The 55,899-nt window shown below is 59.2% G+C and carries 57 protein-coding genes, 2 tRNA genes and 1 pseudogene (2 of these 60 only partly in view); 41 read left to right on the top strand and 19 right to left on the bottom strand.

Annotated elements, in window-relative coordinates; all coding sequences use genetic code 11:
- The 10 genes from mutY to ACIPQ1_RS21945 all read left to right on the top strand — a co-directional run.
- On the top strand, positions 1-155 hold the final stretch of the coding sequence (mutY, locus tag ACIPQ1_RS21990; RefSeq protein ID WP_053117495.1) for an A/G-specific adenine glycosylase. It extends 913 nt beyond the left edge of the window; the window shows 155 of its 1,068 coding nt (coding positions 914-1,068); its start codon lies beyond the left edge, outside the window; its stop codon occupies positions 153-155.
- Positions 152-424 carry an oxidative damage protection protein gene (locus tag ACIPQ1_RS21985; protein WP_207963103.1) on the top strand — a complete coding sequence of 91 codons (273 nt, stop codon included), beginning with the start codon at positions 152-154 and terminating at the stop codon, positions 422-424. Before mutY ends, ACIPQ1_RS21985 begins: the two co-directional genes overlap by 4 nt.
- 102 nt (positions 425-526) lie before the next feature.
- Positions 527-602 (top strand) — tRNA-Phe (locus ACIPQ1_RS21980).
- Positions 603-962: 360 nt separating this feature from the next.
- Entirely contained in the window at positions 963-1,910 is a 948-nt protein-coding gene (locus ACIPQ1_RS21975) for an antitoxin Xre/MbcA/ParS toxin-binding domain-containing protein (protein ID WP_411386231.1), read from the top strand.
- 112 nt (positions 1,911-2,022) lie between these two features.
- Entirely contained in the window at positions 2,023-2,352 is a 330-nt protein-coding gene (locus ACIPQ1_RS21970; protein WP_186707254.1) for a DHCW motif cupin fold protein, read from the top strand.
- A 65-nt stretch (positions 2,353-2,417) separates the two neighbouring features.
- Positions 2,418-2,825, top strand: a complete 408-nt coding sequence (locus ACIPQ1_RS21965; RefSeq protein WP_250961883.1) for a hypothetical protein — start codon at positions 2,418-2,420, stop codon at positions 2,823-2,825.
- 200 nt (positions 2,826-3,025) lie between these two features.
- Complete coding sequence (locus ACIPQ1_RS21960; protein WP_411386230.1) at positions 3,026-4,084, top strand: PDDEXK nuclease domain-containing protein; 1,059 nt, start codon at positions 3,026-3,028, stop codon at positions 4,082-4,084.
- Between the two features lie 95 nt (positions 4,085-4,179).
- Positions 4,180-4,785, top strand: a complete 606-nt coding sequence (locus tag ACIPQ1_RS21955) for a biliverdin-producing heme oxygenase (RefSeq protein WP_250961881.1) — start codon at positions 4,180-4,182, stop codon at positions 4,783-4,785.
- On the top strand, positions 4,782-7,016 hold the full coding sequence (locus ACIPQ1_RS21950; RefSeq protein WP_411386229.1) for an ATP-binding protein: 2,235 nt from the start codon (positions 4,782-4,784) through the stop codon (positions 7,014-7,016). The genes ACIPQ1_RS21955 and ACIPQ1_RS21950 overlap by 4 nt, the downstream gene beginning before the upstream one ends.
- 40 nt (positions 7,017-7,056) lie before the next feature.
- A complete protein-coding gene (locus ACIPQ1_RS21945) occupies positions 7,057-7,506 on the top strand; it encodes a hypothetical protein (RefSeq protein WP_186707258.1) in 450 nt (149 codons plus the stop codon).
- Positions 7,507-7,515: 9 nt separating this feature from the next.
- Here ACIPQ1_RS21945 and ACIPQ1_RS21940 read toward each other — a convergent pair whose 3' ends face one another.
- A complete protein-coding gene (locus ACIPQ1_RS21940; protein ID WP_446534770.1) occupies positions 7,516-7,953 on the bottom strand; it encodes a carboxypeptidase regulatory-like domain-containing protein in 438 nt (145 codons plus the stop codon).
- Positions 7,954-8,331: 378 nt separating this feature from the next.
- On the opposite strand from ACIPQ1_RS21940, the gene ACIPQ1_RS21935 reads away from it, so the two are divergent.
- From ACIPQ1_RS21935 to ACIPQ1_RS21890, 10 genes are all read left to right on the top strand, one after another.
- Positions 8,332-9,105 (top strand): ABC transporter ATP-binding protein, encoded by a 774-nt coding sequence (locus ACIPQ1_RS21935; protein WP_079301527.1) that lies wholly within the window; start codon positions 8,332-8,334, stop codon positions 9,103-9,105.
- Positions 9,106-9,118: 13 nt separating this feature from the next.
- Positions 9,119-9,871 (top strand): ABC transporter substrate-binding protein, encoded by a 753-nt coding sequence (locus ACIPQ1_RS21930; RefSeq protein WP_014336085.1) that lies wholly within the window; start codon positions 9,119-9,121, stop codon positions 9,869-9,871.
- Positions 9,872-9,949: 78 nt separating this feature from the next.
- Positions 9,950-10,645, top strand: coding sequence for an ABC transporter permease (locus ACIPQ1_RS21925; RefSeq protein WP_250961876.1), 696 nt, complete (start codon positions 9,950-9,952; stop codon positions 10,643-10,645).
- Positions 10,642-11,331, top strand: a complete 690-nt coding sequence (locus ACIPQ1_RS21920) for an ABC transporter permease (RefSeq protein WP_250961875.1) — start codon at positions 10,642-10,644, stop codon at positions 11,329-11,331. Before ACIPQ1_RS21925 ends, ACIPQ1_RS21920 begins: the two co-directional genes overlap by 4 nt.
- Positions 11,312-12,544, top strand: a complete 1,233-nt coding sequence (locus tag ACIPQ1_RS21915) for a methyltransferase (protein WP_446534778.1) — start codon at positions 11,312-11,314, stop codon at positions 12,542-12,544. Before ACIPQ1_RS21920 ends, ACIPQ1_RS21915 begins: the two co-directional genes overlap by 20 nt.
- 331 nt (positions 12,545-12,875) lie before the next feature.
- Positions 12,876-13,700: an FkbM family methyltransferase gene (locus tag ACIPQ1_RS21910; protein WP_446534769.1), complete on the top strand. Its 825-nt coding sequence runs from the start codon at positions 12,876-12,878 to the stop codon at positions 13,698-13,700.
- Positions 13,701-13,775: 75 nt separating this feature from the next.
- Positions 13,776-13,851: transfer RNA gene (locus ACIPQ1_RS21905), tRNA-Thr, on the top strand.
- A gap of 164 nt (positions 13,852-14,015) precedes the next feature.
- Complete coding sequence (locus ACIPQ1_RS21900; protein WP_108216166.1) at positions 14,016-15,344, top strand: tyrosine-type recombinase/integrase; 1,329 nt, start codon at positions 14,016-14,018, stop codon at positions 15,342-15,344.
- 904 nt (positions 15,345-16,248) lie between these two features.
- Complete coding sequence (locus ACIPQ1_RS21895; protein ID WP_108216164.1) at positions 16,249-17,229, top strand: integrase domain-containing protein; 981 nt, start codon at positions 16,249-16,251, stop codon at positions 17,227-17,229.
- Positions 17,226-17,501, top strand: coding sequence for a hypothetical protein (locus tag ACIPQ1_RS21890; protein ID WP_108216163.1), 276 nt, complete (start codon positions 17,226-17,228; stop codon positions 17,499-17,501). Before ACIPQ1_RS21895 ends, ACIPQ1_RS21890 begins: the two co-directional genes overlap by 4 nt.
- A 502-nt stretch (positions 17,502-18,003) precedes the next feature.
- On the opposite strand, the gene ACIPQ1_RS21885 is transcribed toward ACIPQ1_RS21890, so the two are convergent.
- Positions 18,004-18,732 carry a TetR/AcrR family transcriptional regulator gene (locus tag ACIPQ1_RS21885; protein ID WP_154861231.1) on the bottom strand — a complete coding sequence of 243 codons (729 nt, stop codon included), beginning with the start codon at positions 18,730-18,732 and terminating at the stop codon, positions 18,004-18,006.
- Between ACIPQ1_RS21885 and ACIPQ1_RS21880 the strand changes: the two genes are divergently transcribed.
- From ACIPQ1_RS21880 to ACIPQ1_RS21860, 5 genes are all read left to right on the top strand, one after another.
- On the top strand, positions 18,731-19,642 hold the full coding sequence (locus tag ACIPQ1_RS21880; RefSeq protein WP_108216161.1) for an alpha/beta hydrolase: 912 nt from the start codon (positions 18,731-18,733) through the stop codon (positions 19,640-19,642). The genes ACIPQ1_RS21885 and ACIPQ1_RS21880 overlap by 2 nt on opposite strands.
- Before the next feature lie 43 nt (positions 19,643-19,685).
- A complete protein-coding gene (locus tag ACIPQ1_RS21875) occupies positions 19,686-20,522 on the top strand; it encodes a short-chain dehydrogenase/reductase (RefSeq protein ID WP_230138893.1) in 837 nt (278 codons plus the stop codon).
- Between the two features lie 100 nt (positions 20,523-20,622).
- Positions 20,623-21,396, top strand: coding sequence for an SDR family oxidoreductase (locus tag ACIPQ1_RS21870; protein ID WP_108216483.1), 774 nt, complete (start codon positions 20,623-20,625; stop codon positions 21,394-21,396).
- Between the two features lie 263 nt (positions 21,397-21,659).
- Positions 21,660-21,869: a hypothetical protein gene (locus ACIPQ1_RS21865; RefSeq protein WP_158273936.1), complete on the top strand. Its 210-nt coding sequence runs from the start codon at positions 21,660-21,662 to the stop codon at positions 21,867-21,869.
- Positions 21,870-22,100: 231 nt separating this feature from the next.
- Entirely contained in the window at positions 22,101-23,420 is a 1,320-nt protein-coding gene (locus ACIPQ1_RS21860; RefSeq protein ID WP_108216159.1) for an outer membrane protein transport protein, read from the top strand.
- A 677-nt stretch (positions 23,421-24,097) separates the two neighbouring features.
- On the opposite strand, the gene ACIPQ1_RS21855 is transcribed toward ACIPQ1_RS21860, so the two are convergent.
- The 3 genes and pseudogenes from ACIPQ1_RS21855 to ACIPQ1_RS21845 form a co-directional block, all read right to left on the bottom strand.
- Positions 24,098-24,523: a type II toxin-antitoxin system HicB family antitoxin gene (locus ACIPQ1_RS21855; protein WP_446534768.1), complete on the bottom strand. Its 426-nt coding sequence runs from the start codon at positions 24,521-24,523 to the stop codon at positions 24,098-24,100.
- Positions 24,524-25,141: 618 nt separating this feature from the next.
- Positions 25,142-25,430: pseudogene (locus ACIPQ1_RS21850) on the bottom strand (type II toxin-antitoxin system RelE family toxin); the annotation flags it as partial.
- Entirely contained in the window at positions 25,423-25,662 is a 240-nt protein-coding gene (locus tag ACIPQ1_RS21845; RefSeq protein WP_446534767.1) for a type II toxin-antitoxin system RelB/DinJ family antitoxin, read from the bottom strand. The pseudogene ACIPQ1_RS21850 and the gene ACIPQ1_RS21845, both read right to left, overlap by 8 nt.
- Positions 25,663-26,160: 498 nt before the next feature.
- Between ACIPQ1_RS21845 and ACIPQ1_RS21840 the strand changes: the two genes are divergently transcribed.
- From ACIPQ1_RS21840 to ACIPQ1_RS21825, 4 genes are all read left to right on the top strand, one after another.
- Positions 26,161-26,439, top strand: coding sequence for a DUF3077 domain-containing protein (locus tag ACIPQ1_RS21840; protein WP_411386221.1), 279 nt, complete (start codon positions 26,161-26,163; stop codon positions 26,437-26,439).
- 281 nt (positions 26,440-26,720) lie between these two features.
- Entirely contained in the window at positions 26,721-26,972 is a 252-nt protein-coding gene (locus ACIPQ1_RS21835) for a helix-turn-helix transcriptional regulator (RefSeq protein ID WP_207963132.1), read from the top strand.
- 7 nt (positions 26,973-26,979) lie between these two features.
- On the top strand, positions 26,980-28,230 hold the full coding sequence (locus ACIPQ1_RS21830) for a type II toxin-antitoxin system HipA family toxin (RefSeq protein ID WP_446534766.1): 1,251 nt from the start codon (positions 26,980-26,982) through the stop codon (positions 28,228-28,230).
- Positions 28,231-28,515: 285 nt separating this feature from the next.
- A complete protein-coding gene (locus ACIPQ1_RS21825) occupies positions 28,516-30,123 on the top strand; it encodes a methyl-accepting chemotaxis protein (protein ID WP_446534765.1) in 1,608 nt (535 codons plus the stop codon).
- 138 nt (positions 30,124-30,261) lie between these two features.
- On the opposite strand, the gene ACIPQ1_RS21820 is transcribed toward ACIPQ1_RS21825, so the two are convergent.
- Both ACIPQ1_RS21820 and ACIPQ1_RS21815 read right to left on the bottom strand, forming a co-directional pair.
- Positions 30,262-30,939 carry an RES family NAD+ phosphorylase gene (locus tag ACIPQ1_RS21820; protein WP_434704616.1) on the bottom strand — a complete coding sequence of 226 codons (678 nt, stop codon included), beginning with the start codon at positions 30,937-30,939 and terminating at the stop codon, positions 30,262-30,264.
- Entirely contained in the window at positions 30,939-31,349 is a 411-nt protein-coding gene (locus ACIPQ1_RS21815; RefSeq protein WP_060739641.1) for an MbcA/ParS/Xre antitoxin family protein, read from the bottom strand. Before ACIPQ1_RS21815 ends, ACIPQ1_RS21820 begins: the two co-directional genes overlap by 1 nt.
- A gap of 358 nt (positions 31,350-31,707) precedes the next feature.
- Here ACIPQ1_RS21815 and ACIPQ1_RS21810 point away from each other — a divergent pair, with 358 nt between their 5' ends.
- Positions 31,708-32,634, top strand: coding sequence for a LysR family transcriptional regulator (locus ACIPQ1_RS21810; protein WP_446534764.1), 927 nt, complete (start codon positions 31,708-31,710; stop codon positions 32,632-32,634).
- On the opposite strand, the gene ACIPQ1_RS21805 is transcribed toward ACIPQ1_RS21810, so the two are convergent.
- From ACIPQ1_RS21805 to ACIPQ1_RS21765, 9 genes are all read right to left on the bottom strand, one after another.
- Positions 32,551-32,868, bottom strand: a complete 318-nt coding sequence (locus tag ACIPQ1_RS21805) for an AzlD domain-containing protein (protein ID WP_186707272.1) — start codon at positions 32,866-32,868, stop codon at positions 32,551-32,553. The genes ACIPQ1_RS21810 and ACIPQ1_RS21805 overlap by 84 nt on opposite strands.
- A complete protein-coding gene (locus ACIPQ1_RS21800; protein ID WP_053117411.1) occupies positions 32,847-33,560 on the bottom strand; it encodes an AzlC family ABC transporter permease in 714 nt (237 codons plus the stop codon). The genes ACIPQ1_RS21805 and ACIPQ1_RS21800 overlap by 22 nt, the downstream gene beginning before the upstream one ends.
- Positions 33,557-33,994 carry a GNAT family N-acetyltransferase gene (locus ACIPQ1_RS21795; protein ID WP_186707274.1) on the bottom strand — a complete coding sequence of 146 codons (438 nt, stop codon included), beginning with the start codon at positions 33,992-33,994 and terminating at the stop codon, positions 33,557-33,559. Before ACIPQ1_RS21795 ends, ACIPQ1_RS21800 begins: the two co-directional genes overlap by 4 nt.
- Before the next feature lie 13 nt (positions 33,995-34,007).
- Entirely contained in the window at positions 34,008-34,754 is a 747-nt protein-coding gene (locus ACIPQ1_RS21790; protein ID WP_250961866.1) for a 2OG-Fe dioxygenase family protein, read from the bottom strand.
- A 290-nt stretch (positions 34,755-35,044) separates the two neighbouring features.
- Positions 35,045-36,331 (bottom strand): OprD family porin, encoded by a 1,287-nt coding sequence (locus ACIPQ1_RS21785; RefSeq protein WP_446534763.1) that lies wholly within the window; start codon positions 36,329-36,331, stop codon positions 35,045-35,047.
- A gap of 248 nt (positions 36,332-36,579) precedes the next feature.
- The gene (locus ACIPQ1_RS21780; protein WP_446534762.1) at positions 36,580-37,251 is read right to left on the bottom strand and encodes a DsbA family protein; all 672 of its coding nucleotides are present in this window, start codon (positions 37,249-37,251) and stop codon (positions 36,580-36,582) included.
- A gap of 306 nt (positions 37,252-37,557) precedes the next feature.
- Positions 37,558-37,758, bottom strand: coding sequence for a hypothetical protein (locus ACIPQ1_RS21775; protein ID WP_057449186.1), 201 nt, complete (start codon positions 37,756-37,758; stop codon positions 37,558-37,560).
- A gap of 244 nt (positions 37,759-38,002) precedes the next feature.
- A complete protein-coding gene (aguA, locus tag ACIPQ1_RS21770) occupies positions 38,003-39,109 on the bottom strand; it encodes an agmatine deiminase (protein WP_411386214.1) in 1,107 nt (368 codons plus the stop codon).
- Between the two features lie 255 nt (positions 39,110-39,364).
- Positions 39,365-42,277, bottom strand: coding sequence for an aminotransferase (locus tag ACIPQ1_RS21765; RefSeq protein ID WP_446534761.1), 2,913 nt, complete (start codon positions 42,275-42,277; stop codon positions 39,365-39,367).
- Positions 42,278-42,484: 207 nt separating this feature from the next.
- Between ACIPQ1_RS21765 and rfbB the strand changes: the two genes are divergently transcribed.
- From rfbB to ACIPQ1_RS21730, 7 genes are all read left to right on the top strand, one after another.
- Positions 42,485-43,567, top strand: coding sequence for a dTDP-glucose 4,6-dehydratase (gene rfbB, locus ACIPQ1_RS21760; protein ID WP_411386212.1), 1,083 nt, complete (start codon positions 42,485-42,487; stop codon positions 43,565-43,567).
- A complete protein-coding gene (gene rfbA / locus ACIPQ1_RS21755; protein WP_446534760.1) occupies positions 43,564-44,439 on the top strand; it encodes a glucose-1-phosphate thymidylyltransferase RfbA in 876 nt (291 codons plus the stop codon). The genes rfbB and rfbA overlap by 4 nt, the downstream gene beginning before the upstream one ends.
- Entirely contained in the window at positions 44,436-44,981 is a 546-nt protein-coding gene (gene rfbC, locus ACIPQ1_RS21750; RefSeq protein ID WP_446534759.1) for a dTDP-4-dehydrorhamnose 3,5-epimerase, read from the top strand. The genes rfbA and rfbC overlap by 4 nt, the downstream gene beginning before the upstream one ends.
- On the top strand, positions 44,978-45,862 hold the full coding sequence (rfbD, locus tag ACIPQ1_RS21745) for a dTDP-4-dehydrorhamnose reductase (protein ID WP_446534758.1): 885 nt from the start codon (positions 44,978-44,980) through the stop codon (positions 45,860-45,862). The genes rfbC and rfbD overlap by 4 nt, the downstream gene beginning before the upstream one ends.
- Positions 45,863-45,930: 68 nt before the next feature.
- Positions 45,931-47,739: a sensor histidine kinase gene (locus tag ACIPQ1_RS21740; RefSeq protein ID WP_446534757.1), complete on the top strand. Its 1,809-nt coding sequence runs from the start codon at positions 45,931-45,933 to the stop codon at positions 47,737-47,739.
- Positions 47,736-49,127, top strand: a complete 1,392-nt coding sequence (locus ACIPQ1_RS21735; protein WP_250961856.1) for a sigma-54-dependent transcriptional regulator — start codon at positions 47,736-47,738, stop codon at positions 49,125-49,127. Before ACIPQ1_RS21740 ends, ACIPQ1_RS21735 begins: the two co-directional genes overlap by 4 nt.
- 37 nt (positions 49,128-49,164) lie before the next feature.
- Entirely contained in the window at positions 49,165-49,620 is a 456-nt protein-coding gene (locus ACIPQ1_RS21730) for a YiiD C-terminal domain-containing protein (protein WP_186707286.1), read from the top strand.
- Between the two features lie 214 nt (positions 49,621-49,834).
- Here ACIPQ1_RS21730 and cysQ read toward each other — a convergent pair whose 3' ends face one another.
- Together cysQ and nudE are read right to left on the bottom strand one after the other, a co-directional pair.
- Complete coding sequence (gene cysQ, locus ACIPQ1_RS21725) at positions 49,835-50,662, bottom strand: 3'(2'),5'-bisphosphate nucleotidase CysQ (RefSeq protein WP_446534756.1); 828 nt, start codon at positions 50,660-50,662, stop codon at positions 49,835-49,837.
- A complete protein-coding gene (gene nudE / locus ACIPQ1_RS21720; RefSeq protein ID WP_186707288.1) occupies positions 50,659-51,225 on the bottom strand; it encodes an ADP compounds hydrolase NudE in 567 nt (188 codons plus the stop codon). Before nudE ends, cysQ begins: the two co-directional genes overlap by 4 nt.
- Positions 51,226-51,313: 88 nt before the next feature.
- Between nudE and yrfG the strand changes: the two genes are divergently transcribed.
- Entirely contained in the window at positions 51,314-51,976 is a 663-nt protein-coding gene (gene yrfG, locus ACIPQ1_RS21715) for a GMP/IMP nucleotidase (RefSeq protein WP_411386205.1), read from the top strand.
- Between the two features lie 111 nt (positions 51,977-52,087).
- Here the strand turns inward: yrfG and lysM are convergent, their stop codons facing one another.
- Positions 52,088-52,528, bottom strand: coding sequence for a peptidoglycan-binding protein LysM (gene lysM / locus ACIPQ1_RS21710; RefSeq protein WP_186707290.1), 441 nt, complete (start codon positions 52,526-52,528; stop codon positions 52,088-52,090).
- 133 nt (positions 52,529-52,661) lie between these two features.
- On the opposite strand from lysM, the gene ACIPQ1_RS21705 reads away from it, so the two are divergent.
- From ACIPQ1_RS21705 to ACIPQ1_RS21695, 3 genes are all read left to right on the top strand, one after another.
- A complete protein-coding gene (locus ACIPQ1_RS21705) occupies positions 52,662-53,549 on the top strand; it encodes a LysR family transcriptional regulator (RefSeq protein WP_411386204.1) in 888 nt (295 codons plus the stop codon).
- A 93-nt stretch (positions 53,550-53,642) separates the two neighbouring features.
- A complete protein-coding gene (gene fdhD, locus ACIPQ1_RS21700) occupies positions 53,643-54,482 on the top strand; it encodes a formate dehydrogenase accessory sulfurtransferase FdhD (RefSeq protein WP_250961852.1) in 840 nt (279 codons plus the stop codon).
- A protein-coding gene (locus ACIPQ1_RS21695; protein WP_446534755.1) for an FdhF/YdeP family oxidoreductase crosses the window boundary here: on the top strand, positions 54,479-55,899 show its 5' portion. 928 nt of this gene lie beyond the right edge of the window; only the first 1,421 of its 2,349 coding nucleotides appear in the window; it begins with the start codon at positions 54,479-54,481; its stop codon lies beyond the right edge, outside the window. Before fdhD ends, ACIPQ1_RS21695 begins: the two co-directional genes overlap by 4 nt.

The raw sequence follows: 55,899 nt of genomic DNA, 5'->3' as shown, positions 1-55,899 counted from the left end.
GGCTGGTCCGGGTCCGGGAAACCGGCCATCACGTGGCCGAGGCCGACTGGCTCTGGTATAACCTCGCCACCCCGCCGCGCCTGGGCCTTGCCGCCCCGGTCAAAACCTTGCTCGAACGCGCGGCCGCCGTAATGAACGCAGGAGAGTTGCAATGACCCGCACCATCATGTGCCGCAAGTACAAAGAACAACTGGAAGGCCTGGAACGTGCTCCATTCCCGGGCGCCAAGGGCCAGGACATCTACGACAACGTCTCGGCCAAGGCCTGGGGCGACTGGCAGAAACACCAGACCCTGCTGATCAACGAAAAGCGCCTGAACATGATGAACGCCGAAGATCGCAAATACCTTCAGGGCGAGATGGACAAGTTCTTTTCCGGCGAAGATTACGCCAAGGCCGAAGGCTACGTACCGCCGTCCGAATAAGCTGTTCAGCGCGGGGGCGGATCGTAAGCGACGGTAATAATTAAATATTTTTTGAAAACTTGCTTGACGCCCCCCTGAAAAACCCGTTTAATGCGCCCCGTTGCCCAGATAGCTCAGTCGGTAGAGCAGGGGATTGAAAATCCCCGTGTCGGCGGTTCGATTCCGTCTCTGGGCACCAAATACCGAAAACCCCGATCAAGCAATTGATCGGGGTTTTTTATTGCCCGCGTTTCCTTGTGCCACCCGCCAGTCTTTTTTGGGCAGCCCTGATGGACCAGCCAGCATAAGTGTTGCTGCTCGTTTCTGTCTTTGATCGCCGCATCGTGAGCGATTAACCTCTTCCCTCACGCCGATCCTGATGGGCTCTACCATTCCGGAATCGAGTTTGCGTCAAACGCAGTGAAAATTTGCGTCACACGCAGAATCTGCGTAATACTGCCCCCAACAACTAACCCTCGTGACCGGTGTGGCCTGACCATCTGGTTGGAGGGGGAAAAAGCCGGCGCAAGCCGGTTTTTTCGTTTCTGGAGCATGAGATATGCAGGGATCGCCCGAGCTCGAACCTCTGCGCACCCGTATCTACATCGATGGCTACAACTTCTACTACGGTTGCCTGAGGGGAACCGCATATAAATGGCTCGATTTATTGCCACTGTTTGAAAAACACGTCCTGCCATCTGTGCTGATCAAGGACAATGACAACCTCGTCAGACAACCATCACTGCTTGCCGCCCCCTCGATAAAATTCTTCACAGCCAAAATCATCGAATCCGTGGCACGAGCACAGGACTCAGTTTCGTCTCAAGCTCGCTATCACACGGCCTTGCGCAAGCTGTACGGCGAACGCATCGACTTGGTGGAAGGCTACTATGCGGTCAATAGGATGAAGGTGAAAGTTGTCGATTCTCGCCATCCGGATCGCGCCCCTCGTGAATGCGAAGAAATCCAGGCCTGGAAAATCGAGGAAAAGCAGAGCGATGTGAACCTGTCTCTGCACGCGTATCACGACGCGATTACCGGGGCGATTGATCATGCTGTGTTTGTCACAAACGACACCGATATCGCCCCGGCCCTCCAGATGATTCGTACACACACGACTGTCAGGGTGGGTGTCGTTATTCCCACGACCAACCACGAACGAATTCCTAATACCGAGCTAGCCGACACGGCTCATTGGGTGCGTACTCATATCACTCACGCGGAGCTCGCTGCCTGTCAGCTACCTCGAGTAATCCCCGGACGAAAGGCGACGGTAAAACCAGAGTCCTGGTATGCACGTCCCGATTTATTACAACAGGTCCTTGAATTGGTTATTCCCATTCGAGGGAATCGAGGTAAGGCGTTCAAATGGATGGAACAACCTAACATCCACCTGAATGGCTATCGTCCTATCGAGTTGGTAGAAACCGAGGCAGGAACCCAGCAGATATTGAGTTATATCCATGGCTGGATGGCTCATCAAGCCAAACTCCAGGACAGCATGTAGGCGCCAGCGGCATCAGAAGGACATTTGCCAAAGTGCCTGTTGCCGACGATTCCTTTCTCCGCCACACAGACTCAGCTACATTCGTCCGCTCCCCTCCAGCAAGCGAGTCGACATGGACATCACCGGCATTCCCTTCGGCACCACCGATTGGTCAACCATCGAACCCACCGAGCACAAGGGCATCACCGGAACCGCTTATTGGCGCACGCGGCAATTCGGGCATATTCGGGTACGGATGGTGGAATATACAGCCGGTTACCTGGCCGACCATTGGTGCACCAAGGGCCATATCCTGTTTTGCCTCAAGGGCGAGCTCAATACTGAACTCGAAGACGGTCGGCAATTTTTGCTCAAGGCCGGCATGAGCTACCAGGTCGCCGACCAGGCCGAACCTCATCGATCCTCCACTTCATCGGGGGCTACGCTCTTCATCGTGGATTGAGATTCGAAGCGTCCGCGTTGAAGCTGTAGGATAGGTGGCCTTATTTTCCAGCAAGGAACCGACCCATGGCATCGGTCAACAAACAGCAGAAACGAAACCAGCGCGCCAAGGTGAAAGCCAAGCAGAACCGGGTTAAGCGCGCCACTGCGCCGAATGACTTCCTCGACCCGAACGATGAGCGCATCGATCTGGAAACCGTGGACCTATCGGACCTGTTCCAACTGATGGGTGCCGCCGAAAAGATCAGCCAACAGGCCATGTGCACGGCCTTCCTGGGCCATCCACTGCTGGAGTTGGTGCTGGAGCAGGAAGGTGAGGAAGAAGCCACTGACTTCATCATTACCGCCCTGATCGAATATCGCCGCCTGACCACGGGTGTCGATGAGCAGACGGCGCTGGACTGGGTGGAGAGCAAGCAATTCCAGGCTGATTATGTCGCCGCATCCCAGGCTCTGGCGCAAGGTAAGGTCTGAGCAGCGAAGGGACTCGCGCTTGACTACAGGCTGTAGGGATAGCTCCTACGCACCAAGGCCAACGGACATAGGACGGCGTCATCCCCGTCCTGCATAAATCAGTTATTTTTCCCTCCAAGCAATCAGCCCCGTCCGGCATCATCGAGACGTCGCCTGGAGCATCCTTGCGGTCCGCCCCCCCTCAATGGCTGGACACTGCGATGACGCCACTGCTGCCCCAGGATGACCCACAGCTTGCCCCCTTGATCAACGAACTCGGCGAGCTGATTCGTCAGGCTCGCCAGAAGGTCCTGCGAGCCATCGATACGCTCCAGGTACAAACCTGCTGGCAGATCGGCCGGCACATCATCGAGTTCGAGCAGGGCGGCGCCGAGCGGGCGGCTTACGGCGCAAGGTTGCTACCGTCGCTGGCGAAGGTGCTGACGTCGCGGTTTGGGAAGGGATTTGATGCTTCAAATTTGCGCTACATGCGCCTCTTTTATCAGGCGTTTCCAATCTGTGACGCACTGCGTCACGAATTGAGCTGGACTCACTATCGAACGCTGCTACGCATAGAAGATGCGAATGCACGTCGGTGGTACATGAACGAAGCCGTCACTCAAAACTGGTCCACCCGCGCGTTGGAACGCCAGATCGGCACGCTCTATTACGAACGTCTCCTGGCAAGTCGCGACCGACCTGCGGTAGAGCAGGAAGCGGCCATCAATCTTGAGAAACTGGATTTCGGTCCCAGGGACATCGTCAGGGATCCGGTGGTCCTTGAGTTCCTTGGGCTACCCAATACCGGCATGCTGCTGGAAACCGATCTCGAACAGGCCTTGATCGACCAGCTACAAGGCTTCCTTCTGGAACTGGGAAAAGGCTTCGCCTTCGTCGCACGCCAACAGCGCATCAGCACCGAAAGCACAGACTTCTACATCGACCTGGTCTTCTACAACTACCTGCTCAAGTGCTTTGTGATCGTCGATCTCAAGCGCGGCGAGCTCAGCCACCAGGACATCGGCCAGATGGATATGTATGTGCGTCTCTACGATGACCTCAAGCGCGGCCCCGACGACAAACCTACCGTGGGCATCATTCTCTGCGCTCAAAAGGATGAGTCGGTGGTGCGTTATTCCGTGTTGCAGGGCAATGAACAGCTATTCGCCAGCCAGTATCAATTGGTGCTCCCCACCGAAGAAGAGCTGCGCAACGCGCTGGATCGCGAACAGGCACGCCTTGAGGAAGGGGCAATCGGGCGCAGCGACTTCAAGGAATAAAAAGCCGATACCCAATGGTCGCGCACTCAAAAAACCCATGTAAGCTTGATGCGCTTTTTTTCCAGCAACGCGCCACTCAATGAGCTCCATCCCGCATGTCACCGGCCTCTTCCCCCCCTTCCCTGATCCAGACATTGCGGACCGAAACCGCGGAACTGCACGTCGCCCTGGAAAAACGCCTGCCGTTTTTCTCGCCAGATTTGGACCTGGACCTATACCGGCGCTTGATGGCGGCCTACTACGGTTTTTATCAGCCCCTGGAGCAGCGGCTTCACAGGCTGGCGCTGATTCCAACCGGGCTGGACCAATCCTTGCGCATCAAACTCCCGGTATTGCGGGCCGATCTCGCGGCTCTGGGCCTGGATGACGCCGCTATCGAGGCACTACCCACCTGCCAGGCACTGCCACGAATAGACTCCCGAGCCGCCGCCCTCGGCGTTTCCTATGTGTTGGAAGGCGCAACCCTCGGCGGCCAGATCCTGCGGCGCAGGGTGGCCGAGCAGCTCGGTCTTGATGCGTCCAGTGGCGCGGCCTTTCTCAATGTGTATGGCGAACTCACCGGCCGACGCTGGAAGGATTTCCTCCAATACCTGGACGACAGGAACCTTGGCGAGGCCCGGACGCTCGAAGTCACACGCGCCGCCAAGGCGACGTTCACTCATTTTGAACACTGGCTGGACAGCCAAAAGGTACTGTTATGACCCCGGAAAACCAGGAAGCCTTCGAAGAACTGCTGGCCAATTGCGCAGACGAACCGATTCGCTTCCCCGGGGCCATTCAGCCTCATGGTGTGTTGTTGATGCTGTCCGAGCCCGATTTCGTGATCCGTCAGGTCAGCGCCAACGTGTTGCAGTTGATGGCGCACGATCCCCACAGGCTGTTGGGCCAGACCCTCGACGCACTGTTGGGGCTGGAACAGGCCGAGGCGATCCTCGTCGCCTGTCGCGCCGCCCCGGATAGCGACAACGTGCCCGTGGCCATTGTCGTGAACCAGCAGCGCTTTGATGCCCTGGTGCATCGCCATCAGGGGGCCCTGATCGTCGAACTGGAACAGCACCTGAGCGACTATCGCCCCGAAGGCGTCAGCGGCGAGGCCAACCTGGGCCGCATGCTGCAACGCCTGCAAAGTGCAAAAACCCTCCAGGCCCTGTACGAAATCAGCGTGCGGGAAATCCAGGCCATGACCGGTTACGACCGGGTGCTGATCTATCGCTTCGAGGAAGAAGGCCACGGCCAGGTGATCGCCGAGGCCAGCGCACCTTCAATGGAACTCTACAAAGGGCTGTTTTTCCCAGCGTCGGATATTCCCGAACAGGCCCGTGAGCTGTATCGCACCAACTGGCTGCGTATCATTCCCAACGCCGACTACGCACCGGTACCGCTGGTCCCGGAGCTGCGGCCCGATACCCTGGCGCCCCTGGACCTGAGCTTTGCCACATTGCGCAGCGTCTCGCCGATCCACCGTCAGTACATGAAAAACATGGGCGTGCTGTCGTCCATGAGCATCTCGTTGATGGAAGGCGAGCGCTTGTGGGGGCTGATCAGTTGCGGCAATCGCCAGCCATTGCTGGTGCCCCATGAAATGCGCATGGCCTGCCAGACTATCGGCCAGGTGCTGTCGCTGCAGATCAGCGCCATGCAGGCCCTGGAACTCACCCGGCAACGGGACGCCAAGTTGGAAGACCTCAAGGTCCTCGCCACTGCCATGGCCGAGTCCAGCGACAATGTCTTCGATGGCTTGTCCCACGAGCCGCAACGCCTCATGGACCTGACAGGGGCCAGCGGTGTGGCGATTTTCGAGAACAACAAGCTGCATCGCCACGGCCAATGCCCAGAACCTGAGCAAATCCGCGAGCTGCACAAATGGATTCTGGAAACCGGCCAACCGGTGTTCGCCCACCACAACCTGGGCAGCGTCTTCGCACCTGCCAAGGCTTATCAGGATGTGGCGAGCGGCGTGTTGGCGATCCACCTGCCCAAACCGGTGGAAAACGGCGTGCTGTGGTTCCGTCCCGAAGTGAAGCAAACCCTCCAATGGAGCGGCGACCCGCAAAAACCCCTGGCCGTGGAAAACAGCGAGACCGGCCTGCGCCTGCGGCCCCGGACATCTTTCGAGATCTGGAAAGTCGAAATGGCCGGCATCAGCACCCAATGGACCCATGGCGATCTGTTCGCCGCCAACGACCTGCGGCGCTCGGCCCTGGAAAACGACCTGGCCCGCCAGGTGCAAAAGGAACGCCAGGCCGTGCAAGCCCGCGATGAGCTGGTGGCCGTGGTGTCCCATGACCTGCGCAGCCCGATGACGGTCATTTCCATGCTCTGCGGCATGATGCAAAAGGCCTTCAGCTCCGACGGCTCCCACAGTTCCAAACGAATCTCTTCCGCCATCGATACCATGCAGCAGGCCACCAGCCGCATGAACGCGCTGCTGGAAGACCTGCTCGACACCTCGCGCATCGATGCCGGGCGCTACACCATCAATCCCCAGCCGATGAATGTCAGCCAGATCTTCGAAGACGCCTGTTCGCTGCTGACACCGCTGGCCACCGCCAAGGCCATCGACATTTCCTTCCATGCCGAACCCAACCTGCGGATCAACGCCGACCCCGAGCGGCTGTTCCAGGTACTGTCCAACTTGATCGGCAATGCCATCAAGTTCACGCCGCAACAGGGCTCGGTGGGGATCAGTGCGATGTCCGTCGGTAACGAGATCGTGTTCAGTGTCCGCGACACCGGTGAAGGCATTGCGCCAGAGCAATTGCCTCATGTTTTCGAGCGCTACTGGACGACCAAGGAAGGCAACCCGAACGGCACCGGGCTGGGGCTGTACATTTCCAAGGGGATTGTCCAGGCCCATGGCGGTAAACTGCACGCCGAAAGCCGGCCAGGCCAGGGCAGCGAATTCCGCTTTACCGTGCCGAAAATCGACTGAGCCGGGCACCGTCCCCTAACGAATTGGAAACCGAAGCCCAATGGCCTCATTGAACAAACAGCAAAAACGCGCCAAGCGCGCCAAAGACAAAGCCAAGCAAATCCGCATGACCGGGCGCAAATCGATCCCGATGTATGGCGACCCGGCCCACGCCACCGCCCAGCCTCCGGTCTACGTGCTGGAATTGTTCGCCAAGTTGCGCGACGCCGAGGCCGTCAGCCGCAGTGAAATGCTTGATACGCTGCTGGCAAATGTTAGCGAAATGATCATCGAACGCCCGGGTCTGCTCGACCTGAAAAACGCCGAAAACGAAAGCATGGCGGCGACCAACCTGGCCGCCGACATGTTGGTGGACTACCGCATGTGGGTCGATGAGATGGACCGCGAGACCGCCCAGCGCTGGCTTAGCACACCGGAGTTCATCAAGGACTTCAGCGAGGCGCTGGACCGCTATCGCCAAGTCCTGGAAAAAGAATCCGCCGCCGAATAAGCCGGCCGGCTATTCGTCACTGTTCCAATGGAACACCAGTTTGCGCGCGGCCCCGCTGCCTACCTCAGCCGTGTCGCGCCGCGCTTCACCATTGCGCGTCGCCACCACGTTGTACTTGCCCGGTGGCAGTTGCACATAAACCAGCGGCCCTGCATCGCTGAGGGTCAGCACTATTTCTCCCGATACCTTTTGCACGGTCACGTCCACGTCCGGGACGTATTTGTTTTCCGGGCCGATCGCAAAGGTCATGTGCAAGTTGTAACCCTGGGCCTGCTCGATGGCCCGGGCTTCGTCCTCGCCGATGCCGCCGGACAGGTAAGTGATGCCGTTCTGCTGCATGGGTTGGACTTGGACGCCTGTGTTGTCTACAGGAGCGAGGTCGGTGGCGTTGAGCATGACGGGAAAAAGCAGCGCGCCTAGCACGACGAGGCAAAATAGCGACTTCATGACAACAACTCCTGATATGGGACGCCTCTTCGTTTGATCGATTTATGAACACCGACGTTCAGACCGATTGGAAGTTGAGGCGAATGCCAATCGGAATAGGCACGCTCATCCGGTTAACCCTTCCAACCCCCGCCCAAAGCTGGCACCATCGCGCCTTTTTTTACGCGACTCCCCGGGGCTTTCACCGGTAAACAAGGTTAAAACGGCCGTTCGGTTGTTGATGGCGCGACAGTCTGCTGTGCCGATGCGACAACCTGCCGCACATCACCGGTTTACCGCCCGTCGCGCTGTTGGCGGCCATTCGGACGCATGCTAGCTTGGCCGCCTCGCCAAGGAAGGCTGCCAACAGCAAGGGAGCACATACCATGAGGACCGCACATGGCCCAGGCCACGCCCGCGCTTGAAATCCGCAATTTGCACAAACGCTACGGACAGCTGGAGGTGCTCAAAGGCGTCTCGCTGACCGCCCGCGACGGCGATGTGATCTCGATCCTCGGATCCTCCGGGTCCGGCAAGTCCACATTCCTGCGCTGCATTAACTTGCTGGAAAACCCCAACCAGGGCCAGATCCTGGTGGCTGGCGAAGAGCTCAAGCTAAAGGCCGCGAAAAACGGTGAACTGGTGGCCGCCGATGGCAAACAGATCAATCGCCTGCGCAGCGAGATCGGTTTTGTCTTCCAGAACTTCAACCTTTGGCCGCACATGAGCGTGCTCGATAACATCATCGAAGCCCCGCGCCGGGTGCTTGGCCAGAGCAAGGCCGAAGCCGTCGAAGTGGCCGAAGCGCTGCTGGCCAAGGTCGGTATCGCCGACAAACGCCACGCCTACCCGGCCGAGCTGTCCGGCGGCCAGCAGCAACGCGCCGCCATCGCCCGCACCCTGGCGATGCAGCCCAAGGTGATTCTGTTCGACGAACCCACCTCCGCCCTTGACCCGGAAATGGTCCAGGAAGTACTTAGTGTGATCCGCGCCCTGGCCGAAGAAGGACGCACCATGCTGCTGGTCACCCATGAAATGGGCTTCGCCCGTCAGGTTTCCAGCGAAATCGTGTTTCTTCATCAAGGCCTGGTCGAGGAGCAAGGATCGCCACAGCAGGTCTTCGAGAACCCGCTTTCGGCGCGCTGCAAACAATTCATGTCCAGCAACCGCTAACGGAGCAGTACACATGCAGACCTACAAGAAATTCCTCCTGGCCGCAGCGGCCAGCCTGGTCTTTTCGGCCAGCGCCATGGCGGCCGAAAAGCTGAAGATGGGCATCGAAGCGGCCTATCCGCCGTTCAACAACAAGGACGCCAGCGGCCAGGTCGTGGGGTTCGATAAAGACATCGGCGACGCCCTCTGCGCCAAGATGAAAGTCGAGTGCGAAGTGGTCACTTCCGACTGGGACGGAATCATCCCGGCCCTGAACGCCAAGAAGTTCGACTTCCTGGTCTCGTCGCTGTCGATCACTGAAGAACGCAAGCAGGCCGTGGACTTCACCGACCCGTATTACTCCAACAAACTGCAATTCATCGCGCCAAAAAATGTCGACTTCAAAACCGATAAAGCCTCACTCAACGGCAAGGTCATCGGGGCACAACGCTCCACCCTCGCCGGCACCTGGCTGGAAGATGAAATGGGCAGCGACATCACCACCAAGCTTTACGACACCCAGGATAACGCCTACCTGGACCTGACCTCCGGCCGCGTCGACGCGATCCTGGCGGACAAATACGTGAACTACGACTGGCTGAAAACCGATGCTGGCCGTGCTTACGAATTCAAGGGCGACCCGGTGGTGGAAAGCGACAAGATCGGTATCGCCGTGCGCAAGGGTGATCCGCTGCGCGACAAGCTGAACGCTGCCCTGAAAGAAATCGTGGCCGACGGCACCTATAAAAAGATCAACGACAAGTACTTCCCGTTCAATATCTATTGATATTGACGTGCCTGGCCGGCGCAGCTCTCTGGCAGCGCCGGCCCTTAGCAAAGCCTGCCGCGATATGAATTCCTACCCATGATGATCGATCTCTACGGATTCGGCCCGGCGCTTGCCGCCGGCGCGCTGATGACCGTCAAGTTGGCGCTCACGGCCCTCTGCCTGGGGCTGGTACTCGGCCTGCTCGGCGCCCTGGCCAAGACCTCGCCGCACAAGCCGCTGCAATGGCTGGGCGGCACCTATTCGACACTGGTTCGCGGCATCCCGGAATTACTCTGGGTACTGCTGATCTATTTCGGCACCGTCAACCTGATGCGTGCCCTGGGTGAGTATTTCGGCAACCCCGACCTCGCCCTCGATGCCTTCGCCGCCGGGGTCATTGCCCTGGGCCTGTGCTTTGGCGCCTACGCCACCGAAGTGTTTCGCGGCGCGATCCTGGCGATCCCCAAGGGCCACCGCGAGGCCGGCGTCGCCCTCGGCCTGTCGAAGTGGCGGATCTTCACCCGGTTGATCATGCCGCAAATGTGGCGCATCGCCCTGCCTGGCCTGGGCAACCTGTTCATGATCCTGATGAAGGACACCGCGCTGGTCTCGGTGATCGGCCTGGAAGAAATCATGCGCCATGCGCAAATCGGCGTGACCGTATCCAAGCAACCGTTCACCTTCTATATGGTCGCCGCCTTCATGTACCTGGGCCTGACGGTGCTCGCCATGATCGGCATGCACCTGCTGGAACGACGCGCCGCCCGTGGATTTACCAGGAGCACCCAATGAACTGGGACATCATCATCAAGTGGCTGCCGAAGCTGGCCCAAGGCGCCACACTGACCCTGGAACTGGTGGCCATCGCCGTGATCGCCGGACTGCTGCTGGCGATTCCACTGGGCATCGCCCGCTCTTCGCGCCTGTGGCAGGTGCGGGCATTGCCCTACGCCTACATCTTCTTTTTCCGTGGCACGCCGCTGTTGGTCCAGCTGTTCCTGGTCTACTACGGCCTGGCGCAATTCGATGCCGTGCGCAGCAGTGCGCTGTGGCCGTACCTGCGGGATCCGTTCTGGTGCGCCACGGCCACCATGACCCTGCACACGGCCGCCTACATCGCGGAGATCCTGCGCGGCGCGATCCAGGCCATCCCCCGTGGCGAGATCGAAGCCGCGCGGGCCCTGGGCATGTCTCGGCCCAAGGCGCTGTTCTACATCATGCTGCCTCGCGCCGCGCGCATCGGCCTGCCGGCCTACAGCAACGAAGTGATCCTGATGCTCAAGGCCAGCGCCCTGGCGAGCACCGTGACCCTGCTGGAACTCACCGGCATGGCCCGCACCATCATTGCCCGGACCTATATGCCGGTGGAGATCTTCTTCGCGGCGGGCATGTTCTACCTGCTGATGTCCTTCGTCCTGGTTCAAGGTTTCAAGCAACTGGAACGCTGGTTGCGTGTCGATGCCTGCCAAGGACGCTGATAGCGGCGTTCTGACGGGCGAGGCACTGCTCGCCCGCTTCACGGCGTTAGACGCTTTTCTTACGGCGCACCAGGCGCTGTGGAAACCACGCCCATTCACCTATCTACATCTGCCTTGGGAAACGTCCTACCCGGAATTGGCCCAATGGCTACGCCAGCGATCGCTGGAAGCTGCGGAAAACGATCATCACCAGCCATGGTTGATGGAAGACGCGCCAGCGCCCTTCCCGGAACTGGCCGCTACCTCTCGCGCGTTGAGTGCTGTCGCAGCATTACCCGACAGCACGCTCGAAGCGCCAAGCCATCGCCTGAACGTCGACGTGCCCGGGCGCAAATGGCAACAGATCGAAGCCTTCGCCTGCCGCCTGCGCTTCACCACCCCGCCGACCCACTGGCTCGATTGGTGCGCCGGCAAAGGCCACCTCGGTCGGCGCCTGCTGCACGATGAGCAGCAACTGACCTGCCTGGAGTACGATCCTACGCTGGTCGCCAGCGGCCAATTGTTGAGCCAACGCCATCGCCTGCCCGCCACGCACCTGCAACAAGATGTGCTCGCGGCGGACGCGGCCCAGGTACTGCATCCGGAACATACCCCCGTGGCCCTGCACGCTTGCGGCGACCTGCATGTGCGCCTGATGCACCTGGCCAGCGCCGCGGGCTGTGCACAACTGGCTATCGCGCCATGCTGTTACAACCGCATCAGCAGCGAGCGCTATCAAGCACTGTCCGACGCAGCCAAAGTCTCTGCCCTACAGCTATCACTCGACGATCTCGGCCTGCCGCAAGCCGAAACCGTCACCGCTGGCGCGCGTGTAAGAAGACAGCGGGACCAATCCATGGCCTGGCGCCTGGGTTTCGACCTCCTGCAGCGGCAGATCAGAGGGTGCGACGACTACCTGCCCACCCCGTCATTGCCCAGCGCCTGGCTGGAAAAATCCTTCGCCCAGTACTGCACCGATCTGGCGGCCCTGAAAGACTTATCCACAGTCGGCACGCCTGATTGGGTCGCTCTGGAAGCAGCAGGTCACCAGCGCCTGGCCGAGGTGCGCAACCTGGAGTTGCTGCGAGGCCTTTTCCGACGGCCACTGGAGCTTTGGCTGGTGCTGGACCGAGCACTTTTCCTCTCGCAAAAGGGCTACGACGTTCGCCTCGGCACCTTCTGCGAAACCCCACTGACGCCGCGCAATCTGCTGTTGCTGGCAGAACGTTACTGAGACGAAACAGCCTGTGGATAACTCTGTTGATGAAATAAACTCGGATCCAAGAAATCCGTGATTTCCTGACCGAATCAGCATTGGTCATTTTTTGTTCACATGGATAAAAAACCATGAAAACAGGTATTTGCGACGAAACGCGAAAGCGGTCACAAAATCGCAAGATGCCCCGCACGCCATCCTGCCTGTTGTGCATAAGCGTCTAAGCAAAACGACATAACCGCCGAATTCAGTGCTGCCCCGCGCCAATAATTGCGTCCACCGCGCCCGTGCTATACAACAGCCCCACGTATCGTGATTGACACCATGCCGACACACTCAAGGACAGGCCGTGACGTTCATTTCCTACGCACAAAACTTCGAAGACATACGCCTGTGGCGCGCCCTTCAATCGGTGGAAAACGGCTTTTACCTCGACGTCGGCGCCAACCATCCGACAGATGATTCGGTCACCCGCGCGTTTTACGACCGCGGCTGGCGCGGCATCAACATCGAACCGGTGCCAGCCTACCACGACGCACTCTGCCAACAACGCCCGTACGACATCAACCTGCAATGCGTGGCCGGCGAAAACGCCGACAGCCTGACTTTCTACACCATCGCCGACACAGGCTTATCCACAGTAGAAACCAGCGTCGCCCAACAACACCGCGACGCCGGCATGGACGTGCGCACCCAGACAGTCCAATCCCGCACCCTGGCCTCCATCTGCGAGCAATACGCCCAGGACCGCGCCATCCACTTCCTGAAAATTGACGTCGAAGGCCATGAAGAAACCGTGCTGCGCGGCATGGACTTCAGCCGCTGGCGCCCTTGGATCATCCTCATCGAAACCCCGTGGGCCCGCGACCAGACCTGGGAAAACCTGATAACCGACGCCGGCTATAAATCCATCCTGTTCGACGGCATCAACACCTACTACCTCGCCGAAGAACACCTGGCCCTCAAACCCGCCTTCGACATCCCCCCGTGCAACCTCGACGGCTTCCAGCTCTGCAAAGGCCACAAATTCAGCCACCCCATCGACGATGCAGACCTACAGCTCAGCGCCGCACTGCAACGGGCGGAACAGGCCGAAGCCCAACTCCACGCCATGCAAAACAGCCGCGCGTGGCGAGCCTTGCAGAAAGTACGCGCCCTGCTGCGCCGCGCTTGAGCATGGGTCGTGCAAAAATAGTCAGAATTCAGGGGTTTACAGAACGCGCCCAATCGCTATAATCGTCGCCCACACGCCGGTATAGCTCAGTTGGTAGAGCAACTGACTTGTAATCAGTAGGTCCCGGGTTCGACTCCTGGTGCCGGCACCACATTAGGCTCCATTGCATTCCACCGAATACTCTGGAAGCCCCGAAAACCCGCCCTTTGGCGGGTTTTTTCGTTCCAGGACCCTCCGTCGGGATCCAACAAAATCCCCCTTCCCCGAGGGTATGTTAGGGGTACTGCGATTTCCCGGTCAGGAGCGCGTACCCCTATGCCACGTCTAGCGATCCCCCTCAGCGACCTGCAATGCCGCACGGCCAAAACCCGCGAACACGCCTACAAACTGTTCGACGGCGGCGGCATGTACCTTTTCGTCAAACCCAATGGCGTGAAGACCTGGCGCTTGAAATACACCAAGCCCAGTGGCAAGGAAGGTACGCTCATCATCGGCAATTACCCCATCGTTACCCTTTCCGTCGCACGACGTAAGCGCGATGAAGCCAAGGCGTTGTTGCTCGACAACCTCGACCCAATGGAAGAAAAGAAGAAGGCCAAGATCGTAGCCCAGCGGGCGGCACTGCTTTTCGAAACCGTTGCTCTGGAGTGGCACGCCGACATGTCCCGTCGCTGGACCGAAGGCCACGCAAAAACCGTAATGAGCCGACTGCGCACCCACGTCTTCCCGCTGATCGGCCAACGCCCCATCGCCGAACTCGATACCCACGACCTGCTAGAGATCACCCAGCGCATCAAGGAACGCGGCACCATGGATGTGGCGTTAAGGGTACAGAACTACTTATCCACCATCATGCGCGGGGCCAAAAGGGCTCGGCAGATCACCATGAATCCTGCACTGGATCTGGCAGGCTCGATTCACGCGCCGCGCACAATCCATCGCCCGGCCCTCTCCCTCAACCGTCTACCCGAGCTTCTACACCGTATCGACAACTACAACGGCCGCGAGCTGACGCGCCTCGCCGTCCTGTTGACGCTGCATGTATTTGTCCGCTCCAGCGAACTGCGCTTCGCGCGATGGAGTGAGTTCGACTTCCAACGCGCCATGTGGGAAATCCCCGATACCCGCGCACCGATTGAAGGGGTACGCAACTCCACACGCGGGACCAAAATGAACGGCGACATTCAAATGGTTCCGCTCTCGCCGCAGGTCATCGAAATACTGGAGCGCCTGCGCAGCCTCAGTCGTTTTTCAGAGTTAGTGCTACCGGGAGACCACAAGTACTGGAAGCCCATGTCCGAGAACACGGTGAACACCATGCTCCGCAACGTCGGCTATGACACCAGCAAGGACGTGTGCGGCCACGGCTTCAGGACCATGGCCTGTAGCGCCCTGCTGGAGTCCGGGTTATGGACCGACGCAGCCATCGAACGGCAAATGAGTCACAAGGAACGCAACCGCGTGCGCGCCGCTTATATCCACAAGGCCGAATTCCTCGAACAGCGTCGGCTGATCATGGCGTGGTGGAGCAACTACATCGACGCCAACCGCCATGGGCATGTGACGCCCCACGAATTCGCTCACCCGGTCGGCGACAACATTACAGCCCTACAAAATAGCCGTGGCGCATCCAAACGTGGGTAAGCCAAAGAGATCACCGCAGTCCGCCCTTCCACGCGGGTCCATCCAAGCGGGGCTGCAAAGCCGCCCTGCTTGGATGGACCTCATTTAAAAAATCTAAAGCCCACGCAAACTGTCTGTGGAAAACCACTGATTTCCACTGGTGGATAATTTCATCCACAGCCGCAGAACTCCCGGAAATTCGAGCCTTGACCCGAATTATCCACAGGCGTAGAAAAGATCTGGCAAAGCGCTGTCGTTGACAGCGACCCAGGTAGCCAGGACCTTTAAGGCTACGCCACACCGTGGTGGTTCTCCCCAAGTGCGTTTAGCGTCCGGCAGCACGCACGGTCACTACCCATGTGATGGATGCCACTTCTACTCATGGCCCTCGTGCGCCAGATGCCCCTTTACTTCGCTGCCCTGCAGCAACCTATCCGCTTGGCCATTTCATTGCGCCAACCTGCGCCCGTCTCTTTCTTCCGGAAAGAGACGGGCGCTACTACCACTGCTGCAGCCCAACTCGTACAAGGCTTTGCGGCATTCCCCCTCGTGACAATCGGCGTGACAAACACCGAAGTTACCAGCAACAGCGATGCCGATGATGGTGCCGCAGCCCACGGAATGGACTGCACCTGACTGACAGTCAGGTATGCCCCGGTCGTCGCCTCACTGCCTTCACCCGACTCAGGATCTCGCGGCGCTGGTCTCGTCAGCCAGTGCAGCCTCCACCCGCCCACTTCTGCGGAAGTGCTCAGGAGGCCAGATTATGAGATGCCTAAGCTCCCGGTCGTAAAGAGCCGCCAGTCCCGCGTTAGTGGACAACCCTCACAGGTCGCAGGGGCCTTGATCCCTGATAACACTCAGCATTCTTGGCGGGATGACGTGGGGAAGGTTTCGAAGGTTTGGCTTCGAGAGGAATATGGTCATGGGATTAGTAGCTAGACGAGATGGGCGCAATTTTGGCTATGGCCGGCAACTGAGCTTTGCAGGACCGCAGGCACTGAAAGACCTGTTTGGCGGCGGGCATTACGGCACGGTCAAGGCGCACAGTGATCGGTGGCAAGCGTTTGTACGCTGGTGTCGGTCGGAGGAAGGGCCGGGGTTTAACGATGCGCGGCAAATTAATTGGCAGACCTTGCTGGACTACGCCGGACATCTGCGTCAGCAAGTTGACCAAGGTGAGCTCGCCATCGCCACCGCGCTAAACCGGTTGTCCAGCGTCAACCGGACCATGGCCGCGCTTCGCGGTGATCAGTATGTGAAAGTGCCGAGTCCGAGCAAGGCGCTGGGAATGCGGCGCACCAGCGTTCGTTGCTCGGTGCCACAAGGCCAAGACCGCGAACACGTGAAGCGGATCGTAGAGGTACTTTGCAAACATCAGCAGCCGCGCACCGCGGCCATCGCTAAGTTAACGCGAGCCACTGGCATGCGTCTGCGCGAAGCGATTCTGGCCGACCTACCGCGACTCAAGCGTGAAGCCGAACACTACGACAAGATCAACATCCAGGACGGCACCAAAGGCGGCCGATCCGGTGCGTCAGCACCTCGCTGGATTACGGTAGATGACCATATTCGAGAAGCTCTGAGGTTTGCCGAACAGGTTTCGCCCGATGGTGGCCGCAACCTGCTGGCACCGAACGAAAGCTACCTCGATTTCTTGCAGGGGATCGTCCGCCCCGCCCGAGATATCCTCCATACGCACAACTTCAAAGGCTTCCACGAACTGCGCGCGGCTTATGCGTGCGAACGCTATGAGCAAATCACCCGCCATCCCGCCCCCATCAACGGAGGCCATTGCTATCAACTCGACCGACGCCTAGATCAGGATGCCCGAGTACAAATCAGCTATGAGCTGGGGCATGGCCGTATCGACGTGGTGTCGGCTTACATTGGTGGTCGAGCATGAGCAAGCCATTCGATATGGAGCTGTTCCTGTCAGGCGTCCTGACCGGGTCGCATACCACCCGCCAACGCCACCTACGTCAGGCGAAGGCTATCCAAACAGCAATCGCTGAGCGCTGGCAACGCGACAATCCATGGACTTGGCAAAGAAAACACCTGGCGTGGTTTTTGAATCACCACCTAAACCAGCACGCTGAATCGACGCGGTATTACTATTTGCTGACCATGCAATTACTCACTCATCGCTTAGGAAAACCCTTTCAGTTCAACCGCTAAACGAATGTCAGAAGACGGCCGAGGCTGTGTAAAAACGTTTTAGCGCAGGATTGAGGTTCAGAACCAGAACGGAAATCGCGTTCCTACGCAAATTTCAGGTCTGCTGATTAACCAAGGACTGCCAGATTTTACGTAGCGACGCAGACTTTAAAACGGTGCCTGCTTATTTACACAGCCTGGGCCAGAAGCGGACGTCCAGGAACGACTGCTTCCGGTCGATTCTGTTGAAAAAGTCGGCCATGGTTTGCGCAGCAGAAAAGTATGCGTCCGAGATTTAAATCTTTGCTTTCGGCAGAGGCTTCCGGACGCAGACTTTACGTAGCAGCGTGCAAAAAAGGCGATTTAACCAGTGAATGACCAGACTGTTTGGGCGAACCGACTTTTCAACAGAATCGGCCAAAAGCGGTCATCGAGTGACTACAAAAGCAGAGGCGATCCAGCATGGCCGGGGATGTCTACCGGAGCGGGGGTAGTCACTTCTTTCATGACGGACTGCAAAGAATCATGTACGGCGTATGGAGATGCCCTTGACGACAATACTCACCCATTGCGCCCACAACTGCTCCATTCCGTTTTGACTTATAGGAGTTGCATCCGCCCGCCAAGACAAGCTCAGGATGCCATTTGCAGCTGCCCATAACGAGGTGGCAGCCAGGCATGGGTCTATCGTGGGGTCAATGGTGCCGTCAGCTATGCCATCGCGTAAGGCTGCTTCCATCTTGCTGTTCTGGTGCCTTATCAAATCGCTCATTCGCGCGACCGCTTCAGGCTCATTGGGGGGATCTGCGAGCAGGCGGAACTCATTTGGCCGCTCACAAGCGAAGCGAAAATAACCCTGTGCAACGATCCAAAGTCGCTCCATGGGCGTCCCGGCAGCCGCATAAGCTGCGTCCATGTAAACCTTGTTTTCCTCAAAGGCCCGTTCAGCAACAGCCATAAGCAAAGCTGATCGCCCGCCAATCCTGTTGTAGATGGTCTGCACCGCAATATCTGCCCGTTCAGCTACGGCCTCGAGAGTAAAAGCGGCCGCTCCGCCCTCCAAAAGCAAGGCTTCGGCATTCTGGATTATCGCTAGCCGCGTGGCTTCAGCCTTGCGCTGGGTGCGAGTGGGAGCGGGAGCGGGAGTAGAGGGCGTGGAATTTGTCATGGCGCGAGTATACACGACGATTGGTTGTTGTATGTTCATCCAAAAGTGGAATAGCATCAAAAAAATAACAAAGGTACCCGCCATGTTCCAACGTCTCGATGTCTCTTTTCCATCCGGCGACGCAAGGTGCGCCGCTTGGCTGTACCTGCCAGAACAACCTAAGCCACATCCCGTCATCGTGATGGCTCACGGCCTGGGTGGCGTACGAGAAATGCGCCTAGAAGCGTTTGCCGAGCGCTTCTGTGAGGCCGGATACGCATGCCTGGTGTTCGACTACCGCAACTTTGGTGCAAGCCAAGGCGAACCTAGGCAACTGCTGGACATCAAGCGTCAGCAGGAGGATTGGCGATCAGCCGTTGCCTATGCTCGAACCCATGACGATTTGGATGCCGCAAAGGTAGTCCTATGGGGCACTTCGTTTAGCGGCGGGCACGTGATCTACACCGCAGCGGCTGATGCAAAGATCGCAGCTGTGATGGCCCAGTGCCCTTTTACTGATGGGTTGGCGTCATTACTAAAGGTCGACCTGTTCACTTCGCTCAAATTGACCGCATGGGGTGTCGCCGACGTGGCTTGCTCTCTAATTGGTGCCGGGCCTGTAACCGCCAAATTAGCTGGGCCAAAGTGGTCTGCGGCGCTTATGACCGCACCGGATGCGGAGTCTGGGTATCTTGGATTGGTACCCGCTAAATACCCTTTCAAGAATTACGTAGCGGCTCGATTTGCGCTGGCTATCGGGCTCTATAGGCCGGGGAAAAAGACCCCGAAGCTTCTTTGCCCAATTTTATTTTGCATCTGCGAAACAGATAGCGTCGCACCTACAGGCCCCACATTGCGCCATGCCAAAAGGGCTCCTGACGCTGAAATTCATATGTGCAAGGAAGGACATTTCGACATCTATGTCGGGGAGGCCTTCGAGCATGTCATCCAGAAGCAAATTTCCTTTCTAAAGCGTCGCGTCTCACGCGGAGCCGCACGCTTCCACGCTGCATGACTTAGCGCCATCGCTGTCTGCCCAACAATAACAATATCGAGATATGAACATGTTTCATTTGCAGGATAAGGTCGTATTAATTACTGGCGCGGGCGGAGGCATTGGTGCCGCAACCGCTCGAGCAATGCATGCCGTCGGCGCGAAGGTTGTACTGCTGGACGTAACAGAAAACGCTATCCAAGAGCTTGCAACGGAGCTTGGCCCACGAACTCTAGCGATATTCGCGAGCGTCACCTCCCGCGAAGATTTGGATCGAGCGGTTGCGAGGGCTGTAGAGACCTTTGGTGGAATCGACGTCGTGTTCGCTAATGCGGGTATCGCCTGTGATCCGCCCACGACCATCAGAAATATGGACGAGGCGACATTCGAACGAGTCGTTGAGGTCGACCTATTGGGTGTTTGGCGGACGGTGCGTGCGTGTCTGCCCCAGATTTGCGCCCGCAATGGTCATGTCCTAGTCACGTCATCCGTATATGCGTTCGTCAATGGGGTGGTGAATGCGCCCTACGCCATGTCCAAAGCTGGTGTAGAGATGTTCGGCCGCTCTCTTCGGGCTGAACTTGCAGGGACAGGTGCTACTGCAGGTGTTCTTTACCCAGGTTGGGTATCGACAGCGATCGCCAAGAGCGCTTTTGGGGGGAATGCAGAAGCCACTGAGCTTGTGAAGCTGGCGTACCCAAGTGTGTTGAGAGCGCCTATTCAGCCAGCGAGAATCGCGGAGGCAGTCGTCAAGGGGGTTCAGACTCGTTCTGCCCGAATTAACTGTCCGCGCCGGTGGATCCCCATTTCTATTCTTCGAGGGATCTTTAATCTGCTCACGGATTTGACTTTGGACCGTGATAAAAGAATTCATGCGCTGATTCGCAAGATGGAAAAATAACTGCCCTGTGCAGATAAACTGATTTATTACTCTCAGTGCCAAGCTCAGAGGGCAGTCAGCAAGTTTGCTCCGCTTAAGCGGCTTACACATGGACATTAAGATGAACAATAAACCTACTATATTCATCACAGGCGCGGGCAAAGGAATTGGTGCCGAAACGGCCTTGTTTTTTGCTAAGCAGGGATACCGAGTCGCAGCGACAGACATCAGTGAGACAGACCTTGTCATGCTGAAAAAGAAACTTGGTGGAAGTCATTTCTATCGTCGTCTAGATGTTACTCAATCTGATGAGTTTGCCGCCGTGTTAAGTGAGTTTGCGTCCGAGAGCGGCGGTGCCATTGATGTGCTGTTCAACAACGCAGGCATAGCCTTCATCGATGATTTTGAGAAAGTGACTCTTGAGAAACACCTCTCGGTCACCGATGTCAATGCTAAGGGGATACAGATTGGTGCCTTCCATGCGCTCCCGTACCTTAAGGAAAGCGCGGAGCCGGCGATGATTAACATGTGTTCCCTCAGTTCTGAATATGGCGTACCAAGCGAGGCATCATATTCAGCCAGCAAGTTTTGGGTAAAAGGATTTACTGAGGCCTTAAACATCGAGTGGGATCGATACGGGATTTATGTATGTGACGTGATGCCAAATTTTGTGGCTACGCCAATGATGGATGCGGCACATGGAAATATCGTCGACTCGGTAGGTATTCATCTAAAAGCCAGCGATGTTACTGCAACAGTATGGAAAGCCGTGCAGAACCGAAGGGGCGTTCATTGGGAAGTTGATACCTGGCGTCCTCGACTGATGCGTGCCGTGACTAAATTTCTGCCACAGCGCACGCGCAGAGCCATTATTAAGAATCTGTCGGGCTATTAGTTAAATACCTTCTAGTCTCCATCAACTTGGTATCCGTTACGGAGAAGGGGTCATCATATATAGCTTCTAGCCACCGAACAATCTAACTCTGGCAATAATAGTAGTAGGAGAACTGGATCAACGAACAGTTCTCCGGTGAGGCGCCCTTGCCTGCAATAAGTAAAGTGTTGCCGATCGGTAATAGAAACCTTGGAGCGGATTCAAGCCCCTTCTTATCTTCTGCCCGACCAATTACGCCCTTCTGGGCTACACGAGGAATGATCATGATCATCACCCTTCATGAACTTGAGGAGCTCAGCACTAAGGCAGAGAAAAAGCCTTTTGATGTCGGATTCGAGTCGGGACTTTCCGGCCGAACACTCTTCGACTGCCCTTATGGCCATGTCACGGATGAAGCCTACCGGCAGCGCCATGAGTGGCTAGAGGGATTTCTCACGGCTTTGGCGCATAACGGAACTTCAGGCGCGTTCTGATCGCCCGTGATCGGAGCTAGTTGCCGGCGTAGCTCCGCGCGCTCACCGCGCTATTTGTCATTACCTCGCAAGGCAGCATCTGCAACAGAGCACGCCGGCGAATCGGGCTACAAGGTGCCTTCTACAGGGACCTTTTCACAACATCGATGAACGCCAACCGGCACTGCCAAGTGCACCGGAAGGTGAAGCTTTGCCTGCGCACCAATCAATAAAAACAATACGAGGTGGGAAATGAAACTGAGCAACCGTGCAATCATGTATCTCTCAGTCGTGGGAGAAGTGTCTGCCTGGACTAAATTCGCAGGTGTCGTGGCAATACTCAGCGCTTCCACAAGCGTCCTAGCCAATGGCATTGCCTTAAATGAACAAAGTGCAAGCAGTGCGGGTACTGCTTATGCGGGGAGATCGTCTTCTGCGCTGGACGCCAGCACTATCTTTGGAAATCCTGCAGGTTTGACCAAATTGAAACGTACCGAGATTTCCGGCGGAGCCGCGGTCGTCTCGGTGAGCGATGACATCAGTGACGCGCAGAGCAGTGCCCCGGGAACGAACAAAGGGGACTCGGTCCCTTTGGGGGTTGTGCCCTTTGCCTACATGTCGACGCCGCTTGACGATCGTTTTTCGATGGGTCTGGGCCTGTATGCTCCGAGTGGTCTGATCAATGATTACGAGAGCAGTTTTCAAGGCCGTTACCATGGTTCCTATAGCACGACCAAGGAGATCACCCTGCAGCCCACCATTGCCTGGCGGATCAATGATTACGTGTCCATTGGTGGCGGACCGACCATAAACCGCTTCAATGCAAAGCTTCAGAACTACCTGGCCACCGGCGCCCTGAACAACGGCGAAGACACGCTGGTCACCATCAAAGGCGATGACACCGCACTTGGCTACAACGTCGGCATCTTGATTGACTTTACCGAGGCCACCAGCTGGGGGATCAACTATCACTCGAAGGTGGACTATGAACTTGAAGGGCATACTGAGGTTTCCGGCTCCCCGAGCTTTATTTCGCTGGATGGAAAGTATGACAACAAGATAGATCTCACGATGCCCGAATCCGTGGATACGTCCATCACCCATCATTTCAACAGTCGCTGGACGGGTTACCTGGGAGCTACCTGGAAACGCTGGAGTCGGATCCAGAAGGTTGAGGCCCTCAACAGCGGTCTTTCCCCCCTGGGCCAGGCAGCTGGCCTGGGAAGTGTGACCGAAGAAATGAACTGGCGTGACACCTGGTCTGGTGCTCTGGGTGCCTCTTATCAATTGAACCAGCAATGGCTACTGCGCGCAGGCTACGCCTATGACCCGTCGCCCATCAGGAACGCCGATCGCAGCGTGCGCGTTCCGGTCGGGAATCGCCAAGCCGTGACCTTGGGCGGTGCTTATTCGCCGAATCCCGATCTGACGATCGACTTTGCTTACGGTTATCTCTGGGATTCCAAAGTCTCGGTAAAGCAATCGAACAACTCAGGTCTTCAACCGGAATACAGTGCCAACTACGACAACAGTGCGAATGGGGTTTCGGTTCAGGCCACTTATCGGTACTAACCGCCCTGATGACGCAACGCCCATTCCTGAACCTGTAAGGTGGTTCGTCACAGGGATCGTTGTTGACAGGCAGCAATTGGCCGTCTGCTGTCTGTCACCACGGCAGTTTTTGGCGGATTCCTGCCTATTCTCTACGGAGGGGATAATCGACAACGTTCGAGTTCAGGAGGCTTACCATTCCGTATGTGGCTCTGAATTACTTGCAGACTGACAACGTGCTGACCTCTAAAAAATCCCGAGTTCGATTCCACCGAACGCCATAACTAGCTGATTTATTTATAGTTACTAGTTGGGGTACGCCGAATTTTCCAGCGAATTCCAGATCCGCAGAAAACCTGGCCTCGCAGCAAGCTACCGTTCGTCTGGTGCCACCATACAAAACGAAGCCCTCGCAGAAATGCGAGGGCTTTGTTGTTTCTGGGTGTTCACTTTTCATCCGCCCCTCTGAAAAACCTGTGGGAGCGAGCTTGCTCGCGATGAGGCCGTCAAACCCATCGACAATCTTTCGGCCAGGACAACCGGCAACCTTTCCAAAACCAGCTCAACCAAACAGCATCTTTTGCCAGTGATCCTCACCCACAATGGCAATCGAAGCACCCGCCTCCCAATGTCCAGGTACAAAAATGCCCCCGACAGCGACGTTGTGGGGGCTTGTCACCAGCGATCAGCCACTGGGCCTAGGCTGCTTCCACTGAAAGCGAGAGTCGGCGACCGAGTTGTTCCAAGGCGCGCTCGACGTTCTCGATCTTGGAGTGGTGCAAGAAGTCGACCAGACGATCTACTTGAGGCCTTTGTACGTCCAGGCGGCGCGCCAGCTCGGCTTTGCTCATTCCAGACTCCAGAAGCGCATTCCACAGCCCAACCTTGGCTGCAGTTAGAGCAGGCAGGCGGAGCAGGAAATGGTCTGTCTTCCCATCTGATTTACCGTCGGGAATTGCCCGACGTTCATCGACGTAGATGGACAGTGCTGTCCCGATCGCATCAAGGGCACCGTCCAAGGCTTCTGCGAGATTGTCGCCAGCGGCGTGCATTTCCGGAATTTCCGCGCACGACAGCCAGACGCAGCCTGGCTCCTCGTGAATTTCCAACGCATATTCAAACATGCCGCTTCTCCTCTGCCTCAACTACCGGTACAGCTAGGCCTCAACCCTTCGCCCATTTCCTTGCTCCATGGTCGGGAAACACAGTTGACCTGCCATTCAAGGAACCTGAGGTGACTGCCCTTCCTGGGTTGAAACTCAACCCCTTGGGCTTTCAACCATCGCCGAAACTCGCTGTATTTCATGTGCATCCTTCGCCGTTTCGGTGGAGCACACCGTGCAACAAAAAAGATGCGCTCGCAACATTTATGTTGCGCTTCGATTTGCCGGGCGATGCCCATCAGTCTCCCTTTTGGTGCCGTGGAATGAGCCTTCATATGCGCCAAGCGGGCTAAGAGGCAACAATGTCCGATGGCCCCAATGACCATCGGACATCGAGATCACCGACGAGGAATGAAATAGGCCACGTTACCGATCGTCATCAACCAAATATGGGTTGAACTGTCGACCGGGGTATCGTTACCAAACAAGCTCATGGTTTTCATGAGTTGAACTCCAGCAGGAGGAGTGGACCTCAGCCGAAAATGGCCGAGGTTGTTCCTGACTAAGAGTATTTATAGGGGGGCGCAAAAAAATGGATTATTTTGATCACCTTTTCGATGATCGCACCGACCGCCGAATTCAACCACCTAATCGCTCAGCCGCTTTCCGATAAACCTGATCTCGTTCACATTTGTCGACGGCCACGACAAACACCACGACCTCCTGATCAATCACCTGATAAACCAATCGATAACCGCTGCTTTGCAGCTTAATCTTGTAGCCATCAGGAAAGGCATGCAGTCGGTTTGCTTCGATGCGCGGATTGGCCAGGATCGTAGTGGGCTTCTTTTTTGAGCTGCTCACGGACGGTATTCCCTAGCTTTTGCCATTCCTTTAGTGCCCGTGCATCGAAGTCGAGGCTATAGGTCGTCTAGCGAAACCTTAACCCCCTGCGGGGCTGCGAGTCGCTCGCGCACCGTTGCGAACAAGGCTTCATCGTCTTCGGTCATCAGGACGGGCTTGAACGGTAACTGGCCGCGCTCCGCTACGTACTGCAAGGCTTGGCGCATCAGCTCAGAAGGGGTCACCCCGAGTTTTTCCAGTTCGCGGTATGCACGCGCCTTTAGGTCGTCGTCGATACGGACGTTGATGGAAGCCATAAGATGGCCCTCACTGTAATGACATTGGTCTTTACAGTGAAAGAAAAGCTTGCTTCCGGCAAGCCCAGAACTCACCCATGTTCCTGCTCCAGCGCCGAGCACGCATCGCTACCTAAACCTCACCCGCCAGCATCGCGCCACGATTGCACCCTACCCAATCGCCCGCTACTCTCCAACCGTCGCTGCCAATTCAGCGACCGGGCCTGAGAACCCGAGTAAGATGCAGGCGCTACAGCGCCCGAACCACGTTTTGCGGCGTTTTTTTATGTCCGCATTCCGTGCAATGGCGGCTGTGCGTGGGAGACCTTCGGGTCTGCCGGGTTCCTGTATCTCCGGTTTCTCAGCCTGCGCACAGCTGCCACCCATTCGCCTGAGAACGAACGTGGCAGCTCTCATTTGATATGGGAGTTTATCGATGCACGCCATGGATCTGCTGCAGCCTCGCTTTATCGCTTTGCTAGTCACCGCCCGCCGCCAATTGGCAAACGGAGGTGCGCAATGACCCATCCCAGAGACCTCAAAACCCCAGGCCTAACCCCCTTCTGCTACCACTCCGACCGCCCGCTCTTCCGCGTCAACAGCGGCATCCCCATCGGCGAAGCCCTGTCCCACGCCTCCGACCTGCTCCACGTTGCCAAGGTCCTGGCCGAGGACGCGGCGATGATTCGCAGTACGGATCGGTATGCCTGGGCGTCGTGTTATTTGCAGGATATGAGCAAGGCCGTCATCGATGATGTGGTGAAGGTGCTTGAGGCGCCAGGGAGCAATCCGGCCTAAGGGCTGCCACTGCAATGCTGCTCTGAGAGGGCAGCATTGAATTTTATTTGCAGAAGCGGATTAAAGAGGGGCTGCTTCAGCCCAGCGGGAGCAAGCTCTCTCGCCACAGGAAGCAAATTCTTACGAGATTTTCAGAAGCAAAGTTTCAGGTGGTGTGATCAGCGGTCAGGATGCTGAATGTCACTTTCCCATTCGGGATGCCCGTCACAAGACGATTGAAATGTCCGCTATTAAGGACATACTCAGGGATCTCTCGCAAAAAGTCCGTTATGGTGGACATCATGCTCATTCTCAATCCTTCAGCTCTCGGCGAAAGAATACGTTCGCTACGCCGTGCCAAAGGCTACAGCCAACAACGTCTCGCTGAAAAAGCCCACTGCAATCGCAAGACAATCATCGACCTTGAAGCCGGTGAAAACGTGGCCATGTACACCCTGTTTCGGGTCGTGTCTGCATTGGGAATGGCACTGGAAATCGTCGACAAACGCATTGATCTCAAATCCCTGGCAGATCTGGTGGAACATGATGAGTAGGGGCAAGTTGCTCAATGTCATGACACCACAAGGCTATAGCGGCGACTTGTCCAAAGGTTCGCAGTTCTCGTTTGCGTATGCCAGTGCCGAGGCGCCTCGGGAGGTTTCGCTGGTCATGCCCTATGACCCTACGCCTTCAGTTAGCAATGTCCTTCATCCGATATTCGACATGAATGTGCCTGAGGGTTTTCTGGCGGACCAGATCAAGCGTCGGATGGCCAGGCATATGCAAGTTGATGATATGCGCCTGTTGTCGGTAATAGGTGGCAATCAAATCGGGCGACTCAGCTATCTAAATCCTGTCGAGGCTTCGGTGCCTGTTCTTGCTCAGGTCGGACTGCAGGACATTCTGTCGGCGGACATTTCACAAAGCGTTTTTGATTTTCTGGTCGATACGTATTTCGAGTCGGGTATTTCGGGTGTGCAGCCCAAGGTGCTCGTGCCTGACTTGGACAAGCTGACGGGTGATCGAAAAACCATGCTCAGCTCCGATCTGATCGTTAAATCCGGTGCTGAGGAGTATGCCCATCTGGCGCAAAACGAATTCCTTTGCCTGGAGGCGGCACGCCTGGCAGGGCTTGAAACGCCGCCATTCTGGCTCTCGGAAAACGGCGAGTTGTTTGTTATGGAGAGGTTCGACCTGACCCCTTCCGGACGGCTGGGGTTCGAAGACATGGCGGTATTGCTCGGCCTGCATAAAGACCCCCACGACAATTACAAATACTCCCAAAGCTACGAAATTCTCGCCGCAGTAGTGGAACAGGTATGCCGTCATGCTGAACCGCTTCGCGAGTTGGAATGCTTTTTTTCTTCGGTGTGCCTCTCGGTGATGGTGCGCAACGGCGACGCCCATCTAAAAAACTTTGGTGTTATCTATACGCATCCAGACGCACTGGAAAGCGTGCGGTTGGCGCCGGTTTTTGATGTCACCACCACCACGGTTTATGAACACTACAACCCCAAGTCTGGCCGCTCGCTGGTAGACCGCACATTGGCGATCAAGATGAACAAGGTAAAAACTTATCCTGATCGCAAGCAATTGATCGAGTTCGGTCGTAAGCATTGCAAAGTCGATAAGCCCGCCTTGATCATCGAACGAATCGCCGATGCGATGAGCCAGGCCCTGGCAAGCAGCGGGTATCGAATGGATGGAGGGTTGTTGGAGGGTATGCGAGGGGAGTGGGACGCGGGCCGGTTTGCCGCACTTTATGACTCGGCACCGTTGCGCTTCAGGGGGAAGCCATTGGCGCAAAAATGAACTCGGCTTATGGTTGCAAGGATCTTGAGCGTGCCGGCCCCCGTCGCAAAGGGAGCCTGCTCCCGCTCGGAGGCGAATCCGCCGTAAAACCGGGGCGTGCGATAGAGCTGGTAAAAGGAACGGGCTACCTATATCGCAGCCCAGCGCAAGCAAGCTCCCTCGCCACGGGCTCATCTAATCATTTCCCCCGCCGATAGCCTCGAATAAGGGCATTGCCTGTTCCAAGGCTCCGCTTGCGCTCAACTACACTTCCCAGAATTCCCCCGCTCCAAGGAGCAGTAAGCGATGAAAATCCGCACCAAGGTCATAGGCTCGGGGTTGGTCAGTCTTTCTTTTGCGCTGCTGCTTGGCGGTATCGGGTTATGGGGTTATCACTCCATGACCGAGGCCCTGGTGCAGAACGAGACCAGTATCTCGGCCATGCGCAAGCACATGGAGGCGGACATGATGCACGACGCCATTCGTGCCGATGTGCTCGCCGCCCTGCTGGTGAAGCCGGGGGATGCCCAGGGGGCGAAGGAAGTGTTGGAGGCGTTCGACGAGCATACGCAGCGGATGCGCAAGGTCATCGCCGAAAACGCCGAGGCGAAGTTGCCGGGGGATGTCGCCAAGGCGATTGTCGAGCTCAAGCCACAGGTCGAGACCTACATCGATAAAGCCAAGCAAATCATTGGCAAGGCCTTGGGCGGTGCCCAGGACGGCCATGCGTTGCGGGCGGAGTTCGACGGGGCGTTTTCGGCGCTGGAGGAGCGCAACGAAGCGGTGAGCGAGCTGATCGAAAACCAGGCGCAGTCATCGCGTGAGCATCAGGACCACAGCATTCAGACTTCGGAGCGCTGGCTGATCGCGACGTTGCTGGCCACTTGCGTGGCGCTGGCGCTGTTGTCGTGGAGCCTGCTCAAGGCGGTGCTGACGCCGCTGAACAAGATCATCCTCAATACCCAGGCGATTTCCCAAGGGGATTTGCAGCGCTCGATGGGCGCTCAAAGCAAGGATGAGTTGGGTCAGTTGCAGGGCGTGATCGAGCAGATGCAGTCCAATCTGCGGCAGATGATCGCCACGATCCGCAGCCAGAGCGATGAATTGCACGGCACCTCCCAGAATTTGGGTAATACGGCGCGGCAGATTGTGTCCAGCGCCGATCAACAAGCCCAGAGCGCAACCAGCATGGCCGCAAGCATGGAGCAGATGATGGCGAACATCAGCCAGATCCATCAGCACGCCGACAGCGCCCGGACGATTTCGGCGCAGTCCGAGCATTTGGCGAGCAGCGGTGGCCAGGTGATCCTCGGGGTGGTGGAAGGCATGAACCGGATCGCCGAGGTGGTCAACCAGTCGTCCAGCAAGATCACGGCGCTGGACGCCTCATCCGAAGACATTCATTCGATTATCCAGGTGATCAAGAGCATCGCCGAACAGACCAACTTACTGGCCCTCAACGCTGCCATCGAAGCCGCCCGCGCCGGTGAGGCGGGGCGTGGTTTTGCGGTGGTGGCCGATGAGGTGCGCAACCTCGCGGCGCGCACGACGCAGTCCACCCAGGAAATCACTGCGATGATCGAGCGCATCCAGTCCAGCGCCCGGGACGCGGTGGCGAACATGCAGGCCTGCGTCAGCCGTGTGGACGAAGGCGTCAACCTGGCCCAGCAGGCCGGGGTGTCCATCAGCGAAATCCGCACCGGCGCCCGACATGCGGCCGAAGTGGTGGAGGAAATTTCCCAGACCATCGCCGAGCAGTCCAAAGCCAGTGATGAAATGGCCCAGCGTGTGGAGTCGATTGCCGAGCAGTCCCGTGAAAACACCCGTTCCATTCACAATCTGACGCAAACGGCGGATCAATTGAACGATGCGGCGGGGTCGATGCAGGCTTCGGTGCAGCAGTTCAAGATTTGATCAATAGACGCTCTTGTGGCGAGGGAGCTTGCTCCCGTGGGCTGCATAGCAGCCTCTGCTTTCAATAATCGCGAATTATTGGAAATTATGGCTGGGCAATAATTATTGCCCAGCCATAAAACACCCTAAAAGCCTGACTCACACCTGACTCACCTCAAACACAAACGAAATCTCCCGCTTCTGGGCACTCCAGACATATCGAATATGCTTGCCCTGCACCGGAATCGAAACCGCCGGCGGGCGAAACGCGGCCACGCACTCGTGGCCGGGCAATCGGACGCTGTTGTACAGCAGCCCCCACGACAGGGTTTCACGCAGTTGTCGGGCGAACACTTGAGATGGACCGTAGGCGGTAGGGTCCGGGTCGTGGAGGTGGGGATAATCGTGGCGGATGTCGTGCAAGGGTTTGACGACCTTGTTGACGTAGGTGCGCATGGTCAACTCGAGGTCGGGCTCGTTGGTCGCGCCGAGGAATCGTGCCTGGTGGTAGCAGGTTTCGGCAATGGCCGCTTCCTGGCTGCTGGCGGCGTAATAGACGCCGAAGGTGCCGTCGCTGAAGCGGCTGCTCTTGCCGATGTGAGTAAACGCCGCCATCACCGGCGAGGAACCGGGCCCGGAAATACGGTCCTCGGGGCGTACCCGGGACAGCACCCCAGCCTGTTCCATCAGCCGATCGTTGGTCAACGCTTCCAGGGCGTAGGCGGTGGGCAGGTCTTCGGGGTCGAGTACGTCTTCAAACAGCGAAATCGGCGGGAAGCTGCTGTTGACGATCCGATAGGCCCGTTTCCATTGCGGGTCCGCCAGTGGTGGCACCATCAGCCGCGCACTCCGTCGAGGTATCGCCGCACGTCAGCGATGTCCACCACCCGACCGGTCAACATGTAGGACAGCGCCGACTGGCCGTTGAACGGTGCAGCAGTGTTGGGGCTGCTGACCCACTGATAGGCACGGTCCCGGCTGTTGCTGAAGATGATGCTCAGCGCCTTGTGAATACCCATGAGGTAGGAAATGCGCTCCAGCGTATCGCGAGGCAGCCTCACGTTTTCCGGCAATTGCTTGTACTTGTAGAAGGTCGTGTTGCCCACCTTGCCCAACAAAGTACGCTGCTGCTCGACGCTGCAACCCCAGAGCGCCATGAGGTTGAAGAAAAACTTCAACGCGACTCGACCCGCGTCCGGGGAATCCAATTGCTGCTGTGCGTTGAGGGTGATGGAGGAAGTCGCCATGGGTTTGGGCTCCTTTGTAGCGGGGTGGTGCTTAGAGGATAGTACAGATATGGATTATTTTTAAGTTTTTATTCGCAAATGGATTCCATTGATTCTCCATTTGAATATCCCGGCATGACTTCAAGATCAATAAGACGTCAAGCAGTCCACATATATACCCCTCGGCAAACCAATCCCGGCCAGCAACGACTGGGCAAAACCTCCAAATCCCGCATAAGCTCCAACCATCGCCTCCCGGCGCTTTTCGGCACAAAATCGCGACAAGCGTGGCAAGGTGCATGATGATAGCCAGCATGACCCCTGGCCTGACCCAGGTGCACAACAATAGCGAGCCCACTTAAGCAGAGGGCATTACCTCATGGATAGCAGAACCCTACGCAACCTCATGCGTATCGTGCAGACCGGCTCGTTGTCGGCAGCGGCCGAGCATTCGTGCCTCACGGTGCAGGCGCTGGCGGCGCAATTGAACAAGGTCGAGGAGCAGTTTGGTTTCCGATTGTTCCGCCGCTCGAACAAAGGCCTGACGTTGACGAGCCAGGGCTCGGAACTGACCCCCTTCATGGATCAGGTGCTGATTGCCACCCGGCAATTGGAAGAAAAAGTCGCAGCGCTCAAGACGCCGCGACAGCGCACGCTCAAAGTGGCGCTCAATACCACCCTGCCGGCGGAGTTCAACCGGCGGATAATCGACCGATTGATCGCAGTGTTTCCCCAGTATCAGCTGGAGTTCAGCTACGCCGAGTCGATGGAGAATCTGAGCAAGCTCAGGAATGAAGATTTTGACCTGGCGATCCTGATCGGGCAGCAACAGGGTGGCTTTACCAGCATCACCATGCCGGATGTGCAGGTGCGGGTGGTCGGTGCCCATTGTGGCGACGAGGACGATTCCCTTGGCCTGCTCGGTGACAAGTTTCAGGTGCGTCCGGCAGAAGAATGTCCGTATTCCCACAGTTTCCTGCGTTTTCTCGACGCTGGCCTGGGCGAATACGGGTCAAGCCAACGCATGGTCTATTCCTGCAGTGAAACGCTGACGTTGTCGCTGATCACGCAGCTCGACGGCCTGGGCCTGGTGTCCCGGGAGGCCGCGCTGGGCAACGGCCTGGCGATTTTCCCGGACTTCGAGGATTTCCTTGAGGTTCGCCTGGCGGTGAACAATCCCGAGTTGTCTGGGCAGGCGCTGCACGATGTGGTGGACCTGAGGCTACAGGAACGAACCGAGCGCGATGTACGCCGCCGTGCCCAGCGCCACACTGAGAAACAGGTTGCGGCTGAAATACGCACATAACAGCGTCGGAATCGCGGCATAGAATTCAGGGCGATCGAGTTGTATCTGCTGGTCCTTGATCAGCAACGGGGTCAGGCTGATGGCAGCGACGATTGCCACGGGCAGGTATTCCAGGGCACGGGCGACGAAGGGCGGCCAGTGGTCGGTATTGATCTGCAACGGCAGGGCGCGCGGCAGGAAGGTCACGGCCATCATCAGGACCACGACCAGGATCAGGAACGTTTGGTCAGGCATACGCCTACCCCGCAGCCAACGAACGTGGCAATGAAGACATTGAACGGCGAGCTGCCCAGCAGGCTCAGCCCGCCCATGCAGACGACAGCCGCCAGGGCCGCGATCAGCTTGTTGCGGGTGTCGCACAACGAAACCAGCACATAGAGCATCATCGCCGTCAGGGCATAGTCGAGCTGGTATTTGATGAGGTGCGCCGCGTATTGCGCACACACGGCGCCCAGCAAACCACCGAGCACCCAGGATGTATGGCAGAACAGGTTGAAGCCGACCAGGTAGCGCACGCTCACCGGCGCCCCGCTGCCGAGCTTGACGCTATGGAACGCGAACGACTCGTCCGTCAGCCCCGCCGCGTAGCACCAGCGTTCGAAGCGACTGAGCCCCAGCGCGCGCAGGGCCTTGGCCATGTAGACCGACATCAGCATGTGGCGGGCATTGATCAGGAACGTGGTGAGCACGATGGTGGTCAGCGAGGCACCGCTGGAAATCAACGCCAGCGCTGCGAATTGCGAAGCGCCCGCGTAGACGAACAGGCACATCGCCACCGGCAACCACAGGGGCAGCCCGGCGTTGACCGCCATCAGACCGAACACAAACGAAACCGTGAAATAACCCGCTACCACCGGACTGGCTTCAGCAAAGGTACGCGAGGCTTGTGGTTCGACCGCCAGCGGCTGGCTGGAAGTCTTGTTCATAAATCCCTCTCGAAGGTGATTTCACCCCGAGGCTCACAGAACCCCTGGGCGGCCCAGAAACGCTTGCCGGCCAGATTAGCATCGTCGACGAAAAGGAACATGCGCAGCACGCCCACCCGCTTCATGTCTGCCGATGCCGCTTCGACCAGGCGCTGGCCCAGGCCTTTGGTGCGATGCTGGGGGCTGACCGCCAGGTGATTGATCGTGCCGCGGGTGCCGAGCATACCGCCGATCACCGCGCCCACCACTTCACCGCTCGCATCAATGGCCAGGTACGCGGTGGTGGTGTCCTGCAACAACACACCACGCAAGAACCGGGCGTCCTGCCATTCGCAGAACGACACTTCGTCGAAACCGCGAAAGAACCGCTCCAGCCGCTCGGCGTCCCGGACCATGGCCCGACGCAACAGGACTTGCTGCGTCAGGTCGTCCATGGGTTCGAGCCGTTCAGCGAACAATGTCGAAAGCGGTCCCGGGCCGCGAGAACGAAATGGCGAGGATCTGCCGGTACGCCATGTCATGGCTATGGGTGTTGCGCGCCGGGGTTACGTAATGGCGCATGTCGCGATCCAGGAAAAACGTGGTGTCGAGAATGTCCTCGTAGGTCGTCGCCGCCAGCTGTTCTTCCTGGGCGGTGTACAAGCGGCTTTCCGCCCCCGCCACATTCTGACGGCCCCAGAAGTGCACGCCGCTGAACGGATAACCGTCGCAGTGAATCCCTTCAGGGGTGATTTCCAGCTGTTTGCCCGGCTTGATCTCGATGCGGATCTGATGGATCTGGCACTGCCAGATTTCATCGTGCAGTTCCTGCGGCAGGACGTTCTTGTACACCTCGAAGTCCGTGTCGATCAGGCTGCGCATCACCGGCGAGTTGATCACTTCGTTGGAGAAATCCTCGAAGTGCCGCTCCAGTCCGCCGACATAGCTGTTGTTGGCCTTGGACTGAACGTAGGCCCGGTGTTCGAGCTGCGTGAGCTCACGGGTCGTTGGGTTGTATTCGAAGTCGCTGTAGCGGCGAAAACGCATGCCTGACTCGGCCTGGCCGTAATAACTGTCGGGCTCCATGTTTTCCCAGCTTTTGGTCAGCCGGACAAAGTCGCCGAAATGACCGTAGAGGTTGAAGTCCCCACCGCGAACGTTGACGTATTTGTCACGTCTCAGCGCTTCGCCCACTTCCCTGTTCAGAACGATCATTTTTCATAGGTCTCCACTGCGTTGAGCGGCCTAATCTAGTAGGTGCAGGATTTACGTCCATGAGAAAGTATTTGAGGCATTTCAAGCGGCGCTTGAAACGGCGGGCAACGTTACATAAAGACGACTTTTTCTCGGGGAAACAGGCGATTCCAGCGGCTTTTCTTGGGCTAAAAGCCAAAAGAACCCGAGCTTGGCGTCGCCATGCTGTTCACTTCAGGCAGGCATGAATCAACTGTGGCGAGGGAGCTTGCTCCCTCGCCACGGCTATCGACTTACAACCTGATCAGGCCTCAGAAGACGCTGATCGGATAATCCACGAACACCCGCAGCTCATTGCCGCTGACGTTGTACTCGCTGGATTTCTGCGACACCCGCAACACAGAGCTGCGCAACCTGACACTCAAGTCCTTGGCCGGGCCGTTCTGGACCACGTACTTGAACTGGTTGAAGATCTCGCGCTCGGTCCCGCCTTCGCTGGTGGACGTGGTGATGTTATCGCCACGTACATAAGCGACGTTATAGGTCAGGCCCGGTACGCCGAAGGTGCTGAAGTCCAGGCCGTAGCCCAACTGCCAGCTGCGCTCATCTTCAGCGTTGAAGTCGGACCAGTAGGAGTTGGCCAGGTAGATCGTGTTGCCGCCATCACCCACACGGTTCTGCTCGCGCTGATAGCCGCCGTAGGCGTAGCCCAGGTTACTGTCGCCGGTGCTGCGCTGGTGGGCGAGCGTGAAGCTGTGCGGGCCAGTGGCGAAAGTAGCGGCCAGGCTCCAGATCTTGTTGTCGTCGCCGGTGACGTTGCTTTCACGAACGTAGCTGTCGTCCAGCTTGGTGCGATAACCGTTGAAGTCCAGGGTCAGGGATTGATCCTTGGCCAGTGGGAACACGTAGTTGGCGTTTACGTATTGCTTCTTCAATACGTCTTCGACATCCGAGGCGTAGAGCGATGCCTTGAACTGCTCGGTGAACTGATAGCTGCCGCCCAACACGTTGATCGACTTCAGGCCACCGCTGTCACGGCCTTCGGCGCTCTTGCGCGATTCGGCGGTGAAACGGCCTGCGTTCAGTTCCAGCCCCTTGATCTCCTTGGAGGTGATCAGCGTGCCGGTGTAGCTTTCCGGAAGCAGGCGCGAGTTGTCATAGCTCAGCACCGGCAGGGCCGGCATCTGGTCACCGTAGGCCAGTACGGTATTGGAAACGCGGAACTTGACCGCCGCACCGAACTTGGACAAGTCATCGGCCGCGCTGCCGCTGTCGCCTTGCTTGAAAAAATCGATGCCTTGCGCACCGCTACGCCCCTTGCCGCCATCCAGACGCAACGCGTACAGGCCAAAGGCATCGACACCCACGCCCACCGTGCCTTGGGTGAAACCGGACGAGAACGTACCGATGGCCGCCTGGCCCCATTCGGCCTTGTCCTCTCTGCCGTCCTTGTAGTCGCGGTTGATATAAGCGTTGCGCAACAGCACTTTCAAGCTGCTGTCTTCAACGAACCCCTTTGACTCCGCCTGGTCATTGGCCATGGCGTGTGTCGTGCTCAAGATCCCCAATGCGATCAAACTGATGCGCTTGTTCAACATGATTATTTTCCTTGTACGGGTTGATACGCACCGCGGCGAGCAGCCGAAATGGCGCTTTGCGCTCTTTTTCGGACTCTTGCTCCTGGAAATAATGAAAAGGCCCGCCCACGAGTGATCGTGTCGGGCCTTTTTATTATTTAAGAATCATGGCTGTCAGCCACAGGCGTAGGGCGAATCCTAGTCGCGCCCTTAAGAGCGTGTCAATTTCGTGAATCGTCTTTAATTAGGCAAAAAATGTCTAAGAACATTCAAAACGAACAACCATCCAGACCGCAAGTGGCTGATGGCGCAGAGGCCTGCTCCGGCAGGGCTTGCTTCAACCATTGGGCGAATGCCTCGGGTTTGCCCAGCCAGGGACCGATGTCGATCAACGTGAACTGGCCGTCCTGATCCAGAGCCAAGGTCGGAAAGCCCTGGCCGCCAACCTGGGCGAGCAAGGCGCGACTGGCCTTGATATGCCCTTGCACATCAGCCACGCGGAACGCCGCCAGGAACGCCTGGGCCGGCAGGCCGATGGATTGGGCGAGCTCCAGCAGGACGGTTTCGTCCGCGATACGCCGCCCTTCGACGTAGTGTGCGGTTTGCAGCCGTCCTAGCAGTTCCAGGCCATGGCCGCCGAGCTGTTCGGCCGCAAGGACGGCGGCGGTCGGCGGCGCCGAATCGAACACCGCGCTGTGGTCGCGCAGCAAACCGTCGAAATAGGCCTCGCCAAAGGGCTGCCCGGAGTATTCGGCGATGCGCCGGTCGTGGGGCATCACATAATTGCGCAATTGCGGCGAGACCTGCTGGCGATTGGTACCGGTCATCATGCCGCCGCCATGGGCGATCACTGGCAATACAGCCTGTGCCGCCTGCACCAGCGGTTTGGCGCCGTAGCACCAACCGCACAGCGGGTCGTAGAGGTAATGGAGAGTGGTCATGGAAAACTACGCTAGCCATGGGGATTCGAAGGCAGCAGGGTAGCCTCGCGAGCGCTGCGGAAAAACGCCGGAACGGCTTTCAGTGTGTTTCGTGGATCGGGCGAATGCCCACTTGAATTAAACACCGGCCCCCTGTGGGAGCGAGCTTGCTCGCGATGGCAGCGTTTCAGTCAACATTTGTGTTATTTGACCCACCGCTATCGCGAGCAAGCTCGCTCCCACAGAGATTCAAGGGGATTCGAAAGCGGATAGACACAAAAAAAGCGCTGCCATCCCGGCCAGCGCTTTTTATCAATCCGTCGAATTCTATCCTTGCATCACATCCCACAGCGCTTCCAGCTCAGCCTCGCTGAACAGGCCAGCGGGGTAGCGCTCAACGATCATCCGGCGCGGATCAGGTTCTCTGATCTGACGCGTTCCGTTGGACTTCAACCACTGCGCCAACGCTTGAAGCGACTCACCATTAACGGCCAAGGGATGGCATGTGCGCTCGCTTGTCATATTCATTCCAGCGCCCTCTCCTGGTTGATGAGCGGCTAATTTATCCAAGGTTTATGACAAAACAACTCAGTTCCCTTCCCCGGAACTGCTGCTGATCCAATACAAGAGCTATGCCAATCCATCCCTGCCCAGCCACGAACGAACACAAAAAAACCCGCGACCCAATCGGGCCGCGGGCTTGCCGGGATGGATCCAAAATCACCGGTTTAGAGCCGGCGCTGGCGATATCATCAGGCTGTTACATCGCCACTCACTTTGCCCGCGGCGCGGGTTGCTGTTGAGTAAGGCAATGGATATTCCCGCCGCCCAGTAACAGTTCGCGTCCTGGCACCATGACCACTTCGTGCTGCGGGAACAGGTTCTGCAGGATGTCCCTGGCCGGTGCATCCAGCGGGTCGTCAAAACTCGGCGCGATGATGCCGCCGTTGACGATCAGGAAGTTCACATAGGAACCGGCCAGTCGCACGGTTGGGTTGCGTTCCTGGGAACCTTCCACCGCATCCACGCCCGCGCATTCCTCTTCGGTGGCATACAACGGCCCCGGGATCGGCATTTTATGCACTGTGAAGGAGCGCCCCTTGGCATCCGTGCTGTTTTGCAGCACGTCCAACGCCGCGTGGCAGCGGGTGTAGTTCGGGTTTTGCGGGTCGTCGGTCCAGGCAAGCAGGACTTCGCCAGGCCGTACGTAGCAGCAGAAGTTATCCACATGACCGTCGGTTTCGTCATTGAAAAGACCGTCCGGCAGCCAGATGATCTTGTCCACGGCCAATTGCGCACTGAGCACCGCCTCGATCTCCTCACGGCTCATGTGCGGGTTGCGATTGCGGTTGAGCAGACACTCCTCGGTGGTGATCACGGTGCCTTCGCCGTCCACATGGATCGACCCACCCTCGAGCACGAAACCTTCGGTGCGATAACGCGGGCTGCGCTCGAGCTCGAGGATCTTGCCGGCCACTTGCGAATCACGGTTCCACGGCGCGTACAGGCCGCCGTCAAAGCCGCCCCAGGCATTGAAGTCCCAGTCGATACCGCGCACTTCACCGCTGTCGTTGATCACGAACGTCGGGCCGGTATCGCGGACCCAGGCGTCGTCGCTGGACATTTCCACCAAGCGGATATTCGGCACGTCAAGCCGCGCCCGGGCATTTTCGTATTGGCCCGCGGACACCGCCACGGTTACCGGTTCAAAACGGGCGATGGCCTTGGCGACCGCCACGTGGGCAGCCTGTGCGGGCTTGCCGCCCAGGCGCCAGTTGTCCGGGCGCTCGGGCCAGATCATCCAGACCTGGGTCTGGGTCGCCCATTCGGCAGGCATGTGGAAACCATCCGCGCGCGGAGTGCTGTGCAACGTTGTCATGGGTCATCTCCTGGGCGATAGGCAGTGGTCATTTTATATACGATAAATATCGACTAATAAAGTAACAAAAAACAATAAACACGATAGTTCATTGAAAAATACCGACAAAAATCGATGTACGAAAAAACCTGTGGGAGCGAGCCTGCTCGCGATGGCGGAGTCCAAGCCAAATATTATTTGACTGATCCATCGCTATCGCGAGCAGGCTCGCTCCCACAGGGGAATACAGCTTCACAGATCGGCATTCCAGATCGATTACAGCCCCTCGTCCAATACCTTCATCAGCATATCGACAAAGAAATCCACGCTCTGGCGCGTAGTCACCATCGGCGGTTTGATCTTGAGGATGTTCAGGTAATCACCCGTCGGTTGCATGAAGATGCCCAGCTCCCGCAGGCGATTGCACAGCGCCGTGGTTTCCTCGGTGGCCGGCTCCAGAGTGTCGCGGTCGCGGATCAGCTCCACGCCCAGGTAGAACCCCGAGCCGTGCACTGCGCCGACTAATGGATACTGATCGATCAAGGCCTCCAGTCGAGCCTTGAAATGCCCGCCAACCACCCGGGCGTTTTCCCAGAGATTGTCCTCTTCCATGACATCCAGCACCGCCATGCCGATCTGGCAACTGACCGGGCTGCCGCCGGCCGACGAGAAGAAATACCCCTCGGCCTCCAGCGCCTCGGCGATTTCCCGGCGAGTGATGACCGCGCCCAGCGGCTGGCCGTTGCCCATGCCCTTGGCCATGGTGATGATGTCCGGCACCACGCCTTGCTCTTCGAAACCCCAGAAGAACTCGCCCATGCGCCCGTAACCGACCTGCACCTCGTCGGCGATGCAGACCCCACCGCGCTCGCGCACCATCGCGTAGACCTGCTTCAGGTAACCGGGCGGCAGCGCGATCCCACCGGCGTTGCCGTACACCGGCTCGCAGATGAAACCGGCCAGTTGGCGTTTGCTCTCGGCAATTTTCGCCAGGTTGTGTTCGACGCTGCGCACGTAGTCCGGCGCACTGTCGGGGCCGCGGAATTCGCCGCGATAGGTGTTCGGCGCGGTCACCGGGTGCACCCAGTCCGGGCGACTGCTCAGGGCCAGGGGGTTGTCGGCGATGGAGGTGGATACCGCATCGGCGGCCACCGACCAGCCGTGGTAAGCCTCCAGCACGCTGAGCATGTCCCGTCCGCCGCTGTAGGCCCAGGCCAGGCGGATCGCCAGGTCGTTGGCCTCGGTGCCGCTGTTGACCAGGAACACTCGGTCCATGTTGGAGGGCGACAGCGCCAGCAGGCGCTCGGAAAACTCGGCGATCGCCGCATAGTGGAAACGCGAGTTGGTATTGAGCAGAGACCATTGCCGGGCAGCCACCGCCGCCATGCGCGGATGGCCGTGGCCCAACACCGCGACATTATTGAGCATGTCCAGGTACGAGCGCCCCTGCATGTCGATCAGGTGGTTGCGCCAGCCACGCTCGATGCGCGGCGGATCGACGTAATAGTGTTTCTGCGAACGGGCAAAGCTCGCATCGCGACGAGCCAGCAGCGCCTCGGGATCGATCTCCGGCTCGGCATCGCACGCCAGCCCCAGCAGCACCGCCGGCGAAGGGCAAAGCGCCTGCCAGGCCAGGGCCCTGGAGGGCGTGCAGAACAGTGGCGGATTCACGTGGGCGCCCCGGCACAACTGGACACACAACGACCCCGTCACTTCGCCCAGCACCCGCCCCTTGACCAGCGCCGCGCCGGAATGCAGCGGCGACGTCACGCCCCACAAGCGCACGCTCAACTGTGCACTGTCCAGTTGCAACATGCCGTCGGCAGACGTGTGCACAACCCCGGCGAACGGAGATTCGAGCGGCGTTCCCCGAGGCACACTCAACGCCACGTGCAAGGGATAAGTGTCGGGTTCGACGGCGCTGTCCGGCCGAGTGCGAGACAAGCGGTACTGCCCATAGCGGCTGGCCGCCAAGCCGTGAACACCCGCGGCTTCATCCAGCAGGCGCTGGTCGATTCCCGGCTGCTCCCAATTGCCGGCTTCGAAATGCGGGCTCAGCACTCCCAGGTCGATCAGGGCGAACTCACGCCCTACCAGGGTCGGCAAGAGCGGCGCAAAGCCCTCGCTGGCAATGGGCGGCAGGTTTTGACCGACGGCGGTGAGAATCGCCGCTTCCATCAGTTCGAAGGGCACCGAATGGGCGACGCGGAAAATCTCCCACTCATGGGCCAGGTTGTCGCGGCTGTATTGGTTGTCGGGGTCGATGGAAACCTGCTGCTCACCGCTGAGCACCAGCACCGCGGCGCGCGCCACGATCAGCGGCCACAGCGCCAACAGTTCCTGGTGCTGCAAGGGGTTGATCGCGTGGTAGGCCTTGATCGCCGGCAAGATAAAGAACGGATCGCCGTCGGCGTGATGCAGCAGGGCTGCGCACGTCACCGACAAGTCAGTGATGCGCCAGGTACGGACCAGGTCGCCGAAATCGATAACGCCCTGCAATTGCCATTGGCGCTGGGCATCGCGCTGCCAGACCACGTTGTCATCAGTGATGTCCATGTGGATCGCCTGCACCGGCAGGCTGGCCTTGAGCGGCTGCAAGCGCCGCTCGGCCTGTTGCGCGACCTCGGCGACCCGATGGCGTCGTGTTTCATCCTCGATGACAGGCAGTAGGTAATCGACCAGGGCCGGGGCGTGGCGCGCGTCCCATTGCAGGGTGCGCTCCAGGCCCGGGTGGTCGAATGTCGCCAGGGCCAGGTCCATTTCCGCGCACAGGCGGCCCAGGCCAGTGACAAGCTCGGGGGTCAGGTGCTTGAGCTGCGTGAGGGACTGGCCGTCGATGTATTCCAGCAGACGCATGTGAATCGCTTGGCCGTCGACGTCCAAGGTCAGCAGGTCCTGGCCGTCAATGGCCGCAATGACCCGCGGCACTTTCACCGCGTCGTGTCCGGCCAAGCGCTTGAGCGCGGCATGTTGGGCCTGGATTTCCTGGACAGCGTAGTCGCCGTGGCAAATTTTCAACACAAAGCGCCCACGCTCGCTGTCGACGCGGTAGTTGAGGTCCTGGTTGCTGCCAAGGGGTCGCAGGTCGCCGCTGAGTCCGTAATTCGAGCGCAGCAGCACCAGCGCTTGCTCGGCGCTGATCTGTGGGCTTGGCAAACTGGCGCGGTGAACCAACGTAGCGAGTGGCATACAACGACCCCTGAGGTGGTTTTGTTCGGATGCCTATCTCGCCACCGAGTCGGGGGATAAGCAACCCCCCTGTTCAAAAATATGCACAGCCCTCCTGGGAAGCTGAATAGGAGGGTGTGTCCATGGGATATTCGCTTGCACCGCTCCCGCCATGCCGACAAGCTATGCTCCTATGCTTTGTCGTACCACGGAAAAAGGCTTACCCGGATGCGCATTCTCATCACTGGCGGTGCTGGCTTCATCGGCTCGGCGCTCATACGGCATCTGATTCTCGATACCGAGCATCAGGTCCTGAACCTCGACAAGCTGACCTACGCAGGCAATCTCGAGTCCCTGAGCAGCATCGATCACGACAGCCGCTACGAATTCGTCCACGCCGACATTGTCGATCAAGCCGCTGTCAGTGCGGTGCTGGCGCGGTTCCAACCTGACGCCATCATGCACCTGGCGGCCGAGTCCCATGTGGACCGCTCCATCGATGGCCCAGCGGACTTCATCCAGACCAACATCGTGGGCACCTATAGCCTGCTGGAAGCCACCCGCGCGTATTGGCAGGCTTTGGCCGAACCGCAGAAGCGTGCGTTTCGCTTCCACCACATCTCCACCGATGAAGTGTATGGCGACTTGCACGGCGTGGATGACCTGTTCACCGAAACCACCGCCTATGCCCCAAGCTCCCCGTATTCGGCGAGCAAGGCGGCGTCCGATCATCTGGTCCGTGCCTGGCAACGCACCTACGGCTTGCCCGTGCTGTTGACCAACTGCTCGAACAACTACGGGCCGTTCCACTTCCCCGAAAAACTGATTCCCCTGGTGATTCTCAACGCGCTGGCTGGTAAACCGCTGCCGGTCTACGGCAACGGCCAGCAAGTGCGCGACTGGCTGTTCGTCGAAGACCATGCCCGGGCGCTGCTCAAAGTCGTCACCCAAGGTGCGATCGGCGAGACGTACAACATCGGCGGGCACAACGAGCAGAAAAACATCGACGTGGTGCGCAGCATCTGCACGCTGCTCGAAGAACTGGCGCCACGCAAACCCGAAGGCGTCGAGCACTATGCCGACCTGATCAGCTTCGTCCAGGATCGCCCCGGCCATGATTTGCGTTACGCCATCGACGCCAGCAAGATCGAACGGGAACTGGGCTGGACACCTCAAGAAACCTTCGAGACCGGGCTGCGCAAGACGGTGCAGTGGTATCTGGAAAACCTGCTGTGGTGCCAACGGGTCCAGGACGGTAGCTATCAGGGCGAGCGCCTGGGCTCGCTCGACAACAAGGATGCAATCGCATGATGAAAGGCATTGTTCTGGCCGGCGGTTCCGGCACCCGCCTGCACCCGATTACCCTAGGGGTTTCCAAGCAGCTATTGCCGATTTATGACAAACCGATGATCTATTACCCGATCTCGGTGCTGATGCTCGCAGGCATCAAGGACATTCTGATTATTTCCACGCCTCAGGATCTGCCGCAATACCGCAACCTGTTGGGCGACGGTCGGCAGTTTGGTGTGAATTTCAGCTATGCCGAGCAGCCGTCACCCGATGGCTTGGCCCAGGCGTTCCTGATCGGCGAGCAATTCATTGGCAGCGATTCGGTGTGCCTGATCCTGGGCGACAACATTTTCCACGGCCAGTATTTTGGCGAGCAATTGCAGACCGCCATCAACCGACCGAGTGGCGCCACGGTGTTCGGCTACTGGGTCAAGGACCCTGAGCGATTTGGCGTGATCGACTTCGATCCGGAAGGGCGGGCGATGTCCATCGAAGAAAAACCCACCGCACCCAAATCCAGCTACGCGGTGACCGGCCTGTATTTCTACGACAACGATGTGATCGAGATCGCCAAGGCCATCAAGCCATCCAAACGCGGCGAACTGGAAATCACCGACGTCAACAATGCGTACCTGAAACGCGGCGACCTGCACGTCGAGCGCTTCGGCCGTGGTTTCGCCTGGCTGGACACCGGCACCCACGACAGCCTGCTGGAAGCCTCGCAATACGTACAGACCATCGAACATCGCCAAGGCCTGAAAGTGGCATGCCTGGAAGAAATTGCCTACCAGCAAGGTTGGGTCAGCCGCGAACACATCCTTGAGCGCGCCCAGTATTTTGGCAAGACCGGCTACGGCCAGTACCTGTTCAAGATCGCCGGAGAAACACGTTGAACGTCATCGCCACCCGTTTGCCGGACGTCTTGATCATCGAACCGAAAGTCTTCGGTGATGATCGGGGGTTTTTCTACGAAAGCTTCAATGCCCGGGCATTTGCCGAGGCGACCGGCAGCACCTTGCAGTTTGTCCAGGACAATCACTCACGCTCCACCCGGGGCGTGCTGCGGGGCCTGCACTACCAGATCGAACAGGCCCAGGGAAAACTGGTGCGCGTCACGGCGGGAGAGGTGCTGGATATCGCGGTGGACATTCGCCGCACCTCGCCGACCTTCGGCCAATGGGCGGGCGTTCGCCTGTCGGCGCAAAACCATCGGCAGCTGTGGGTGCCGCCAGGGTTTGCTCACGGTTTCGTCGTGTTGAGCGAATCGGCGGACTTCCTCTACAAGACCACCGATTACTACGCGCCTTCAGCTGAACGCTGCATTCGCTGGGACGATCCGCAACTGGCCATCGATTGGGCGCTGGACGGCGCGCCGATTCTCTCGGCCAAGGACCAGAACGGCAAGGCCTTGCACGAGGCAGACCTGTTCCCATGAGTACGCCCTTGCGCATCCTGATCATCGGCCGCAATGGCCAAGTTTCCCGGGCGCTTCAATCGCGCCTGAGCGGCATGGGCGAGTTGCTCGTACGCGGCAGCGACCAGCTTGACCTGGCGCAGGCGGATTCCCTGCGCGCCCCCATCAAGGCCCTGAGACCCGACCTGATCATCAATGCCGCCGCCCACACGGCCGTCGACCAGGCCGAGAGCGAGCCGGAACGGGTGTTCGCCATCAATGCCACGGCGCCGGGCATCCTGGCCCAGGCAGCGGTCGAACTGGGCATACCGTTGATTCACTACTCCACCGACTACGTCTTCGATGGCCTCAAGCCCGCCCCCTACACCGAGGACGACACACCCAATCCGCTAAGCGTATATGGACGCAGCAAACTGGCCGGTGAAGATGCCATCCACCAGGCAGGTGGACAGCACCTGATCCTGCGCACCAGCTGGGTGTATTCCACCGAGGGCCGCAATTTCCTGTTGACCATGCAGCGCCTGTTGCAGGAAAAACCGCAGCTGCGGGTGGTGGCCGATCAGATTGGCGCACCGACCTGGGCGGGCACCATTGCCGACAGCACCGCCCAACTGATCGAACGCTGGCAGGCCGGTCAAGCCGGAGCCTGGGGCACCTATCACCTGACGGCCCGGGGGGAGACGTCCTGGTTCGGTTTCGCCCAGGCCATCGGCGAAAACCTGCTCGAGCGACACAAGCCGTGCGCGCGACTGGAGCCCATTGCGTCCAGCGACTATCCGACGCCGGCTCCCCGACCTTTGAACTCGCGCCTGGATTGCAGCCGCCTGTCCACGGAATGGGTGGTGAACCAGCCCGACTGGCGAAGCGCGTTGCAGCGGTGCCTGGCCGGACAAGCCTGGTAAGGCCTTACAAATAGTATTTGCGAGACAACTAGGCATAATACGCCTGTCACCACAGGCGCCCCATGTTCATGAATTCCACCCTTCCTCGCAGACCCCGTTGGCGCAGCCTGGCCTTGCTCGCGCTGTGCCTGGCGCCGTTGCTGTGGCCGTTGGAGCACCTGGCCGAGCGTTATTACCGCAGTGAACTGGCCGGCCAGAACCGCCAGACCCTGGACCTTTACGTCGCCAACCTGCTGGGCACGCTGCACCGCTATGAAGTGTTGCCACAGATCCTCGGCGAGCTGCCGGCCTTGCGCGCCGCCTTGTCGGCCCCGGACGACGGCGTCACCCAAGGCAACGCCAACCGGCTGCTGAAAAACATCAGCACCCAGACCGGCGCCGAAGTCATGTACCTGATGGACCCTTCCGGCAAGACGCTGGCCGCGTCGAACTGGGACAAACATGACAGTTTCGTTGGGCGTAATTTCGCCTTCCGGCCGTACTTCATCGAAGCCATGGCCGGGCGCCTGGGGCGTTTCTTCGGTTTGGGCACGACGTCGGCCAAGCGCGGTTATTTCTTCGCGGCCGCCGTGCACGATCGCGAAAAAGTCATCGGCGTGCTGGTGGTCAAGGTCGACCTCGACCACACCGAAAGCCTATGGGGCAAGACCCCGGAACAATTGCTGGTGACCGACCACAACGGCGTGGTCATTCTCACGTCGCGCCAGGAATGGCGCTTTCGCGCGACCCGGCCCCTCAGTGACGGCGAGCGCAAGGCCATCAGCGCGGTACAACCTTATCCAACCCGCGATCCCAAGCCACTGAACCTGGATGCCAACGCCTGGCTGCCCCAGACCCAATCCATCGAAGAAACCGGCTGGAGCGTGAGCATCCTCGCCCCGCGCACGCTGATCGACCGTCCCGTGCGTACCGTGGTTGCCACCGGTGGCGCGGCCTTGCTGGTCTTGATGCTGTTGCTCGGGTTGATGATGCAACGCCGGCGCCACTATCTGGATCGGATCGCCTTCGAAGCCAAGGCCCGTCACGAGCTGGAAGGCCGGGTGGCCGAACGGACCAGCGACCTGGAAGGGCTGAACCGGCGACTGAGACAAGAAGTGCTGGAGCGCGAGCAGGCCCAGCAGGAATTGGTCCGGGCCCAGGATGACCTGGTGCAGGCCGGCAAGCTGTCGGCCCTGGGCACCATGTCGGCGAGTATCAGCCACGAGCTCAACCAGCCACTGGCGGCGATTCGCAGCTACGCGGAAAACGCCGAGATCCTGCTTGACCACCAACGCACCGAAGACGCCCGCGGCAACCTCAAACTGATCAGCGAACTGACCGGGCGCATGGCATCGATCATCGCCCACCTGCGCGCTTTCGCCCGTCGCGACCGTCATGCCCCGGAAAGCGTCGCCCTGCAGCCGGCGCTGGACGATGCCCTGGCGCTGCTCGCCAAACGCCGGCGCAGCATGGAAGTGGAGCTGATCCGCGACTTGCCGGCCGCCACGCTGTGGGTCGAGGCCGGCGAAACCCGCCTGCGCCAGGTACTCGGCAACCTGCTGGCCAACGCCCTCGATGCGCTCACCGAGAAGGGCCCGCCGCGCAAACTCTGGATCAGTGCCCAGGCCACCGACACGGGCGTCAACCTGTACATCCGTGATAACGGCCCAGGGTTTTGCATGGAAGCCTTGGGCCGCGCCGGCGAGCCTTTCTACACCACCAAGACGCGCACCCAGGGCCTTGGCCTGGGGCTGGCGATCTGCGACACCCTGATGCGCGCCTTCGGCGGCGAACTGTCGTTCGCCAACCACAAGGAAGGCGGCGCCCTGATCACCTTGAAGCTGCGCGCCGGTGCGCCCGGGGTGAGCCTGCAACCGTCCGAGGACCGAAGTGTATGACCATCGACAACCGGATTGAGGTGGTGCTGATCGATGACGATCCCCATCTGCGTCAGGCCTTGAGCCAGACCCTCGACCTGGCCGGCCTGAAAATCCTGCCCCTGGCCGAAGCCAAGGGCGTGGCCGGGCAGCTGCCCCGTGACTGGCCGGGGGTGGTGGTCAGTGATATTCGCATGCCGGGCATGGACGGCCTCGAACTGCTGGGCGAACTCCACGCGCAAGACCCGGAACTGCCGGTGCTGCTGATTACCGGCCACGGTGATGTGCCGCTGGCGGTGCAGGCGATGCGCGCCGGAGCCTACGACTTCCTGGAAAAACCGTTCGCCAGCGATCACCTGCTCGACAGCGTACGCCGCGCCCTGGCCTTGCGCCGCCTGGTGCTGGACAACCGCAGCCTGCGCCTGGCCCTGAGCGATCGTCATGAACTCAGCGCCCGCCTGGTCGGCCAATCGACCCCGATGCTGCGCCTGCGCGAGCAGATCGGTGCCCTAGCCGCCACACGTGCCGACGTGCTGATCCTCGGTGAAACCGGCGCCGGCAAGGAAGTGGTCGCCCGTGCCTTGCACGACCTCTCCGGCCGGCGCAATGGCCCCTTCGTGGCGATCAACGCCGGTGCCCTGGCCGAGTCGGTGGTGGAGAGCGAACTGTTCGGCCACGAACCCGGTGCTTTTACCGGTGCGCAGAAACGCCGCATCGGCAAGTTCGAGTTCGCCAACGGCGGCACGCTGTTCCTGGATGAGATCGAGAGCATGAGCCTGGATGTCCAGGTCAAGCTGCTGCGTCTGCTGCAAGAGCGCATGGTGGAGCGGCTGGGCGGCAATCAACAGATCCCTCTGGATATCCGTGTCATCGCCGCGACCAAGGAAGACCTGCGCCAGGCCGCCGACCAGGGGCGTTTTCGCGCCGACCTGTATTACCGCCTCAACGTCGCGCCGCTGCGCATACCGCCGTTGCGCGAACGGGGCGAGGATGCGCTGATGCTGTTCCAGCATTTCGCCAACGAAGCCAGTGCCCGACATGGCCTGCCGCCCCACGAATTACAGCCGGCGCACCGGGCGTTGCTGCTGCGCCACAGCTGGCCGGGCAATGTGCGAGAACTGCAGAACGCCGCAGAACGCTTTGCCCTGGGCCTGGAGCTGGCCCTGGACAACAGCGCGCCCGACGGCAACCCTGGGGCACCGGTGGAACTGGTCAGCGGCGGCTTGAGCGAGCAGGTGGAAAACTTCGAGAAAACCCTGATCGCCGCCGAACTGGCCCGCCCCCACAGCTCAGTGCGCAGCCTGGCCGAGGCCTTGGGCATTCCCCGCAAGACCCTGCACGACAAGTTGCGCAAGCATGGCCTGACCTTCGGCGACAGCAGCCAGGGGTCGGCCGATGAATCCGATTGAATTATCGTCATTACCCTGTCAAGCAAGAGGCCCCGCAATGAACCGCGACAGCCGTTACCTGGAATCGATCCTGCACCACGACATCCCCTTGACCCGGGACATGGGCCTCAAGGTGCTCGATTGGCAGGCCCGGCAACTGCGCCTGTCCTTGCCGTTGGCGGCCAACGTCAACCACAAGAGCACCATGTTCGGCGGCAGCCTGTATTGCGGCGCCGTACTCGGTGGCTGGGGCTGGCTGCACCTGGCCCTGCGCGAGGAAGGCATTGAAGACGGGCATATCGTGATTCAGGAAGGGCAGATCAGTTATCCGCTGCCGGTGACCCGCGATGCGGCCGTCGTCTGCCAAGCGCCTGAGGAAAAACTCTGGAAACGCTTCCTGGCCACCTACCGGCGTTACGGACGGGCGCGGCTGGCCTTGCAGACCCAGGTAATGAACAGCGGGAGCGAGGACGTGGCGGTGCAGTTCGAGGGGCAATACGTGTTGCACCGCTGAAACAGCACATGGCTTGGATTGTAGGGGTGGGTAGCCCCTGTGACCTGGATTGGAGGGTGGGGTAGCCCCTGGGGCGAGGGAGCTTGCTCCCGCTCGGTTGCGCAGCAACCGCCAAAGCAGGGGCTGCTTCGCAACCCAGCGGGAGCAAGCTCCCTCGCCACAAAAAGCACTCTTGCCAGACAAAAAGCTTTTGCCACAAGAATCAGATAGGGGTTCAGGAACGAGCAAGCTCCAACAACTTTGCACGCCACGCCGCTTTCGCCGGCAACGCCAGGAACGACGCATTCAACAGCGACTCACGCGGTGGATAACAGAACGGCTCGCCGCTCAAGTCCAGCACCGCGCCTCCCGCACCTTCCAATACCCCCTGGGCGGCGGCGGTGTCCCACTGGGAGGTTGGCGCCAACCGTGGATAACAGTCCGCCGCGCCTTCGGCCACCAGGCAAAACTTCAACGAGCTGCCAATACTGGTCAGTTGCAGCTCACCCAGGCTCGCGCTCAAACCGTAGAGTAGGCGCTCCTGCTCCGGGCTGGTGTGCCGGCGACTGGCGACCACGGTGAACGCCTCGCCTGGCGCCACTGCGTCACGTACCGCGATAGGCAAAGGTACGCCCCCCTTGTCACCACGCCAGGCACCCAGCCCGGCGCCACCCACGTAGAAGCGACCACTGGTGGGCATCGACACCACGCCGAACACCACGCGGCCCTGTTCCACCAAGGCAATGTTGACGGTGAATTCCTCGCTACCGGAAATGAATTCCTTGGTGCCATCCAGCGGGTCCACCAACCACCAGCGTTGCCAGCCGGCCCGCACGCTTTGGGCGATATCCGCGTCTTCTTCGGAAAGGATTGGAATGTCCGGGGCCAGCGCCGCCAGCCCGGCCACGATCACATCATGAGCCGCCATGTCGGCAGCGGTCACTGGCGACTCGTCGGCCTTGTGGTTGACCAACACGTTGGCGCGCCAGAACGGCAGGATCGCCTCGCCGGCCTTGAGCGCCAGCTCGACCACCGGGGCCATCAGCGAATGAGGAAATATCATGACAGGAACGCTCCACGCTGGGCCAGCAGGTCACGGGCCAGGTACAGCGCCGCCAAGGCCCGGCCCTCGGTGAATTGCGGGTTTTGCGCCAGGGCCGACAGCTCGTGCAGGTTGACCTTGTCCACGCGCATCGGCTCGGGCTCGTCGCCCTCCAGCCGCTCTTCATACAGATCGGTCGCCAGCACCACTTGGATCTTCTGGCTCATGTAGCCGGGGGACAGCGACAACTCGGTCAGATGTTCCAACTGTCGCGCCCCGAAACCGGCCTCTTCCTTGAGCTCCCGCTCGGCCGCCGCCAGTACATCTTCCCCTGGCTCGATCAAGCCCTTGGGCAGGGATAACTCGTAAGCATCGGTGCCACCGCAATACTCTTCCACCAGCACCGCATGGTCGGCGTCGAGCATCGCCACGATCATCACCGCGCCGTAGCCTGCACCCTTGCTCGCCAGACGCTCATAAGTGCGCTCCACACCGTTGGAAAACCGCAATTTCAGTTCTTCCACGCAGAACAGGCGGCTGGTAGCGACGATCCGGCGATCGAGTATGGTGGGTTTCTGGCGCATAAACGGCTCCCTGGGCGATAGCGGGCTACTATACCCGGCCTATTCTGATTGTTTGTGTCGGATATCCGATTACCGCTGGAGAAGTTTTATGGCCTTGCTGCCCTGGCATGAGATCGATACGGTTCTGCTGGACATGGACGGCACCCTGCTGGACCTGCATTACGACAACCACTTCTGGCTCGAACACCTGCCCCAGCGCTACGCCGACCTGCATGGTGTGAGCCGGGCGATGGCCGAGATGGAGCTGCAGCCATTGTTCGAGCGCAACGCCGGCCAGTTGCAATGGTATTGCCTGGATTTCTGGAGCGCCGAGCTGAAACTGCCGGTGCGCGAACTGAAGTTGGAAACCGCCCACCTGATCGCCTTGCGCCCGGACGCCGATACATTCCTGGCCGCGATTCAGCGCGCCGGCAAACGCGTGGTGATGATCACCAATGCCCACCGCGATTCGTTGTCCTTGAAGTTGGAGCGCATCGAACTGGCCCCCTACTTCGAGCGTTTGATCAGCTCCCACGACTACGGCTTCCCCAAGGAAAACCCGCAGTTCTGGGACGCACTGCAAGCCGACCTGAATTTCGACCCGGCCCGCAGCCTGTTCATCGACGACACCCTCCCGGTGTTGCGCAGCGCCCGGGATTTCGGCGTGGCGCACCTGCTGGCCGTCAGCGAGCCGGACAGTCGCAAGGGACCGAAGGATACGGGGGAGTTCGAGGCATTGGGGGATTATCGCGATTTGATCGAAGGGCTCTGAACCGTGGTGCCTTCATCGCGAGCAAGCTCGCTCCCACACTGGTTTCGCGGCGAACCAAAAAAACCTGTGGGAGCGAGCTTGCTCGCGATGAAGGCACCACAGCCCTGGAAGTTATTCAGGGATACGCAGCACCTGCCCCGGGTAGATCTTGTCCGGATGCGACAGCATCGGTTTGTTGGCCTCGAAGATCTTGTTGTACTTGTTCGCGTCGCCGTACTCGGCCTTGGAGATGGCGCTGAGGGTGTCCCCCTTCTTCACAGTCACGAAGCGCGCCGCTTGTGCCACTGGGCCAGTCACGGTGATCTGGTCGTCTACGCTACCGACACCGGCGATATTACCCACCGCCAACAGGATTTTTTCCTTCTCTTCCTGGCTCGCCACTTCACCTGTGACGATGACTTTGTCGCCCTCGATGGTCGCCTGTACATTCGGATTACCCAGGCCGACCTTTGCAATGTGCTCTTTCAGTTGTTCGCTGGCATTGGCGTTACCGGGGGTCAGCAGGTCGATCAGCTTTTCACCGGCTTCCTTCACAAAGCTAAAGATACTCATGGCACACGCTCCTTGATTTAAGTGTCCAGACGCAAAGACTAGACCAGGCGAGACGAACCCGGTTCCCAGCCGACCAATGACCCCGCCACGCGCAAGCGCTAGAATCCGAATCTTCCCGCGCCCTGGAGCGAAGATGGACATCAAGCAGCTGAAATTTCTCATCGCGCTGGACGAAACCCGTCACTTCGGCCAAGCCGCCGCACGTTGCCATATCACCCAGCCGACGTTGTCGATGCGCCTGCGCAGCCTTGAAGAAGAACTCGACCTGCCATTGGTCAACCGCGGCCAGCGCTTTGAAGGTTTTACCGCGCCGGGGGAACGGGTGCTGGCCTGGGCACGCACGGTGCTGGCGGCCTATGACGGGCTGCAGGCCGAAGCAGCGGCCTGCCGCGGCAACCTGGTGGGCACGCTGCGCCTGGGCGTGGTGCCGTTGTCGGACTTCGACCCGCTGGCGATGATGCAGCGCTTGCACACCGAGCACCCCAGCTTGCGTTTCGAATTGTCGTCCCTGAGTTCCGAACGCATCCTCGAACAGTTGGCGAACAACCGCATCGACCTGGGCATCTCCTACTTGGAGCGGCTGGACAATGAACGCTTCGAGGCCCTGCCCTTCAGCCCCACCCGCATGGGTTTGCTTTACGACCAGCGGTATTTCTTTTTCGGTGAACAACCGCTGAGCTGGGAGGCGCTGATCGAACTGCCGCTGGGCATGCTCACCAGCGGCATGCATTTTCGTCAGTCCATCGACCACAATTTCCACAGCCGGGGTCTGACGCCCCAACCGCTGTTGCAAACCGACGCGGTGCATCAATTGTTACAAGCTGTGCATGGCGGATTGTGTTGCGCGGTGATGCCCCTGGACAGCGGCCTGAATGTCCTGACCGAAGACTTGCGCATCCAGCCCATTGAAAACGCCCAGACGCTGGTTTCGCTGGGCCTGATCATGCGACGCGGCGCCCCCCGCTCGGCGTTGGCCGAGGCCTGTTTTGCCCTCTATCAGAAATCATCGATGACTTCTTGATCGACGTCATCTATTGGAAGATCAGTAATAGCGATTAGACGTGGCAGATTGCCGCATTTAGTCTTAGCACTATTCCTACTTTCAGTGATGCCTATGAACGACAAGCCTCCGGTCAGTCCAGCGCCTGGGATGGAAACATCCGCGCCGGCCGCCAGCCAGAGCTATCGCTACTGCAATCTGGACCACGCCCAATCGGACAGCACCGCGCTGGCCGAGGAAGTGGCGCTGGCGATTGCCTATAACGGCATCAGCCAGGCGGTCATGCTGGTCACGCCCACCGACCTTGAAGACTTCATCGTCGGCTTCAGCCTCGGCAGCGGCATCATTGAAGACTCATCGGACATCTATGACCTGCAACTGAGCGGCACAGGTGCCGCGCACTACGCCCAAGTGACCATCGCCAACCGCGCCTTCTGGAACCTCAAGCAGCAACGCCGACAGTTGGCGGGCACCAGTGGCTGCGGGTTGTGCGGTGTGGAAGCGGTGGAACAGGCCTTGCCCAACCTCAAGGTGCTGCCCGGCGCGCCCTTGCCTGCCGCGCAATGGCTCGATGGCCTGCGTGACCGTATCGGTCAGTTCCAGCCCTTGGGCCAACATTGCGGCGCGGTGCATGCAGCCTTGTTCATGAATGCCCAGGGTGAGTTGCTCCTGGGTCGCGAAGACATTGGTCGGCACAACGCCCTCGACAAACTGATCGGCGCGCTGATCCGGCAACAAATCCCGGTGGCCGGTGGCGTGGCGATCGTCACCAGCCGTTGCAGCCTCGAACTGATCCAGAAAGTACTGCGCGCCGGCATCCAGACCCTGGTCAGCCTGTCGTCGCCCACGGGCCTCGCCGTGCAATGGGCCCGTCAACACAACCTCAACCTCATCCACCTGCCGCAAAAAAGTGCGCCGCGGGTCTACAGCCCTGCGATGGAGAAACAAGCGTGAGCAATCATCAACAAGCCGACCAGAAACCCGTACCACGCTACAAGCCCTACAAGGGCCCAGCCGGTGGTTGGGGTGCGCTGATCAGTGTCGCTCAGGCCTGGTTGACCAGCGACAACGCGCTGAAAAACATCCGCATGATGCTCAAGACCAACCAGAACGGCGGTTTTGACTGCCCGGGCTGTGCCTGGGGCGACTCGCCGGAAAGCGGCATGGTCAAGTTCTGCGAGAACGGCGCCAAGGCCGTGAACTGGGAGGCTACCAAGCGCCGTGTCGATGCCGCATTTTTCGCCAGGCACAGCGTGACCTCGCTGCTGGAACAGAGCGACTACTGGCTCGAATACCAAGGTCGCCTGACCGAGCCAATGCGCTACGATGCCGAAACCGACCGCTACAAGCCCATCAGTTGGGAAGCGGCGTTCGCCCTGGTTGGCAAGCACCTGCAAGGGCTGTCCAGCCCCAACCAGGCCGAGTTCTACACCTCGGGCCGGGCCAGCAACGAAGCGGCCTATTTGTATCAACTGTTCGTACGCGCCTATGGCACCAACAATTTCCCTGACTGCTCGAACATGTGCCACGAGGCCAGCGGCGTAGCGCTGGCCCAGAGCGTGGGCGTGGGCAAGGGCACGGTGACATTCGACGACTTCGAGCACGCCGACGCGATTTTCGTCTGGGGCCAGAACCCTGGCACCAATCATCCGCGGATGCTCGAACCACTGCGCGAGGCGGTGAAGCGCGGCGCCCAAGTGATCTGCATCAACCCGCTCAAGGAGCGTGGCCTGGAGCGCTTCCAGCATCCGCAGAGCCCGATCGAAATGCTCACCAACGGCAATAAGCCGACCAACACCGCGTATTTCCGCCCGGCCCTGGGGGGGGACATGGCGATCTTGCGCGGCATGGCGAAGTTCTTGCTGCAATGGGAGCGGGAGGCCCAGGACAGCGGTGCGCCGGCCGTGTTCGACCACGCGTTCCTCAACGAACACAGTGCCAACGTGCTGGATTACCTGGCAGCGGTCGACGATACGCCTTGGGCGCAGATCGTCGAGCAATCGGGCCTGACCCTGGTCGAAATCGAACAGGCCGCGCGCATGTACGCCAGAAGCAAGAACGTGATCATGTGCTGGGCGATGGGCATCACCCAGCACCGTCACTCGGTGGCGACCATCCAGGAGATCGCCAACGTGATGATGCTGCGCGGCAACATTGGCCGGCCAGGCGCTGGCCTTTGCCCGGTCCGCGGCCACAGCAACGTGCAGGGCGACCGGACCATGGGTATCAACGAACGTCCGCCAGTGGCGTTCCTCGACACGCTGGAGCGGCGCTTCCAGTTCAAGGTTCCGCGTGAGAACGGCCACAACGTGGTCGAGGCGATCCACGCCATGGCCGACGGCCAGGCGAAAGTATTCATCGCCCTGGGCGG

The sequence above is a fragment of the Pseudomonas sp. LARHCG127 genome (genome assembly GCF_052871455.1).
This window is presented reverse-complemented; position numbering and strand designations above follow the sequence as displayed.

Coding starts and splice junctions, on each gene's coding strand:
- nudE (WP_186707288.1), bottom strand. CDS start 51,225: ATGCGCCAGAAACCCACCATACTCGATCGCCGGATCGTCGCTACCAGC.
- cysQ (WP_446534756.1), bottom strand. CDS start 50,662: ATGATATTTCCTCATTCGCTGATGGCCCCGGTGGTCGAGCTGGCGCTC.
- rfbD (WP_446534758.1), top strand. CDS start 44,978: ATGAGTACGCCCTTGCGCATCCTGATCATCGGCCGCAATGGCCAAGTT.
- ACIPQ1_RS21855 (WP_446534768.1), bottom strand. CDS start 24,523: ATGTTTGAATATGCGTTGGAAATTCACGAGGAGCCAGGCTGCGTCTGG.
- ACIPQ1_RS21950 (WP_411386229.1), top strand. CDS start 4,782: ATGACCCCGGAAAACCAGGAAGCCTTCGAAGAACTGCTGGCCAATTGC.
- ACIPQ1_RS21795 (WP_186707274.1), bottom strand. CDS start 33,994: ATGGACGACCTGACGCAGCAAGTCCTGTTGCGTCGGGCCATGGTCCGG.
- ACIPQ1_RS21835 (WP_207963132.1), top strand. CDS start 26,721: ATGCTCATTCTCAATCCTTCAGCTCTCGGCGAAAGAATACGTTCGCTA.
- ACIPQ1_RS21945 (WP_186707258.1), top strand. CDS start 7,057: ATGGCCTCATTGAACAAACAGCAAAAACGCGCCAAGCGCGCCAAAGAC.
- ACIPQ1_RS21775 (WP_057449186.1), bottom strand. CDS start 37,758: ATGAATATGACAAGCGAGCGCACATGCCATCCCTTGGCCGTTAATGGT.
- ACIPQ1_RS21865 (WP_158273936.1), top strand. CDS start 21,660: ATGATCATCACCCTTCATGAACTTGAGGAGCTCAGCACTAAGGCAGAG.
- ACIPQ1_RS21875 (WP_230138893.1), top strand. CDS start 19,686: ATGAACATGTTTCATTTGCAGGATAAGGTCGTATTAATTACTGGCGCG.
- aguA (WP_411386214.1), bottom strand. CDS start 39,109: ATGACAACGTTGCACAGCACTCCGCGCGCGGATGGTTTCCACATGCCT.
- rfbA (WP_446534760.1), top strand. CDS start 43,564: ATGATGAAAGGCATTGTTCTGGCCGGCGGTTCCGGCACCCGCCTGCAC.
- ACIPQ1_RS21920 (WP_250961875.1), top strand. CDS start 10,642: ATGAACTGGGACATCATCATCAAGTGGCTGCCGAAGCTGGCCCAAGGC.
- ACIPQ1_RS21790 (WP_250961866.1), bottom strand. CDS start 34,754: ATGATCGTTCTGAACAGGGAAGTGGGCGAAGCGCTGAGACGTGACAAA.
- rfbB (WP_411386212.1), top strand. CDS start 42,485: ATGCGCATTCTCATCACTGGCGGTGCTGGCTTCATCGGCTCGGCGCTC.
- ACIPQ1_RS21765 (WP_446534761.1), bottom strand. CDS start 42,277: ATGCCACTCGCTACGTTGGTTCACCGCGCCAGTTTGCCAAGCCCACAG.
- fdhD (WP_250961852.1), top strand. CDS start 53,643: ATGAACGACAAGCCTCCGGTCAGTCCAGCGCCTGGGATGGAAACATCC.
- yrfG (WP_411386205.1), top strand. CDS start 51,314: ATGGCCTTGCTGCCCTGGCATGAGATCGATACGGTTCTGCTGGACATG.
- ACIPQ1_RS21965 (WP_250961883.1), top strand. CDS start 2,418: ATGGCATCGGTCAACAAACAGCAGAAACGAAACCAGCGCGCCAAGGTG.
- ACIPQ1_RS21800 (WP_053117411.1), bottom strand. CDS start 33,560: ATGAACAAGACTTCCAGCCAGCCGCTGGCGGTCGAACCACAAGCCTCG.
- ACIPQ1_RS21780 (WP_446534762.1), bottom strand. CDS start 37,251: ATGACCACTCTCCATTACCTCTACGACCCGCTGTGCGGTTGGTGCTAC.
- ACIPQ1_RS21860 (WP_108216159.1), top strand. CDS start 22,101: ATGAAACTGAGCAACCGTGCAATCATGTATCTCTCAGTCGTGGGAGAA.
- ACIPQ1_RS21955 (WP_250961881.1), top strand. CDS start 4,180: ATGTCACCGGCCTCTTCCCCCCCTTCCCTGATCCAGACATTGCGGACC.
- ACIPQ1_RS21975 (WP_411386231.1), top strand. CDS start 963: ATGCAGGGATCGCCCGAGCTCGAACCTCTGCGCACCCGTATCTACATC.
- ACIPQ1_RS21785 (WP_446534763.1), bottom strand. CDS start 36,331: ATGTTGAACAAGCGCATCAGTTTGATCGCATTGGGGATCTTGAGCACG.
- ACIPQ1_RS21845 (WP_446534767.1), bottom strand. CDS start 25,662: ATGGCTTCCATCAACGTCCGTATCGACGACGACCTAAAGGCGCGTGCA.
- lysM (WP_186707290.1), bottom strand. CDS start 52,528: ATGAGTATCTTTAGCTTTGTGAAGGAAGCCGGTGAAAAGCTGATCGAC.
- ACIPQ1_RS21840 (WP_411386221.1), top strand. CDS start 26,161: ATGACCCATCCCAGAGACCTCAAAACCCCAGGCCTAACCCCCTTCTGC.
- ACIPQ1_RS21825 (WP_446534765.1), top strand. CDS start 28,516: ATGAAAATCCGCACCAAGGTCATAGGCTCGGGGTTGGTCAGTCTTTCT.
- ACIPQ1_RS21960 (WP_411386230.1), top strand. CDS start 3,026: ATGACGCCACTGCTGCCCCAGGATGACCCACAGCTTGCCCCCTTGATC.
- ACIPQ1_RS21880 (WP_108216161.1), top strand. CDS start 18,731: ATGTTCCAACGTCTCGATGTCTCTTTTCCATCCGGCGACGCAAGGTGC.
- ACIPQ1_RS21930 (WP_014336085.1), top strand. CDS start 9,119: ATGCAGACCTACAAGAAATTCCTCCTGGCCGCAGCGGCCAGCCTGGTC.
- ACIPQ1_RS21890 (WP_108216163.1), top strand. CDS start 17,226: ATGAGCAAGCCATTCGATATGGAGCTGTTCCTGTCAGGCGTCCTGACC.
- ACIPQ1_RS21915 (WP_446534778.1), top strand. CDS start 11,312: ATGCCTGCCAAGGACGCTGATAGCGGCGTTCTGACGGGCGAGGCACTG.
- ACIPQ1_RS21735 (WP_250961856.1), top strand. CDS start 47,736: ATGACCATCGACAACCGGATTGAGGTGGTGCTGATCGATGACGATCCC.
- ACIPQ1_RS21895 (WP_108216164.1), top strand. CDS start 16,249: ATGGGATTAGTAGCTAGACGAGATGGGCGCAATTTTGGCTATGGCCGG.
- ACIPQ1_RS21870 (WP_108216483.1), top strand. CDS start 20,623: ATGAACAATAAACCTACTATATTCATCACAGGCGCGGGCAAAGGAATT.
- ACIPQ1_RS21935 (WP_079301527.1), top strand. CDS start 8,332: ATGGCCCAGGCCACGCCCGCGCTTGAAATCCGCAATTTGCACAAACGC.
- ACIPQ1_RS21925 (WP_250961876.1), top strand. CDS start 9,950: ATGATGATCGATCTCTACGGATTCGGCCCGGCGCTTGCCGCCGGCGCG.
- ACIPQ1_RS21805 (WP_186707272.1), bottom strand. CDS start 32,868: ATGCCTGACCAAACGTTCCTGATCCTGGTCGTGGTCCTGATGATGGCC.
- ACIPQ1_RS21705 (WP_411386204.1), top strand. CDS start 52,662: ATGGACATCAAGCAGCTGAAATTTCTCATCGCGCTGGACGAAACCCGT.
- ACIPQ1_RS21970 (WP_186707254.1), top strand. CDS start 2,023: ATGGACATCACCGGCATTCCCTTCGGCACCACCGATTGGTCAACCATC.
- ACIPQ1_RS21900 (WP_108216166.1), top strand. CDS start 14,016: ATGCCACGTCTAGCGATCCCCCTCAGCGACCTGCAATGCCGCACGGCC.
- ACIPQ1_RS21810 (WP_446534764.1), top strand. CDS start 31,708: ATGGATAGCAGAACCCTACGCAACCTCATGCGTATCGTGCAGACCGGC.
- ACIPQ1_RS21885 (WP_154861231.1), bottom strand. CDS start 18,732: ATGGCGGGTACCTTTGTTATTTTTTTGATGCTATTCCACTTTTGGATG.
- ACIPQ1_RS21740 (WP_446534757.1), top strand. CDS start 45,931: ATGAATTCCACCCTTCCTCGCAGACCCCGTTGGCGCAGCCTGGCCTTG.
- ACIPQ1_RS21815 (WP_060739641.1), bottom strand. CDS start 31,349: ATGGCGACTTCCTCCATCACCCTCAACGCACAGCAGCAATTGGATTCC.
- ACIPQ1_RS21985 (WP_207963103.1), top strand. CDS start 152: ATGACCCGCACCATCATGTGCCGCAAGTACAAAGAACAACTGGAAGGC.
- ACIPQ1_RS21730 (WP_186707286.1), top strand. CDS start 49,165: ATGAACCGCGACAGCCGTTACCTGGAATCGATCCTGCACCACGACATC.
- ACIPQ1_RS21820 (WP_434704616.1), bottom strand. CDS start 30,939: ATGGTGCCACCACTGGCGGACCCGCAATGGAAACGGGCCTATCGGATC.
- ACIPQ1_RS21940 (WP_446534770.1), bottom strand. CDS start 7,953: ATGAAGTCGCTATTTTGCCTCGTCGTGCTAGGCGCGCTGCTTTTTCCC.